This is a genomic window from Bifidobacterium boum (assembly GCF_000741535.1).
Classification (GTDB): domain Bacteria; phylum Actinomycetota; class Actinomycetes; order Actinomycetales; family Bifidobacteriaceae; genus Bifidobacterium; species Bifidobacterium boum.
Window position 1 is genome coordinate 1 of sequence record NZ_JGYQ01000006.1, and the last position, 57,671, is coordinate 57,671.

Consider the following 57,671-nt stretch of genomic DNA (forward strand, 5'->3'; position numbering starts at 1 on the left):
AAACACCCACACCACACCCAACAAACACAACCAACCCCAACAACAACGGCAAAGAACGCAACAATCGAATCTTGCGGTCCTATGATGGTTCCATCAAGCACCGCAAACGCGGAACCGCTACGACGCGGATGGAAAGGGGAACTAACATGACCCAATACCGTTTCTGGCATCACACTCCTCACGTAGGCGGCCAACCCCGCACTCTTCGCGACGCCATGTACGGTGAAGCCATCGGGGATGCGCTTGGCGTCCCCTACGAATTCAACGCCCGTGACACCTTCACTTGCACCGGTATGGCATGGAGGCCATCGAACGGACACAACGGTGCCGACGACGGAGTCGGAACCTGGCACCAGCCGGTGGGCACATGGAGCGACGACACCGGCATGGCTCTGGCGACATGCGATTCCCTACGCAAGCTCGGTCGAGTAGACACTGACGACATGCATCGCGCATTCATTCGCTGGCGAGACAGCATCGATTACAACGCGGACACGCGATTCGATATCGGCAGAACAACAGCGGAAGCACTGGAACAAGGGCAAGGACTCAGCGGCGAGCGCGACAATGGCAACGGCTCGCTCATGCGCATCATTCCCCTGGCATTCACGGACGCCAGCGATGATGAAATCCGCGCGGTCAGTGCGATTACCCATGCTCATCGGATGAGTTGCGAAGCGTGCGTCACATACGTGCGGTATGCACGGCTGTTGCGGGATGGGGCTTCGCCGCTTGAGGCGTTGCACGACGAGCGGATCGCACATGGTCTGAGAGGGGTCGCGTCAAGCACTACCGCGGGAATACCGGTTGATGATTTGACGATTATTCCCCAGTTGGATCGCATAGATGTGGCATCCAGCGGATTCGTTATCGACACCCTGGTCGCGGCAATCTGGTGTTTGACCGACACGACCGGATATTCGGATTGCGTACTCGAAGCGGTCAATCTGGGAGAAGACACCGACACTACTGCCGCGGTCGCAGGTGGCCTTGCCGGCATCGTCTACGGGATGGACGCGATACCAGACGAGTGGTTGCGCCTGCTGCGCGGCAAGGATGTAATCGACCGTTGCATCGATTTTCGAGAAAACGAATGAACGGTGCGGATCAGGTCGCCGCACCAGCTGCGAGATGTCCGGAATATCGCCGATATCCCGGACATCTCGCGTATCTCGAATACGCACTTCCTATCTTCGTTACATCTCTTCAAGTTGCCGCGAAGACAGGATGACCACATCCCGACGTTGCCTCGCGATGATTCGCCGATCTTCCAAGTATCGAAACTTACGCGACAGTGTTTCCGGTGTGGTGCCCAGAAATGATGCAAGTTCCTTCATCGTCATCGGTATCCGGACACGCTGCGAACCACCGGCGCTTTTCGACAGGTCCAGCAGATACGACGCGAGACGTTCCTCGACTCGTCCCATCGTGAGAAACTGCGTCTGCTCTTCCACCTTCGCCATTTTGCCGGCGATGGTGGAAAGCAGTCGGACACTCAGCTGCGGATGCGCGTCCAGCAGACGCATAAAATCCCGGCGCAGCAGGACACACACCATGGTATCGGTGAGCGCTTGCCCGTACAGGCTCTGATTGTTCGCACCGAACAGCTGGCTCTCACCTTCGTAGCCGCCTGGTTCAATCACTCTTAACAGTTGTTCACGACCATTGGAGGCGATCCGATAGACCTTCATACTGCCCCTGGCTACGATACTCAATTGCGGATCGGAATGCGGAGAGAACACGATATCGCCCTTATGAAAAGTGCGGAATCTGGTACTCCGTTGAATGTTCAACTGGTCTTCACCACTGAGGTCCTGAAACAGCGGGACCAGTTGCACACACAAGTCATGCGGCATGATATCGTCTCCTTCCGTCATCGTGTGGGGCACCATCACGCAATCGTCGTCGCGAATCGGCGGAGAAACCCCGACACCGGATCATTCTCGTGAGTCCGCTCGCTCAGGACCGATTACTGTACACGTCTTTCGTCCGTGGATTCGTACATGCGATGCGCTTCCTCGAGCATACGATACGTTGCCGCAAGCGTGGAGCAAGCATCATCTGGAATCGTGTAGCCATTGGTGAGACTCCTGATTCGTGCGAGCTCCTCGCCGATCTGGGGCTGCGCACCATCCGCCAACGCGACCCGGTCCCGAATGGTTTCGTAACGCTTGCGTATTTCGAACACTTCGGGATGATGCGTTCCATGTGCGCGCGTGATGGCGAGCGTACCCAAGTCAAGTTGCTCTGCATGATCTGTGAGATAGTCAGTGAATGCTGTCATGACTGTCCTTTCAAGTGGTTGAATTCATCAGTTCCGTGTGATTCATCCGATGACGATGATGTGCTTGCGTAGGGGCGCGGCAACATCGAGCACCATACGTTTGTCAGTTATCACCGTTGCACTGCGGTTCGAGTGGAAAGCACAGGGTATCCGATCTTTTCGATAGCGTTTGCAACGGTTTGCGCATCGGTGAGATCTTCGTCAAACCGGAACGTCACTTTGCTGTTCGCAAACGAGACGCGCACAGTATCCTGGTCAACTCCCGGCACATTGCGTGCGGCAGCTTCGATCTTGAGCATGCACGACGGGCAGGTGAGCGTATCCAGTTTCAGTGTTGCGGTGTTCATCTTGGTATCTCCTTTCATGCCGGTGGTGTTCACCGGCCGGTATCCCCGGCTGGCAGCCGGGACCATTGGCTATGCCACCACGGTATCGATAACGGACTGTGGCTGTCCTTGATAGGCATCAAGTTTTCTGATATTCCAGTGACGGGTTCCATGATTTCTGCCAGTCCGGTAACGCAGCAGTCGCATGCCGTTGAGAATGACCGCCAGTACACTCGCCTCGTGGACGAACATGCCCACGGCCATGGTGAGCCACGTGGTGAGCACCAGCCCGGACAGCAATAGCGCTACCGTACCCACTGCAATCGCAATGTTCTCGCGCATGTTGCGTACCGTATGCTTCGCCAGGCCGTACGCATGCGGCAGACGCGAGAAGTCGGAATCAGCGAGGACCACATCCGAGGTGTCAATAGCCACGTCGGCGCCATTTCCCATAGCGATGCCCACGTCCGCGAGCGCGAGAGACGGGCTGTCATTGATGCCGTCGCCGACAAACACCACACGGTGCCCATCGTCGCGCAAACCGGAAATGACCGCAGCCTTCTCATCGGGCAGCAAGCCACCGATTGCGCGGTCGAAACCGAGTTTCGCCGTCATGAGATCGACAGCACGTTGGTTGTCTCCTGAAAGCAACACGATGGTTTTCGCGCCGAGACGACGCAGCCGTGCGATGTCTTCCGCCACGCCTGGGCGCAGACGATCGCGGATCCCAAGCAGTAGACGGATACTGCCATCGACGGCCACAGCCACAAGCGAATCCCCCTGCATTTCAAGCTCACTGGCATCCTCACGCATACTGGAAGTGAGTGCTATGCCATCGGCTTCCAGAAAGCGCGGACTGCCGACGAGAATCCGATGATTGTCATGTACGGCGCTGATCCCGCCGCCTGTCACAACCGACACTTGGTCCACCTGCGGGACAGGAATATCGCCGAAATACCGCACGATGGCTTTGGCAAGCGGATGTTGAGACTGTGATTCAACCCCGACAAGGTACCGCACGACATCATCATGGGCTGGACCCGAACCAGCATCGGGAACGGAAGAATCGCGCACTGCCACGTCTTTCGTTTCCTCGAAACTGCCAATATGCGCTCCGCCAGCCCCATTTCCCGTATCGTTTGCGACTGGCGTACCGTCATCGTCGTAGCGTCTCACATCCGTCACCTGCGGCACGCCGACCGTAATCGTGCCGGTCTTGTCGAACACAAACGTGTCGGCGGAGCTCAACCGGTGCGTCACCTCGCTGCCTTTGATGAGCACGCCGTGGCGAGCACCGTTGCCGATACCCGCCATATTCGACACGGGTACGCCGATGACGAGCGCGCCGGGGCAGCCGAGCACGAGCATGGTGATCGCAAGGTCGACGCGGTGCGTTACCAGGCCAACAATAACGGCGATAATGAGCACCGCCGGCGTGTAATACGCAGCGAAGCGGTCGATAAAGCGTTCCTCCTTGGATTTGGAGTCCTGCGCGTTTTCGACGAGCTCGATGATCCTGCCGAACGTGGTATCCTCACCCACCATGTCGGCACGGATGGTCAGCATGCCATCATCGAGCAAGGTGCCGGCGGAGGCGCTCGACCCCGCGGCTTTGCCGACAGGGATAGGCTCGCCGGTAATAGCGGATTCGTTGACGAGCCCAGTGCCCGATATCACGGTTCCATCGACTGGGATGCGGTCACCGGTCGTGACCTTGACAATATCGCCGACACGCACATCATCGACGGGAACGGTTTCGAAAGTGCCATCGGCCCGTCGGACCGCTGCCGATTGCGGCGCCATATCGGTCAGAGCGTTGATTGCCGAGCGCGTCTGGTTCAACGTGTATCGCTCGATCTGCCCGCCGACGAGGAACAGGAATGTGACAATAGCTGATTCGTCCCAACTACCGATGAGGAATGCGCCGAACACGGCGATGCTCACGAGCACGTCAATGGACATGACCCGGACGCGCAGTGCCTGCACCGCCTGGACGAGAATGGGCAGCACGCCGATAATCGATGCGGCGATGAACGCCGCGGCATAGGCCGGCTGCGAGTGTAGGGCGAAGCGCGCGACCAGGCCGGCGGCGATAAGCGCGCCGCTGATGATGGTGAGCTGCGGCTTGTGACGCAGGATGAAGCTCTGCATGGGCGGGGACTCCTTTCGTGGTGTCTGTCGCGATGTCTGATGGTGCCCAAGATACGGGCGACGCGCCGGGAAAACATTGACCGCCGTCAAGTTCGGGGAATTCCTTCGGGATGTTTTTTGGAGGTGGCGGGGCGAGACGGGCGGGTGGAATGATGCGACGGCAGAAGACAGGCCATAGGAAGCGTTCGGGCGCCCTTTCGCGTCGGAAGTCTCTACCACCGCCTATGCAGACACCCGCGCGAGTCCGTTGACAAAAGAGCAAAACCGCATGATTCCGCGGTTTTCTGGCATCCGCCATGTGTTCGATACACGTGCGAAAACCTATCTGCCGATTTGTGGGCCCCGCGGCGCGAGACGCCGACGCAATTGCAACGCTTTTGGCCCGTATACTCGCCCCACCCCCGGAAAAGGACCCCACGAACCGCGAAATACACCCCAGGGGCCGTATCGAACACCCGGTGATGCGGCTATGCGCCCACGCCCCTTGCCTAGCGGGACCTATCATGTATGACAATGACTACGCACGGCACCCAATGAACGAAGGAACACCCATGAAGGCAGGAAACATCACCGGCTACTGGCCGCCCTGCGCTGACGAAACGGCACGCACGCACGGGTACCGCCCAGTCAGCGAATGCGATGCCGCCATCGCTGCGGGCGCCGCCGGCCCCTGTCACAGCGGCGAAAGCGGGCTTGTGGACTACGGAATCGTGGAGTGGGGCGACGACGACATCGTGTCGATTAACGGAAAGCGCACGCTGTCGGGGTATGTCTTCATGCTCGAGGACGCGATTTTCGGCTGCCCCAGGCTGCACCTGTGGAAAAGCGACGTGTCGGTGCAGCAGGGCGCGGATACGACAGTCGACGGCGTGTGGGGGTTGGAGATCGACCCCGAGAGGACAGAGATCATCCCCTATCGATCGATCAGCTCTATACGCGAGGATGTGCGCAGCCGCAACCTGATTCTCACCCTCGACGACGGTACCGAGCGCCCTTTCCCCGTGACACCGTTTCCCTTCCTCTCGGGCCGTGCCAAGCGCCGTCATCAGTGCGCGGAGGAACTCGCCAAGCTCATCAACCAGCACCGGTAACCGCCGATGACGGGCGCGTCGACCGCTGCCGGGGCACTCGACGCGCCCGTGCAGTGCAGATACGCCATTGGCTGTTTCCGGGTCTGCACGACACTCGCTTTACGGCGATTTTCCCTTCTCGCGTTCCCCAACGTAACATGCCCCGTGTCTGCTTTTTGGAAAAAGTGTTGTAATCGACACTTTTTTCCGGAAATAAATGTCGATGTTGACACTTTTTCGAGTTTCTACGAATTCCTCCACCGTGTTCCGCAACCAGCTGGTTGCACCATGTCTGCCGTACAAGACAGTCAACAAGATATAGGCGGCGCGATTGCGGCCGCAGGTGTGACGATATAATCGGGTGTCGCTGCGGTCGCCGAACAGGAAGGATGAACACCATGGGGTTGTGGAGCGTGATTCGGTCATTGCTCGGACTGGATACGCCGCCAGCACCCAGAGCGGGCATGCCGACACGCGCCACGGCAGCGGCTCTAACATCAACCGTCAAACCCGCGCGACGGCAACCTGCGGCATACGGAACGCGAGCGCATACAGCCCGCAATCATGCGGCACCAAGCAGAGCCGCAGCACCGTCCAAAGCATCCGCGCTTCGCAGCAAACCCACGCCCGCCCCGCTCCTGCCGCAGCATGACATCGATGCGGCACGCACCATCATCGGGCCCATCGAGAAGCACGATCTGAGCGATGAGCAAATCAGCGCCATTGCCGGAGCAGAGCACAACACGCTCGTCCTCGCGGGAGCCGGAACCGGTAAAACCACGGTCATCGCCGGCTATGTCGCTTGGCTGCTAGCTACCGGGAAAGCCCGGCCCGACGACATCCTCGTGCTCTCATTCACCCGCAAATCCGCGGACGACATGTCCGCACGCATCCGCCAAGCCACCGGCAGCACGGTACACGCCAGCACGTTCCACAGTCTCGGCCTCGAAATCTGCACAGCATCACGCCTCGGCAAACCCGTGGTATTGACCGACGCCGAAGCGGAACGCAACATCTTCCAACCCATTTTCGGTCGGATGCTACGCGAACCGGAACGCTACCCAGCACTCCTCGCACTGCTCCCCGACTACTTGCGCTCACGCATCCGTGAAGCCGCGCAACAATCCCGGCAGCAGGCTCAACAGGCCCGACACAGCCAGTACACTCGCGCCCAAGAGACCGCCGACACCAAACCGTTCATCGACAAGCTGTCCGCCACCGCGAAAACCGTTATCACGCATATGCGCGCGCAAAACCTTGATATTGAAGCGTTGCGCCGGCTCAACGAGCAACGCGGCGGCAAACATACCGGCCGTAATCGGATGCTCCTTGACCTGCTTGATCCTGTCTATCGCGCGTATATGAGCTACCTGCGCGATCACCGGTGTATCGACTTTGCCGGCATGATCACCGGTGCGACCGACGCCATCCGTTCGGGCGATTACCGGCATGGCTACAAGTATGTGCTGATTGACGAGTATCAGGATATGTCTTTGCCACGCTACCGGCTGGTTCGGGCGTTGCGCGAACAACGGGATTTTTCCCTGTTCTGTGTGGGCGATGATTGGCAGTCGATTTATCGTTTCGCCGGCAGTGACATCCGCCTGATTCTTGATTTTGCCAACGTTTGGGGTGATTGGGGTCCGACCACGTTGCGCGAGCTGACCGTCACCAGGCGTTTCGGTCCTAGCCTGATTGATGCGAGCGGCGAGTTCATCATGCGTGACACGAGTCTCTATCACAAGCAGTTGCGAAGTACAGCGACAGCCACCGACCACAGTCTCAAAGTGCTCGGCGGTCATGGAACGCAAGCGGTCTACGATGCGCTGGTCAAGCAATTGCGGGCGTTACGGGGGAAAGCCCCGAGCGTCCTGCTGTTGGGACGGTACAACAGCGATATCATGCCGATCAAACGGGCGGATAGCGCTCACGGATTGTTCCGGTTCAATGATGACGGCACGATCGTGTTCCGCGAAAAACCAGGGATGACGATTGAGTTCATGACCGTGCATAAGTCCAAGGGGTTGCAACGCGACTATGTTTTCCTGCTGTGCTGCACGGGAGGGATGAAAGGGTTCCCCAGTACGATTCCGCCCGAGCCGTTGATCGGCCTGCTGCTGCCGGAGGCTGAGCGGATGCCGGACGCTGAGGAGCGTCGCTTGTTCTATGTGGCGATGACCCGGTGCAGGAAAAAAGTGTTTTTCATGGTTGACACCGACCGGCCGTCACGCTTCATCTACGAACTGCACAAGTCACGGCCCAATATTTTCCGCGGAGTGCCTTTGCCGGAGCAATGCCCCGCTTGTGGGGAGGCGCTTGTCACGCGCATGGCGAACGGGGATCCGGATCGCACGTTCACGGCGTGCACCGGATATCCGCAGTGTCGGTTTACGCGTGACGGCGCCGGCAAACGCAGCCGTTGATAGCGCGGCCGTCTGTTAATGCTTGAACGCCGGCAGCGCGCTGACGGCGTTCAAGCGCGCAACAGGAAGAAATACACGACCGCAACAAGGAAGCCGCCGACTAGTCCACCCAGATGCGCCCACAAGTTCACTTCCTTATTGGACAGTCCCGGTGCGATGCACAAAGCCACGTTGAACAGAACCGCCTTAAAATCAAGCATCGAACTCAATCCGGGAACCAGCAGCATCGCCACATAGACGCCCAGCAAACCGCAAATCGCACCGGACGCGCCTGCGGACACCACGTAATACTGCCCACGGGACCGTTGCACGCGCCATGTCAGCAGATTGCCAGCCAGTCCGGAAACCAGGTACACCACCGCGGTGAATACTGAGCCGCTCATCAGGCTCGAACCCAAGTATCGTTCGATGACAACACCCAGATTCAGCAAGGAGAGCATGTTGCACCCCAAATGCACAATGCCGAAATGCACAAACATCGACGAGAACAGGCGCCACCATTGGCCGCGCTCAAGATCACCGACCGTCATGGCGCCGAAACGGCGGGCGACATCGATATTCATACTGCCGCCGGAAAAGGTTTCCACGATGAACACGATGACATTGATGGCGATCAGCGCGAATGTGACCGGCGCCCCAGACGCCGCAGACTGCACGATGGTATCCATGTCGGCCCTTCCTCCCGTATTGCATGCGACACCGCAATAATCCCGACTGTACCGTCGGGCAAGGTCAAGTCCGTGGACGCATGCACCACAGCAGGGTCCAGCCGATGATGCAAACCGCACAACACACGGTGAGCGCCCACGCCAACGCCCGGCGACTGGTTTCGTCGGTATCGGCGGCGCTCTCGTCAACCGTGCTCGTACCGGAGACACGCACGCCGGAGACCAGCAACCGGTGCGTGTTCACCCCGTAAGGCGTGCAGGTCATCAGGGTGACACGGTCTTCGTCGCCGGAAATCCGCAGGCCTGCCGTGTCTTCCGGTTTGATGACCTTCACCCGGTCAATCCGGTATGTCAACGATCGTCCCATCACCGCAAGGGTGAACTGGTCGCCGGCGTTCAGTTCGTCCAATCTGGTGAACATCGACGCTCTCATCAATCCACGATGGGCGGTGATCACCGCGTGGGTTTTCGCTCCGCCAACCGGCAGACTCGTACCGAACAAATGCCCGGCACCGGCGGACAGCACGTTGGACGAAGTACCGTGTCTGATAGGCAGCTGGACATTAATCTTGGGGATGCTGATCGTTCCCATCACTCCGCCGCCGACATCCAACAGCGATTCGTATTCGTCAGACATGGCGGCATTATCAGCCACGCCAAGCGTCGGCTGTCCGCCGATAGCGAGCCAGCGGTTGTACGCGTCCGCATTGGCGAGCGCCCGTTCACGGGTGCGTTTGGGCCAGGCATCGACCGTTCGCCGCGTGTCCTGTGACACTGACACGAAATACCCGGCAGACCAGTATTTCAGCAGGGTCGGGGATATGGCGATCGCGATGGCGGACGCGATAAGAATGCCTGCGACAGCGCGTAACACCGTGACGCGTCGGGATGCCGCACTACCGCAGTCACGCGCGTGGCATGCGCGTGGCCTGAGACGGGTGCGTTGCCGGAACAGCCACATCACCGGTATGCCCCGCACGTGCAGTTCGCCCGCAGACGTTCGAGCGTACGTTCAAGCTCCCTGATCCGTCTGATTTGTTGGGCGATAAGCAGATCGCGTAAATCTTCGCCCGGCTGGCTTAACCGCACGCGTTGCGCTTGCGGCCTGACCGTATGTCCTGCGGCACTGGACGCTGATTTGCTGACGGGCGACGATACCATCGGCGAGGATCGTGCGACTGCGGCACGGCTGCTTTCCGCCGCCGAAGCGGCTTGGGCGGTGCCCGTGGTCATGTCCGCTACGACGCTGTGCGCCAATTGTGTTACAAAGATTTGCCGCCACCGGGCGACGGCTTTCTTATACGCGTTGTCTTCCGCCTCATGCTCCGGTGTGGGGCGAATGTCCATGTTGCGCCACCGGGCGATGCACCGCTCGATGCGCTTATACCCGATCAATGCGGAATCCAGTCCTGCGGCGCGGAAAATCCTTGCGGGCGACTCCCCTGCACGGTATTTTCGCACGCACTCGCGTTTGAACGCTTCCACATATCGGATCCGTCCCGAACTCACTGCGGCGACCGCCGGCAGTGATCGCAAATACCGCAGTTCCTGTGCGGTGAATTTCCTGTCCGGAAGATCAAGCCGTTGGCGGGCATGGCTAAGCTGCCGTAAAACCAGTCGGCGATGTGGCGCTGTTCGCGTCATCGTCGTCTCCTTATTCCGGGGCTGTGATGCGCCAACCGCTGCGTTCGGCGAACGGTGACGCACACCAGCCCGCTACCCTTCACGTGCATGCGTTGGCATGGTTTCGGGGCAGCATACTATCGGATAATTCCTTGAAATGCGCTCTGGGCATACAATCGCACAACAGCTGCTGTTCGATTGCATGCCCAGCATCGCATATCCGCATCACCTGATTCAGGCGCGTCGTTCCATCCTGCGGACGATGGCGAGCACGATGCCGGCCAACGCCATCAGGCCAATCGCCGCACCGGCGATTGCGAAGCTTCCGGCGGCACCGGTCAATGGCAGTTCCGTCAAGGATTTCACGTTGCGCACGCGGATAGTCCCGTTGGCATCAGCGGTGACCAGATCATATGGGTCGAGGCCGGTGTCGCTGAACGTGACTTGGGTCTTGTTATGCTCCTTGTCGTAGGTGAGCGTCACGTTGAACGCGCCGGTCACCTGCGCCGCACCATCGGCGACGCGGGTCTCGCGCACGGTGTACGTGCCGTTTTCAAGACCGGCGAACGTGACCATGCCGTTCGTGTCGACACCGACGGTGTAATCCTTGTCGGCATACTGGATGGGCTGCTCGTTATTCGCATCGTACAGCGTGAACTGTGCTCCGGTCACCGTGGATTCGTCCGCGAAGTACTTATTGAATTCGAAGGTGTTGGTGTGCACGTCCACCGGAGTGGATTTGCCGGATGCCACGCCCCCGACGGTGACTTGCGCACAGTTGCTGGCAATCTGGCTGGCCGCAGCCTGCTCGTTCACCGTCGCCTTATAGACGACATTGAACGATGTGCCGGCATCGTCTTGCATGCTTGCCAGCACGTCACGGTTGATGGTGACGGTGAACGTGGCCGGCGAACCGTCTTCCACCCCCTGTCCGGTGACCGTGGTGTCAGCGGGGCTTACCGTGTAGCTGGCGGCCGGTAGGACTTTGCTGCCGCCATCACCGTAGGTCACGGTGATGTTGGTTTTCGCGGTGTTGATGCTCAAACCTGCGCTCGCGTAATCTTCGAACACGTAGGAGAAATCGGCGGGCTTGCCGGTGGTGGACGGGACCATGCCGGTGATGTGGTAGGTCAGTTCGTCGCCCACACGGACCGTGCCGTTTTGGTCGCCGGTCACGGTTTTGCCCGGTGGATCGTCATACGCGTCGTTTTTCACGATGACGCTGCCGTTCGTATGGAAGATGCTGTGTTCCGTACCGACCAGCATGGTCAGCGAGCGCACGGATTCGGGGATGGCATCGCCGGCGGTCACGTCGACGATTGCGTACAGGCCGCCTTGCAAGCCGGTGATGGTCAGCGGGTTCTGCGTGGCCGTATGCTGTATGCCGTGATCTTTGACGTATCCGGCGAGTGCGTCGGCGAACAGGCGTGAACTGGCGGTCGCCGACCATGGGAAGGCGGTGCTTTGATCGATGGGGTTGCCGCTGACGGCTTGCGCCCACATGAGCGGATCGGTGTTCGCCGGCGCTTCCTGGCCGAGTGCCTTCTTGATGGCTGTACGTACTTCAGTGTCGGCAGCTGGTACGGTGGTCAGTTCGGCGGAATCATCGCCGTTGAACATGGCGATGGGTGCGACGGCGAACGTATGCCCGATGATGTCGCCGCGATCACCGGCCTGGATGATAATGGATTTGCCGGTTTCCGCCGCAATGGCCGGGTTTGGTGCGAGGGCGGCGGCACCGAGGCCGATGATGCCAAGCAGTGCGGTACCGGCGGCGGCAAGGGAACGGACCGGCGAGGCCCCACCCTGTTGAGACGCCGGGTGTGATGTCCTTGATGCGGCCTTGCCCCAGGCTTGCCGGAGGATACTTGCCAACGATGTCATGATGAGCTCCTTACGAGTGATGCTTGTGGATGCGTGGGTTTGGACGGCGTGTATGGCGGTGCGACAAGGGCGTTGCGACGCTTGCCCTGTCGGCGTGATATGGCGGCGGGGAGCGGCATGGTTGACGCATATCGGTATCGGTGTTGCCCATCCGTATCACCTCCGGCCAGCCGAGCGCCTCGTCTTGCGGAGAATCCATATGCCTGCCCCGGCGACCGGCAATCCTGCGGCGAAAGCCAGCCACGGTGCGGCCGCTTGCGGTCCTGAAACACCGGTCAGCGGGATCTGGTCGGCAAGCGCCGGAGTTGCGGCATTGGTGATGGTGCAAGTGACTCGCGAGCCGGGTGCAACAGTCACATCCCCGTCCGCGGACACGTCGATTGCGGTACCGTCGGCGTCGGCGCATTGCCAGGTTCCGGCCTGATACCTGTCGTAATGGTGGTATGGTTCGCCGTCGAGACGGTAATCACCATTGCGTGTTTCACCCAGCCGGTACGTGCCCGGTTCAACAGCCGTGCTTGGCAGTGATGCCGTATCAGACTGGCCCGTGGATTCAGTTGGCGCCGACGGTTTGATGCCGGTTGCCGCGTCCGCCGATGAGCCGCCAGATTCCGGCGCCGAAGCGGAACGTTGGGTCGCCGACAGCATCCAAGCGGACGGTTCGGCTCCCACGTATGCGGTGGCATGCGTGTTATCCACGGTTTTCGCCAAGGTGAGCGTGGGAACGGCGACTTGCACGACCGGACGGGCGTACGCTGCGGTCAACTCGTCGGAAACGCTCTCCTCACTGTGGTCGCCACTGACCGTGACCGTGACGGTCCGATAGTGCAGCAACGCCGAGCCTTCCGCATTCGAGAAAAACCCCGGTTTACCGGAACTCGTGTCATTACCGGGAGCATCCGTATGATCATCACCGGTATCCGGATACCCGCCGGACGCGATATAACTGCGGTACGCGGCAGCAATCGGGGTGATATCAATGGACACCAAGTACGTGGTACCCGGGTCAAGGGTCTTGCCTTCCGGGAATCGCAGGCTCAAGGAGCCCGACGCGGAGTCAAAAGCTGCGGTAAGCCCATCCACTGATGCTTGGGAACCATCCGACCGGGTTGCCGTGACCACCGGCGTAACCACAGCATCGGCGCTTGTGGCCGGCGTACCGTCATCCGCGAGCGCCACCACCCATGACGACAAGGTATCGGTGATATGCACATCCCGATACCGGACGGTGGAAGTGATGATGATGGCGATATCGTCGAACGCGTCAGACAGACTGGCCGAATCCGTGCCGGAAAAGTGGACGCCGCCGACAGCAGTCGCAAATGCGGTCATTTTCGCCTCAGCGGCTTGACCGGCACTGACCGCGAACAGCTCCGTACCGTTCGGACGCCGGTTCGCCTCGTCGACAGCAGCGTTGAAGCACCGGTCATCCGGGTCGGTTGTGCCGTTACCATACGCCTGATATTGGTCAAGCCAATCCTCATCATGGCCCATCGATGATTGGCGGAATGTCGGCAAACCGTCCGACAGCATGACGATATACCGCCGTTCAGCCGAACTGCCGGCCAACAGCGTATTCGCCGCATATAAACCAGCCTCCCAGTTAGTGCCGCCGCCGGTCGATGTTGAAGCATCCAGTCCCTTCAACGCCGTGGACAATGCGGAAGCATCCGTCGTCCACTGGTTGCCGCCAATCGGGACAACGCTCGCAGCGGTATCGAAATCAACCAGCGCAAGCCGCACTGAAGTCGTCTGCCCCGACATTGATGACGATGATGCGAGCAGTGTCTGCGCCAAATCGCTCGCAGCCTGCGTCACCACCTGCCACCTGGTCAGGCACGTGTTCGGCCAGTGGCACGTCGGATCCTCGCGCTCGCTCATACTGCCGGAGGAATCCAACAGCAACACCACATCCGCGCTGGACTGTTCAACCGTGCCGCCGGACTGCTCGGCACCGGTCACGCTCAGCGTGAGACGATACCGCTCGTCATCGAGCCGTTCAACGGTTTTCGTATGCTCCGGTTCCGGCAGCTGTACCGGATCTCGGGCGGATTGTTGAACGGATATCGCCGTCGTTGTGGGAATATCAGGCGGCGATGCGCTCGGCTGCATATCCGCATGCGATGCCGTCACGCGTACCGACGCCGTGCCGACCATCGCGATAGCGATGGCGCATACCGTCACCACACGCATGATGATGCATCGATTCTTGCGACACCCACTATGGTGTCCACCGCTATACCGCCGTGACATCCCGGCCCCTCGCTTTCGTCAAGGCGGAGCTTGCGCGCAAGACCGCCCGTTGCAGTAGTCGATAGCGGCATCGTAAAATCAACCAGCCTGGGGGCGAAACCCCCATCATCACCCCGAAATGCTTGATATGACGCGACGTTCCCCCGTTATTCGCGTGCCATCATGAATCACGCACCATTGCGGCACTCCCCTACCACCCTTCCCGCACGCATATTATTCCCCGTCGCTCCCCCATACGCTGTCACTCCCCCATACGGCAGACGTGTTGATGCGTCACGGCAACGCATACGAATGCCGCGGCCCGGCGGCAAGGAGATTGGCGCTCAACCGTCGGCGTGAACTGAGAAACCGGATTCCCCCGCTGTTGGCGTCAATGAATCGATGGTGACATGCTCGACACGGCTCCAACGTGGGCCCGCTTCCACCGCACGTTCGAAGCGTTCCAGGTCAATCCCCTCACCTTGTGCCTCAAGCTCAACCGAACCGTCACGACGATTGCGCACCCAACCGGTCAGCCCATACCGGCGTGCCGCCATCACGGTGAAATAGCGGAATCCCACGCCCTGCACTATGCCGGTTACCAGCATGTGCACGCGTTGTGGCGATGATACGCCCGTCTGCGGTGTCATTTCGGCCGATCCCAGATCAGATGAATGCGCGCGGACCGAAAATCGCAGTCCCCACACGCACGATGGTCGAACCTTCGGCGATGGCAAGCGCCATATCGTGTGTCATGCCCATCGACAACTCATGGCAATGTGCGGTTCCCGGTTCACCGGACGCGAGAATCCGGTCCCGCGTTTCCCGCAAGTGGGTGAAGCCGCGACGGATGGTCGTCTCATCGTCGACATGCGCGCCAATAGTCATCAGGCCTTGCAAATCAAGACCTTCAATCGTACCGATCTGGCAGGCGAGCTCGACCGCCTGCGCCGGTTCGCACCCGGATTTTGATATTTCACCGGATTCGTTGACTTCCAGCAGCACGCCGGCGGTGATGCCGCGGGCGAGCGCACGACGGGCGATTTTCTGCGCGAGATCAAGGGAATCAACCGATTCGATGGTATCGACCACCGGCAGTACTTTGCTGATTTTATTGCTTTGCAACTGTCCGATGAGATGGAAGGGAATATGCTGCTCCGGGTCGCTTCCCTCACTGGCGGCCACCCCTAGCGAGAAGCCACGCCGGGCACACTGTCGTGCCAGTCCTTCGGCTTTGGCGATGACTTCCTGCGGGCGATTCTCTCCGATCATGTGCACACCGGCGTCGATGGCGGCCATGATTTCGCCGATATCACGCGTTTTGGTAGCGGCAAGCAGTCTAACCGATCCCGGTTCCCTGCCGGCCTCGGCTTCAGCTTGGGCGATACCGTCAAGCACACGATGCACCCCATCCGTGATCTGCTGGGCGCGATTCGCGTCAATCGTTTCATTCGCCAGATCCTTGTGATCCATATACGCTGTCATGCCATGCCTCACATCCGCTCTTGGGCGCCGCCGGCCCGCGGGTTGTCTTGTGTTCCCGTCTTCATCGTAGTAGGTCTCGTGTATCGCAACGATGGTCGTCCCGATGCTCGGCGACAGTGTTCCACGTGAAACCATCGAGCAGGTCGCACGGACGACACGGCGTGGGCTGCGCCTGCAATCCCAGCATCCATGCGCAATACCCGACAACACGTTCAGGGCCCACTCCCGCTTCGCGCAGCACCCCCAGGTCAAGGGCACGGTCACGTTTCGCCAAGCGCTTACCTGCCATATCGTCGACCAGCGGCAAATGCGCGAACTGCGGAACCATCATGGCGTGCGATTGGGATTGCGGAGACGACGCCGGCACTGTTTGCGTCAGCGCACGCCTGATCCATACCTGGATCGCTGTGGATCGCAGCAAATCACGTCCGCGAACAATCTGCGTCACACCCATATCCAGATCATCGATACTGACGGCAAGCTGATAGGCGAACAACCCATCGGAACGTCGTACGACGACATCGCCAAGTTGTCGTCCCAAATCAAAACACTGCGGACCGAAGACCATGTCATCGAAGCCGACCGCGCCCGCAGGGCTGCCGGACGGCGGAACGGCAATACGCCAGGAATGTCGGTCGCCACGAGAAAGACGGGCATGCCGCTCAGCGTCAGGCAATCGGCGACAGGTGCCCGGATACACGATGAACCCGTCGCCTTCGTTCGGCGCGGAGGCGGCACGAATATCGGCACGCGAGCAGAAACACGGGTAAAGCAGCGGCGTTTGCGTGCCTTGACAGTCCACGGCGGATTCAGACGCCGGGTTTGCGGCGTGTATGATATCGTTCAACGTCATGCCACGCAAGGCTTCAACAGCCTGCTCGTACCGGTGAAGCCGCGACGACTGGTAGACCGGTTCACCATCCCAATCCAACCCCAGCCAGCGCACATCATCCATAATCCACCGGTCGGCGTCCCGTACCACGCGCGGAGTGTCGATATCCTCAATCCGCAAAATCAGTTTTCCGCCGCGGGACCGCACGCCCAGCCAAGCGGCGAGCGCCGCATACGCATTGCCGATATGCATGCGTCCGGTCGGCGATGGCGCCAGACGCCCGATAACCGCTGAATGTTCCACGCTTGCAGTCTATCTGGCGGGCTAACCGCTGGATTGCCCCCGACAGGCCAACCACTGGTCGCTTTCTCTTCTCTAACAAGCCAACCGCTGATACAGCGCGGGGCGGGAAGCCGCATCCCCCCCCCCGATAGATTCATCGTCGATGTGCCCATCACTGCTGTCTCCACGCACATCCTGTCCGCTGTGCACCCAAGAGCCTGGCGATGTTCAGGACAATGCACCAAGCACCAGCCGCGAGATATCAGGCTTCCCTCTCAATAACTCACAACATCGAAGCAGCAACGAAAGATGTCAAGATTCCGACCTTAGGTATCCGCGCACCGGAATTGTGGAACAACGTGCCGGAAAACAAAAAACCGCAGCCATGGCTGCGGTTGAAAGTGCCCCCTCGGGGATTCGAACCCCGGACACGCTGATTAAGAGTCAGCTGCTCTAACCAACTGAGCTAAAGGGGCAAGTTGGTTAGTCGATTTCTCGAACCGAGTGATTACTATACTCGTCTCTGATTCGAACGCAACTTATCCCCCTTCTCGGCGTGTCGCATTCCCGGGAAGTGTGCCTGAGCCGCAACCGAGGCACAACCGACGCACAACCGAACCGCGACGAATCCGCGGTCGAACAACAGCCCGGCCGCCGGCGAATCTTGAAAATCGCGATGGATGCCACACAATCCGGCAACCGCCAACCTACCATCAGGCGACCAAGACTACGGTTTCCGCTACACTGACACTTGCGCCGACGTCCGGCGCATCCATCCACGAACCCTGCCGCGGGCTAATCATGTCCAAAGCCGGCAGGCGCCGACCCCCGCCTATCACGCTTGGGAGTCATGCGGCCGATGGAGGCACAGGCGCCCAGGCACGCGAATCCATTCGTTGCTTCGCGCAAGCGCGGGCAACACAAGAAAGACAAAAGACAAGAGAGAAGCAGAGCAGTGACTTACTCACTTTTCGTCAAACTAGCCGCCGAATTCGTCGGTACGGCCATCCTCATGGTGTTCGGCAACGGCTCCGTCGCCAATGTCGAACTCAAGAACACCAAAGGCCATCACGCCGGCTGGCTGAACATCGCCATGGGCTACGGCTTCGGCGTCATGTTCCCGGTACTGATGTTCGGCGCGGTCTCCGGCGCCCACATCAACCCGGCTATGACCATCGCCCAGGCGGTCAACGGCATGTTCCCATGGAACGAGGTGCTGCCGTACATCATCGCCCAGCTGCTTGGCGCAATCGTCGGCCAGCTGATCGTCTACGTCACCTACTACCCGCATTACCGTGACACCGAAGACGCCGAAGCAATCCTCGGTACCTTCTGCACCACTGATGCCGAAAACGACCGCGTGAACTACTTCCTCAACGAGTTCTTCGGCACCTTCATGCTCGTAATCGGCGCGCTGTGCTGCCTGTCCATGCCGTGGGGTCAGAAAGATCCGGCGGCCGCGTCCATCGTGGTCGGTTTCATCGTGTGGGGTCTGGTCACCTCAATGGGCGGCCCGACCGGTCCCGGCCTTAACCCCGCTCGCGATTTGATGCCGCGTCTGTTGCACCAGCTGCTGCCGATTCCGCACAAGGGCGGTTCCCGCTGGGGCGAAGCATGGATCCCTGTGGTCGCCCCGATCCTGGGCGCGATCCTCGGCGCATTCCTGTTCAAGGTGTTGTTCGCCTAATCGGCAATAAGACACGCAGCCCGGTGATGATGCAGCGGTTCATCCAGCATTATCACCGGGCTTTTGTATTGCGGCGCTGGACCCCGTTATGCCAGTTGCATCCGTGCGATTCCGGCAATAGGCGCACGATGGACTAGACTGGAATCCAATGGTTCCCGCATGGGGGACGGGGCGGACGATACAGCATCGCCCCAGCAGTAAGCGGTTTACAGCAGAAAGGTACGTATGGACGCGGATCTGGTAATCGTCGGCGCAGGCCTGTTCGGCCTGACCGTGGCGCAACAGGCGGTCGAAAAGCATGGCGCGAAGGTGGAAATCATCGACGTGCGCGATCATATCGGCGGCAACGCATACTCGTACATGGACAAAGAAACGGGCGCGGAAATCCACAAGTACGGCGCCCACCTGTTCCACACATCCAACCCGCGCGTCTGGGAATATGTTAACCGTTTCACCGAATTCACCGACTATGTCCACCGCGTCTACACCACGCACAACGGCGAAGTGTTCCCGCTGCCGATCAACCTGGGCACCATCAACCAGTTCTTCCACGCGCACTACACCCCGGCTGAAGCCAAGGCGCTTATCGCCGAACAGGCGGGCGAACTCGCCGGCACCGACCCGGCCAACCTCAACGACAAGGGCATTTCGCTCATCGGCCGTCCGCTGTATGAGGCGTTCATCAAGAACTACACGGCCAAGCAGTGGCAGACCGATCCGAGTGAACTGCCGGCAGGCATCATCAAGCGCCTGCCCGTGCGTTTCAACTATGACAACCGCTACTTCCGCGACACGTGGGAGGGTCTGCCCAAGGACGGCTACACCGCGTGGATGGAGCGCATGATCGACGACCCGCGTATCCACGTAACCCTGAACACCGATTTCTTCGACGAATCCCAGCCGCTGAACAAGAAGGCGCTTGTCGGCAAGGTGCCGGTCGTTTACACCGGTCCAGTCGACCGGTACTTCGATTACGAGCTCGGCGATCTCAAGTGGCGTACCGTCGATTTCAAGGAAGTCCGCTACGACGAGGGCGACCATTTCGGCTGCCCGGTCATGAACTTCGCGGATTCCGACGTGCCGTACACTCGCGCCATCGAATTCAAGAACTTCAACCCCGAGCGCAAGGACTCCCAGAACCCCGACAAGACGGTGGTCTGGGAGGAGTACAGCCGCTTCGCCACTCGCGAGGACGAGCCGTACTACCCGGTCAACACAGCGGAAGACAAGGCGCTGTACGAGCAGTACGCCGCGAAGGCCGCGCAGGAGCCGAAGGTCGTGTTCGGCGGACGCCTGGGCACGTACAAGTACTACGACATGCACAACGTGATCGACACCGCGCTCACCGCGTACGAGGAGCAAGTCGCCCCGCTGCTCGGATGAGACGGGACGGGTGGCTACTCTGAGAGCCGGCTGAAGACTGACTTTGGGCTGACCGAAGTCTGACCGAGTGCCTATTTGGGGCCGGCGGAGGACTGGCTGTTCCGAGCTGCTCGACTGCAACATCTGAACGCCGACATGGGATTGTTTGATTCCATGTCGGCGTTTGCGTATTGCGCCACGGTGGATACTGGGCATAGGACGTATCTCATCCCGGTGCGACTGGCCAGTCGCATCACTGGCAACTATGGCCCGCATGTGCCGGAACACCGCCCCAATCACGTCGCCGTGCAACACAGCAATCACGCCACAGACAGATACCGCCCCCCTGCCACACCACCACCGCAATGAAAAACCGTCTGCTGACGCCGAGAAATTTCTCAGCGTCAGCAGACGGTAATCAATAACGGGTAATCACGGTATCTGGCGGCCAACTCAACAATCATCTGTCGCCAGACACGCAACGCACCCAATCAGGCGTGCCACACGTCCTTGCCTGCGGCCTTCGCCGCCGCGACATCAGCATCAAGCTGCGCCTCATTGGCTTCAGACTCGCCGGTGATGAACTTCTCGACGAGCGCCTTCGCCTCGCTATCCTCATGCTGGACAGCCGGGGACTTCATGAAGTACGCGGAAGCGGACAGCACCGGGCCGGCCAGATGACGGTCGAGCGCGATCTTCGCGGCACGCAGCGCATCGATGACCACGCCAGCGGAGTTCGGGGAATCCCACACCTCGAGCTTGTACTCAAGATTCAGCGGAACATCGCCGAAGGTCGTGCCCTCAAGACGCACGAACGCGAACTTGCGGTCCTCAAGCCACGCGACATAATCGGACGGGCCGATATGCACGTTATGCGGATCCATCTCGTGAGGAACGATGGAAGTGACAGCGCGGGTCTTGGAAATCTTCTTGGATTCCAGACGCTTACGCTCAAGCATATTCATGAAGTCCATGTCGCCGCCGACGTTGAGCTGGTACGTACGGTCGAGACGCACGCCACGGTCCTCGAACAGGCGGGCGAGCACACGGTGCGTGATGGTCGCGCCGACCTGGCTCTTGATGTCGTCGCCGACAATCGGCAGACCCGCCTTGCGGAACTTGTCAGCCCACTCCGGATCAGAAGCAATGAACACCGGCAGGCAGTTCACGAACGCGCAGCCAGCATCGATGGCGGCCTGGGCATACGCCTTGTCAGCCTGCTCGGAACCGACCGGCAGGTAGCTGATAAGGATGTCGGCCTTGGTGTCGCGCAGCACCTGGGCGACATCCACCGGCTCGGCGTCGGATTCAGTGATGACCTGACGGTAGTACTCGCCAAGACCGTCACCGGTCGGGCCGCGCTGCACGGTGACACCGGAAACCGGCATATCCTTGCAGAACTGGTACGTGTTGTTCATGCTGGCGAAGATGGCTTCGTTCAGGTCCTTGCCGACCTTGGCGGCATCAACATCGAACGCCGCGACAAACTCAATGTCCTTGATCCGGTACCCGCCGAACACGTTGTGCATGATGCCGGGGATCTTCTCATCGTCCTTGGCATCCTTGTAATATTCGACGCCCTGAACGAGAGACGAGGCGCAGTTACCCACGCCAGCGATTGCCACGCGAATGCTCATTTGGACTCCTCTTAACTAAGCGTTGCGTTATTCCAAACTTCAAGCATACCGTTTCGTTTGGAGAAGCACAGTCGAAACCGGCAAGAAACATCACAAATCGACGGAACATGCAGCGACATATCATCATTGTTCAGACAGTTGAAGACCGATTGACCGGTTTATGGGATTCGTCGCCCATCGTCAATACTCACAATCCTGCCGACACCACATGAACCGACGCGCGGACAAGAACCACTACAGGCCACTACAGGATGCTTCGCCCTCCAACCGCCTCGATTTGTGTGGATTCCGATGAGAACAGCCGATTTTTCAGGTGCTCCGGCTACGGTGGCAAGCATGGCTTCACAGAAACGTAGTGCTTCATCACGCCCGCGCAGCGCACGCAGCGCATCATCCACGCGCGGCACGGGGGGCAACGCATACGATTCCCGCAGGTCTAACGAAACCTTCGGCACCGCGTCCCGCAACACCAGCGGCACGCGCGGATCACACCGCGCACACGGCTCACACAGCCGGCGCAACGCCGGCTCCACATCGCGCCGTGCCAGTGCCACACGACATAGCGGGCCGGGTACGCATCGCGCCGAAGGCCGTGGCCCCAAAACGCGAGTCAAAGGCCGTCATCGTATTCTCAAATGGTCGCTCGGCCTGATTCTCAGCTTCATCGCCATCGCCGCCGCAGGATTCGCCTACCTGTATGTCACCACGGAAATCCCGCAGCCGGAAAAAATCGCGATGGCCGCGAAAACCACCGTCTACTATGCCGACGGCACGACGCCAATCGGCAGCTACGCCGCACAAAACCGCGAAATCATCGATTGCTCAACCCTGCCGAAATATGTCGGCCAGTCCATCGTCGCCTCCGAAAACCGCACGTTCTACCAAGACAGAGGCATCGACCTACGCGGCATCGCCCGCGCTCTGGTCACCAACCTGCGTACCGGGTCAAGACAAGGCGGATCGACCATCACCCAACAGTATGCGGAACGGTATTATCTGGGTGAGACGACCACATACAAAGGCAAAATGCGCGAAGCGATCCTCGCCATCAAAATCGCGCAAACCCAGTCCAAAGACACCGTGCTATGCAACTATATGAACACGATTTACCTCGGACGAGGCGCGTACGGCATCCAAGCGGCCGCAAAAGCCTACTACAACAAAGACGCCAAAGATCTCACCGTTTCCGAAGCGGCGATGCTCGCCGGCATCATCCCCGCGCCAAGCACGTGGGATCCGGCAATCAGTCCCAAGCAGGCGACGTCACGATTCAACCGCGTCATCCGCATCATGAAAGAAGACGGTTACATCACCGCGGCGCAAGCGCAGGAGGCCGCCATGCCGCAAACCGTCGTCACCCAGACCACAGAAAACACCTATCAGGGATACAAAGGGTATCTGCTGACCATGGTCGAACAGGAGCTGGTCAATTCCAAGGCGTTCACCAAGGACGAGCTGGAAACCGGCGGATACAAGATTGTGACAACCTTCGACCAGAACACGCAGAATCAAATGCAATCCGTGGGCGACAACCGTGCGTCCGGTATGCCGGAAGGCATGCAGATCGGTGCATTGGCGGCGGATCCGCGAGACGGCAGCATCAAATCAATCTACGGCGGCAACGATTACTTGACCCACCAGCTCAACAACGCCACGCAGGCAACGTACGAGCCAGGATCGACCATGAAACCGTTCGCACTACTCGGTGCCGCACAGGCCGGCGTCAGCTTCAACACGATGTTTAACGGCAATTCACCGCAAACCTTCAAAGGCTTGGTCAGTTCGGTCGCCAATTCAGGCAACGTGAGTTACGGTTACGTAGACCTGTACAAAGCGACCGCCTACTCCGTCAACACCGCGTTCATGCGGCTCAACGAGAAGCTCACCCCGCAGAAAACCGCGGACATCGCGCATGCTGCAGGCATCACCAGCGATATCGACGGGACCTCGCCATACGATGTGCTTGGCATCAACTCGGTGACGGTCAAAGAACTCACCCAAGCGCACGCCACCATCGCCACCGGCGGGGTCAAACACACGCTGCACTGCGTATCCAAAGTACTCAGTTCTGACAGCAAAGAGCTGTATACCGCAAAAACCGGCGATGAGCGCGTGTTCGAAGAAAACGATTGTGCGCTGGTCATCAAAGCCATGGAAGGCACCGTGCAATACGGCACCGGCAAGGAAGCACGGTCAATCGGCCGGACCATCGCCGGCAAAACCGGCACCGCGAACGATGCGTACGCGGCATCCTTCGTCGGCTATACGCCGCAGCTGATCAACACGTGGGCCATGTGGTATCCGGATGCGAATGGCAATCCGCAGGAAATCGTCGATTTCAACGGGTACACCCACTCCGAATACCCGGTACACCTGTTCACCGAATTCATGAAGCAGGCGCTCAACGGAACCGAAAACATCTCGTTCCCGACAGCAACCGATGACGGCAAAGTCGGCGGACCGGACGGCACATGGGGCACAGGACGCGGCAGTAGTAGCGGCGCGAAGCGCTACTCAGGGTCCTCGTCGAGACCCAGCAGCCCATCCGCGACGGCAACAACCCCGGCAACCGGCACCGCACCTTCGACCGGAAACACGGATACGGGCAATACCGGCGCTGATACGTCCGGCGGCTCAGGCTCAGGTACCGGTGGAGCCGGCAGTAATGGCGGCAACGGTACAAGTACCGAGGGCAATGCCGGCGGCAACGGCACCACCACCGGCGGGACCAGTACCGGCAACACCACAGGCGGGACCGGCGGTCAATAATCCACTGACCCCAATCTGTGTCTGCCGACGCTCAGACCCCCGTGAGTGTCGACAGACGGTTGGATATGGTATGCCCGGAATCCCGGCATGCTGTCGGGGCGTCACTGCACGAATCGCCGTCAGTTCCCCTCAAGAACGACGTGGGCCCGGCCACCGTATTGCGACGGCGGCCGGGCCCACGTATTATACCCGTAGTCTAGGCGCTATTCAGCGTTCGGAACGGTTGATGGCGGAGATAATCGCCTTCAGCGAGCTCGTGATGATCGAGGAATCGATGCCGACACCCCAGATGATCTGGCTGTCACCCTCGTCGCCGATCTGGCATTCCACGTAGGAGGCGGCCATGGCGTCCGTGCTCGCGGTCATCGTATGCTCGACATAATCCATGACGGACACGTTGATGCCAAGGCTGCTCACCGCGTTGATGAACGCGGCAATCGGACCGTTGCCCATGCCGGACAGCTCGCGGATATGATCATCACCACTGTCGGCAAGGTCAGCGCCGCGGTCGAGCATCTTCACCTTGATTACGGTGTCAGAACCATCCTCACCGGAGGAGACAGAGACATTGAGCAGCTTGAGACGGCCCCACTGCTTCAGGGTCTCATCGCCATGGTCGCCGACAATCGCGCCTGCGGCGGTCGCACCGGAATCCTCGACCGGCAGGTACTCGTCCTTGAACAGGCGCCAAATGTCCTCATCCTTGACTTCGCGCTTGGTTTCGTCCGCGTAGGCCTGCACGACTTTCTCAAACTCGATCTGCAGACGCTTCGGCAGGTCAAGATTGTGATTGGTCTTGAGCAGGTAGGCCATGCCGCCCTTGCCAGACTGGGAGTTGACGCGAATTATCGCCTCATAGCTGCGGCCGATATCCTTCGGATCGATCGGCAAATACGGCACCAGCCAGACGAACTTGTCAAGGTCGGCACCGGCACGTTCGGCCGCCACCTGACGGGCTTCCAGGCCCTTCTTGATGGCATCCTGATGGGATCCGGAGAATGCGGTGAACACGAAGTTACCGGCGTACGGGTGACGCTCGGAAATCTTCAGCTGATTGCAGTACTCGACGGTCTTGCGGATTTCCGGCACGTTAGAGTAGTCAATCTGCGGGTCGATACCCTGGGTGAGCATGTTGAGCCCGAGCGTGACCAAATCCACATTGCCGGTACGCTCACCGTTGCCCAGCAGGCAGCCTTCCACACGGTCGGCGCCGGCCAGCACAGCCAGTTCGGTGGCCGCCACGCCCATACCTTCATCGTTGTGTGGATGCAAGGACAGGACGATGGAATCACGATCCTTGAGGTTGTTCGAAACGTACTCGACCTCGTCCGCGAACACGTTCGGCGTGGTCATTTCGACCGTCGCCGGCAGGTTGATGATCATGCGATGATCCGGCGTCGGCTTAATCACGTCAATCACCGCGTTGCACACCTCAACCGCGTACTCCGGTTCGGTGCCGGTGAAGGATTCCGGCGAATACTCGTAGTACAGATCCGTGCCCTTGGCTTCGCCCTCAAGCTGCTTGCACAGCGCGGCGGCATCCGTGGCGAGCTTCTTGATGCCCTCCTTGTCTTTGCGGAAGACGACCTCACGCTGCAGCACGGAGACGGAATTGTAGAAGTGCACGACCGCACGCTTGGCGCCGCGCAGGCACTCGTAGGTCTTGCGGATCAGATGCTCGCGCGCCTGGGTGAGCACGATGATGGTCACGTCGTCAGGAATGAGCTCACGCTCGATCAGCATGCGGATGAAATCGTAATCAGTTTCCGAAGCGCTCGGGAAACCGACCTCAATCTCCTTGAAGCCCATGGACACCAGCAGGTTCCAGAAGCGCAGCTTGCGTTCGGAATCCATCGGGTTGACCAGCGCCTGATTGCCGTCGCGCAGATCGACGGAGCACCAGCGCGGGGCGCGACGCAGCTTCTTGTTCGGCCACGTACGCTCAGGGAATTCGAACGGTACCTGCTTGTCGTAAGCGACATACTTGTTGTACGGCATGCTGCTCGGCTTCTGCGGGCCGCCGATGAATCGTGCCGGAGGCAGCAGCGGGTCGTTGTTCCCTCCGTTGGACGCTGCGGCGACTGCCGCGAGATCAAATACCGATGATTGATCCTGACCCATCACTCCTCCTTATCTTGGTTGTGCCGCGAAGACCACGGCAACGTTTCCGGCGCGGTCTGGCTCCGCACCAATGGGTGCCGTTTCACGCGTTTACCTGCGCGTAACACGGATGGTTCCATCCTACCGGCAGGCATTCATATTCCGTCTCGGGGTTTCGGGATATGACCACAGGACCGGCACAACGGCAACGCTTTGGCAGCGGGTTAATGACAAGCGTCCATCCGCGCCGCGTCGAATCGGCCAGGCCGTGAGGTACCTCGGCGTTATGCAATCCGACAGTTGCATCGCGGCGAGATATCAGGATTTTCAGCCGCCATATCACCCAACCCGGCCGTGGTGCGACTGATTCGTCACACCGTGGGCAGATACCCGCCGACACCGGCACGCCGACCGGCTTGCGGACGCCGGGTACGCTGGCGCCGCTGCCATTCCGCATTCGCTTGCAGCCGGCGCTCCCAAATCCGGCGCTCCCATGTCACCGGCGTTTCCGTTTCTTCGCCACTTACCTGATATTCCATACTCGTCACCTCCTGTGGGTATACGCGTCAGTCGTCCTCTTACTTCACGCGAATCCGGACACATCGAATGTTGCGTCCATCGCAACACCGGAGAGTCAACAACGACCCGACCGGTATCATTGCGCGATTCCGCTCACCGCGATTCTTACCGGGTGGCTTGCCCCTCGACCATCGCGACAATCCGGAAGCCCGTCATATGACGCATATGGCAGATTCCTTCGATGGAACGCATCATCATACGAGACATGTCAAGGCTCCTTTCCTGATCGCCGGTTTGTTGGCCGGCTTCAAACGCCCGCCAAACCACGCATCGCCGCGGCTACACCATCGTAGCCATCCGCCAGCGGCAAATGCAAGACCCCCGATACAACAACGGCTGATATCCGGTGATAACCAGCCGGTCACACGTGGCCGGACAGAGAAGAAAACCGTTCTCCCCCAAACGCAATGATGGGGGCGGAGGCTTTCACCTCCGTCCCCATCATCAGGTCTTGGCTATGTGTCGCCGCCCGCCTATCAGTCAGCGTAGGCAACGTAGCAGCGGGCGACGCGAACACTCGCCATCGCGCGACATCATCATTGATTCACACGACCGGCAAGGATGTCAGGCACATAGCGTCAACCGGCGCGCACTTGCCGTCAGCCCTCAATCGCGATGCGATGAGCCTGCTCGACCTGAGCCTTGGCCTCCTGCTTCGGCATCTGCAGATGCAGCGTGCCGTCCTTGTACGAGGCGTGGATATCGGACTCCTTCATGTCGTCGCCGACGTAGAAGGTGCGGCTGCACGTACCGGCGTAGCGCTCGCGACGCAGCCACTTGCCTTCCTTGTCCTTGTCTTCCTTGGAATCATTGCGATGCGCGGAGACGGTCAGATACCCGTCCTTGAGCTCGACGTTGATGTCGTCCTTGTTGAAGCCCGGCATATCCATCGCGACCTCATAACCGTGATCGGTCTCGCGCACATCCGTGTTCATCAGGCTGCCCGACTGAGCGGCGGCAAGCTGACGGCCTTCGTCAGCCGCGTCACGCCAACCCGCGAAGAACGGGTCGTCGAACAGATCAGAGAACATGGTGTCATTCATCAAAGCCGGAAACATAGCCATAATCGGTACTCCTTCACGTTTGGAGCCAACGCGGCTTGGCAGCCGGCCGCGTCGGCACCCAGATGCCGCCGGCCGGTTTCGTAGACCCGCGTCCGGAACCCTCCCGGGCTCCTGACCTTGACCTTTCACTTCACCCAACTTCCCGCGGCTTGGTTCATTCCGGGTTTTCACCGTGGGAAAAACATGCGGGGGCCGGAGGATTCGGAGGCTTGATATGACGCCACCTTCAGCTGGTTGCGGGAGATTGCGCTCAATCCACCCGAAGCACGATAAACGCCCGGGAGGTTAATCCGCTGATTGCGATTTCGGGATAATCTCCCAACGACATCGTTGATACGGCGCAGCCCATGAAATCAACCCGATGGGAGTTTACCGGCGAAACCGCAACAACGCGATAAACTCCCACGCGACACCGGGATTGTTGTCAATCACGGCCGCCGAGGACATAAACTCCCACACGGCTCAGTCCACCCAGTCCTCGACCTTCGCAGCCTTGACCGGATCATACGTGTCCGGTTCCACGACAATATCCAGCGTGTAATACGGAATGGCTGCACGCAGCTGCTCCTCGAGCCGGTTGATCGCGGCGGCGTCATCCAGCTCCGTCTCGTTGCGGAACTGCACTTTAAGCAGCACAAGAATACGCTTTTCGGACAAATGCATGGCGGCAGGATCTGCGAGCACCCGTTCAACATCAGGATTATCCGCCAACACCTGCGTGATCACACGATACGTGTGGTCGCTCGCGCCCTCACCGATCAGCAGCGACGCAACCTGCGCGCCCAACAGCAACGCGCCCACAATCAACAGGACGCCAATGCTCGTGCCGCCGATGGCATCCCAGATCTCGTCGCCGGTAAGAATCGCGAGCAGCGAGCCGAGAAACGCGAAGGCAAGACCCACCACGGCAAGCGTGTCCTCGGCAAGTACGACCGCCAAATCACTGGACTTGGTACCTTTCCAGAACTTGATGAGGCTGAACGGACCCGGATCATGCGTCTCCTCGAAGCGTTCCTTCGCCTCCTTGATACCGTTGTGCAGGCTCCACGCCTCAATCGCCGCGCAAATCACAGTCACGACCAGCACGATGGCCATACTGTGCGTATCCACGGCATGCGCTTGCGGCCCGCCGGATACGACTTCGCGGATTTTCGCGATGGATTCGCTCGCCGAATACACGCCGCCGATGGCGAACAGGGAGACCGCCACAATGAAGGAGGCGAGATACCGCGCCCGGGACCAGCCCAGCGGATGCTTGCGGCTCGGCGGCCGATGCGACAGCTTGTTGCCGATAATCAGCGTGAGTTCGTTGCCGGAATCGGCGAGACTGTGCACGCTTTCAGACAGCATCGAGGCTGAATGCGTGATCATGAACACCACGAATTTCACGACCGCAACCATCACATTCGCCAGCAGCGCGGCGATGACGGCGATGCCGATGTTCGCATTGTGTTTTTCGGTGCCGTCCGGGGCGAGATCATGGTTCATGGCGGCGTTGCCGTTGGACTGCGGCCGGTTGCGTGGCACGTCGTGCGCAATGTCTGCGGCAGGTGTCCGTTGCCCGTCATGTTGACGCTCTTGTGTGGTCATCATCGTCCTCCTTGTCCGGCATCACGCCAGTCCGATGCCGGATCCTTGTTCCAGCATAGCCCGCAGACACTAGCGGCACCCAAGGTCTTCATGCATGTCCGATAAGATGGTGTTTGGTATGCCGCCCGCGACATTCCGAGCAACATACCGGCAGTGACGGTGCGATCAGCAGAGGAGGCGGTCTCGTGAGCGACGTGAGGGCGCAACTTGAACAGCTGCGGCCGGTCTACGAAACAGGCGTGCTCCGGCTCCTGTTGCGCAATCATGCGATGGCGTATGTCGCACTGCTGCGCACCTGTTTCAAACCGTTGACCGCCGAACTGCCCAAAGAAACCCTCGAAGCGCGGCTTGCCGGCGCGATCGAGGAGCTTTCCCGCAGCGGCGACTGGCAGCTCAAGGATGACGAAACCGCGCAGGACAGCGCCCATCAGACGCTTGTTGAACTCACCCGTGAAGGCGAAGGTGATTACGCGTGGCTCGCGAATTCGTTCGACCCGGCCTCACACCACTATCTGTACCGGCTGACCGCCCGCGCCCATCGCGCAATCGATGCGCTGTCCCAGCTTGAGGACACCACACGCGCCTTGTCCGGCGCCCAGGCGAATTCCATCATCATGGAGGTCGAGAACGCCCGCAAACGTCTGACGGTTGATCCCAGCGAGCGCATCAGCCTGCTCGAAGCGGAAATCCGTGAGCGTGAGCAGGAGATTGACAAGCTTCGCGGCGGCGAGGCGGTGGAGTCGTTAACCGACCAGGATGTCGAGGATATCATCGCTGTTGTGCACAACACCTTGCGTGGCGTACCGGTTGATTTGCATGAGCTTGCGCTTGAGGAGCGCGACAACGGCGACGTGCTGCGCCGACGGATGCAAGAGCATTCGATGAGCGTGGATGAGATTCTCACCGCGTATCATGAGCGCTACCGTCGCTCAATGCGCGAATCGGATAGTGGGCGTCGTTTTGAGGACGCATTCCAAGTGATTGTCACCGATGAGGGTCGTCGGCAGATTGATGACGCAATGCAGGATATCGCGCGAAGCCCGTATTTGCGCGGCGGGTCGAATCTGCTGCTCAATCAGGTGCGAGCGGAACTGAAGCGTATTTACGAGGGTATCGAGGATGTCCGCCATCAGATTCGCGTGTCCGATGAGGCGGTGAGCCGTCTGGTCCGGCAGCGTAGCGACACGCGGTATCGTACGGCTTTGGACACGTTTAACCGCTTGTTTGCCGCAATCAGCCGCGATATCAAGGATGGTGAGACGTCCCCGAGCCCGTATTCGCTTGACGTGAATGCGGCCACGCTGTCCCCGTTGCCGACGCGTCCGGCCCGTCCGATGGTGTTTACGGCACCGCCAAGTCTGGACAGCCTGTCACCGGAAAACGATGATGCCACCAAGTTCGCCGAGACGGATTTGCGGACGATGGTTGAAGCGGGTGGCCCACGATTGCGCCATATGCTGTCACTGATTGTGCGCGACCCGATTATGCGCGACGGGCGTGTGGATGTTGCGGCGAGTTTCAACCAGCTGGATGCTTCGGAGCGACGGGAAAGTGAACTCATCGGCTTTCTGGGTGCGTTGCGTGTGGATGATGCCGGACAGTTCGCGCGGTGGCGTTGCGTTTCGGCGAACGGCACGACACGCGTGTGGCGAACCCGTCCGGTTCTTGCCGACACCGATACGCTGCGCGGGATTATCGAGGAGGACGCATGACGTTGGAACAATCAAGGAAAGAGCGGGCATATGGCCGATGATATTGCCGATATGATGGCTGATTTGGGTGCATCGAACATGTCTGGCGCGGTTACGGAAGATATGCCCGCGCCCTCGGCGGATGCGACCGCCGACCCTGCGGATAATCCGCATGCGCTGTTTCCCGGGGATACGAGCACGATGGATATCGACGCGCGTACGGTTGCCATCAAGCTCAAACGCAATCGGTTCATCACTGGTGACACTTACGAGATGGCGCTCGACCATGTGGACGAGATACGGCAGTCATTGAACAATGATCTGCTGGAACTGGTGGATATTCCGCGATATCGGGTGATGTATGCCCGTCCGGTGTTGGCGGAAGACCTGGGGGCGCGCGCTTTGAAAACCCGCGCATCGTTGACGCGCGAGGAAGCGGCGATGCTGGCGCTGCTGCGCATCCGTGTGCTCGGGTATGAGAGCGCACGCGAACCGTCTGAAAACTGGATTATCAGCATTGATGAAATCCGTGCCGCCCTGACCACGGGCGCCGGGTGGCTTGCCGCACGCAACGATGAGGAAGGCGTGATGAAACGTATCAACAGTGCGATTACGCGGTGCACCAGCAACGGGTATCTTGCCGCTGTCGAAGGCACTGACGACATGTACCGTATTACGCCGCTGGTGCCGGCCGTGCTCACCACCGAACTCGCCGGACAGTGGCTGGATGATACGCGAAGCGGGAACGATCAGCATCAATCGGATGATACCGTACGCGACGATGAGGAAACGAGGCTCTCATGACCGACGACGCACTCATGGCTGACCATTGGATGCTTGCCAGCCGCCAGCTGATCAACTGGGGGTCGTACGAGGGCTACCACGTGTTCCGCCCCTCCATGGATCCGGGCATGCCGATCACGCTCCTTGCCGGGGCGAGCGAGTCCGGCAAATCCACGCTGGTGGACGCCCAGAACTCCCTGCTCTACCCTGCCGGCACGGCATTCAACAAGGCTTCGAATTCCGGGCGTTCCGAACGCAGCGATTACACGTATCTGCGTGGTATGACCGCTGTGGCCGACGACACGGACGGCGGGACAGCCGTATATTTGCGCGGTTCGGCTCAGGACGGATCGCCGACCGCGGTGTGGGGCGCCATCGTGGACACGTACGTGAATCGTATGGGTGGAGAGACGTTGTCCTGCGCGAAATTCCTGTACCTGTCCCCCGGCGACGAGCGCGGTAATGTGCGCCGTCAATACGTGTCATGGAACCATGAGATCGACCCGCGTAAGATGGACGGCTACCGCTCTTCGCCGTTCACCGCCGACCAGTTGCGCACCGTCTATCCCGGTTGCGCGGTGTATTCGAACGCCGAGAATTTCCACGAATCCGTGTGGACGCGTATGGGGTTGACGGCCGCCGCCTGCCGGCTGCTGTACAAAATCCAGTCGGCGGACGCCCCCTCGCGGCTTGACGACATTTTCAAACAGGGTGTGCTTGACGTTCCTCACGCGTTGACCAAAGCACGCGAAGCGGTGGAGGATTACGACCGGTACGACGAGAACTTCCGCAGCATGGAAGAAAACGCCCGCCAAATGGACGCTTTGCGTGAAATCCGTGACGAATACGCCGAATACCACGCCATGCAAGAGCAGGCGAGAGACCTCAGCGTCGCCGATCCGCAGGATGACGCCGGGCGGAACACGCTCAACACGTGGGTACTGTCTAAACTGGCCGTCAGCGTGCGTGAACAGTTGCCGCAGGACCGCACCACGCTCGAGCACCAGCAAGAGCAGTATCGCAAAGCCGAAACGACAGTCGACGCGTTGCAGCGTGAGCTCGACCACATCAAGGATGCGATGCACGACAAGGGCGGTGACACGCTCGCCCGCATGGAAAACGACTATGCGCAAGCGCAGAAGGAACTCGATCAGGTACGCCATACGGCAATCCGTCTTCGTCAAGCCTTCAGCAAGGTGGACGAGCCCATGCCCCAGTCCGAAACGTCATGGGAGCAACGCCAGCAGGAAGCGCAGGATTTCATCGACAACGCCGACCGGCAACGCGATGACCTGTGGCGACAGCGGGAAGCGTACGTAACCCGCCGCAACACCATCACCAGTCAGCTTGACCCCATCAAGCAGGATTTCGAACGGCAGAGCCGCAAACGCACCCGTATCACGCAAGATATGGAAGACGATCGCGCCGCCATCGCACAAGCGACCGGGCTGACCGAACGCGATCTGCCATACGTCGCCGAACTCATGGACGTGCGCAAAAACGACGAACAGTGGCGTACCGCCATGAATGTGGCATACGCGCCCATCGCGCAAACCATTCTGGTCGACTGCCGGCACGAACAGGGGTTCGCACACAAAGTCAGCACCATCGACCCGTCAACCATGTCCCGGCGCACATGGCAGTTCATCGATATCGACACCACCCGCGACAACGACCAGACCGCCACAACCGACGAAAGCAGATTGTCCGGGAAACTGCGGTTCCGCGAGGATTCCCCGTCCCTCGGGTGGTTGCGCGAGCAAACCACGTCACGCCGGCTTGACGCACTCTGCGTCCAAACCATCGATGACGGGAACACCGCACGGCAAATCCAACCGGACGGACAGATCAAAGCCGGCCAACGCGGCTCATACGGCAACAAGAACATCCGCAATATCATCGGTTTCGCCGATGAAACGTATCTGCAAGGGCTCAAACGCCAGATCGACCGCCTGACCGAACAGCTCAGGCAATGCGAACTGGATGGTCAGGACATCAAACGGCAGCAAGACCATATGGACGAGCTGCGGGCACTATCCACCCAAATCGTCGACCTGCCGTGGGCGCAAATCGACGAAGCCGGCGTCACCGCGAAAGTAGAGCGTCTTGAGCGCGATATCGACGCGATGCGCAACAACCCGGAACTCGCCAAACTCGTCGAACGGCGCGAACAGACACAGCATGCGCTCGACAATGCGATGACATCCCAAGTGAACGCCAAATTCGAGGCGGATCGCACGCAGCAGATCATCGACGCCACCAAAACGTGGCTGCGCGAGCACGCCGAGCATATCGTCGAACCCGCCGCCTTGCCGCCACTGCCCGACACCGTCACTGACACACTCAATTCAACCTACGATGCGGCAACCGGCACGGCAGGAGACAATCTCGCCCATATCACCGTCATGCCATCCCGGTCGGGCACTCGGCGGTTTGATGAACGCGTGCTGGGAGCCGTCAGCAGCGCTCTGGCCAAACGCATCGGCGAGACATCCGCACAAGCCGCCAAAACGCGTACCGCAGTAGAACGGCGGATGGCCGACTACCTGTCCCGCTGGGACGCCGACGACACGACCGTCACCCCCACCGTGGACGACTACCGGTATTACGAAGACGAGTTGGCCGACCTCTCACAGATTGTGGCGCACGCGGCCACGCCGGAGGAAATCGCCAACAGCGTGCGCAAAATCGCGCTTGACTTCGACGAACTGAGCATGAATCTCGACGATGACCAGCGCGAAGTACGCAACCAGCTTGACCGCATCAACGAGATGTTGCGCGGCCAACAGTTCGGTCCCCGTCATGGCAGCCTCACACTTGACGTCACCATCAAGCCGCAAAGCACGACATTCAGCGGTACGCTGCGCCGCATCATCGAGCAGCTCAACGCATGGCAGGCGGAGCAGCCCACCGCAGGCAGCGCGAACGGCAGCGAAGCACGGCGCGCATTCAACAGTTGCAAACCGATGATCGACCTGCTGCGCAGCGAACTGAGTAAAGTCCGCGACACCGCGGGAATCCGCCAGTATGGCGCCCGGGATCTCGATTCCCGTGCCCGTAGTTCCTTCTACGCGGTCGTCCACCATGATGACGGTCCGGATGAACGCATCTCCTCGACCGGCGGCAAATCCGGCGGTGCGTTGCAGGAGCTCACGTCGTTCGTGTACGGCGCCGCACTCATCTATCTGCTCGGCGGCGATATCAGCGGCCACCCCACCTACACCACGCTGTTCCTTGACGAAGCGTTGATCAAGGCGGATGGCCGGTATACGCAACGCGCACTCAACGTGCTGCCCCAGCTGGGATTCCAGGTCATCGTGTCCGCCCCGGAAAGCAAAACCGGTGAAATCCTCGAGATGGCGACACGCGGCTACGTGGTGATGAAAGACGAGACCCAGCATTCGCATTTGCAAGAGCTTGACTTGGTCGGTGCACATGCGGATGGCGGAGCGTTCGACGGACCTTCGGCAGGCTCTGCCCGGCCTGTGGGGCTGCCGGCCGAGGCACACTGATGGCAGGCTCACGCGCACGCGGTGTGGATGCGGCGAAGGCGCCTGAGGCGATCCGCAGCATCGTCACGACATATCTGGCGCGACACCGGTACGATGCCGTGCCGTCGTGGCCATTGATGTTCGCCGTACGATGGCCGGATCAGCGCACGCTGACCACTCAAGCGCCCGACTGGCATCGGGCCAATAACGCGTTGCGTGAGTGGGCACGACGATGTGGGTGCGCGACCACGGAAAAGAACCGGCTTATGGTCACGCCTGTGGCGTTGATTGACACGGTCGGCGTAACCGATGAGGCTACAGCACTGCGCGTGGTCGGCGAGCAAGCGGCACGACGGTATCGCAAGGCGCGTGAGCGCATCGACCGGCTGGTCGGCGAACTCGATGTTTCACGTGAAACGGCATCGGTTGTAGCGAATATGCTGGACCGTGAATCCGATACGGATTTCACCTTGGCCATCCAAGCCGCACGGTTTTTCGCCACACATGACGTCTCAGGCATGACCCCGCGGCAGGTTCCACTCGCCGGATTCAGCGCCAAATGGCTCGATCAGACGCACGCCAAGCGGCGTGGCGCAATATGCACGTTATGCGGCAAAGATTCACTGGGACTATCCGAACGATCGGTGGAATTACGCATGCGGTGGCTCGACCCGGCGGACGCGGACAAGCCGGAGATGATAGTCACCACGCCGTGGCAGCCGGGCGGCGAGCGTGATATCTGCTACGTCATCATCGTGGAAAATAAGGATACATATCTGGGTATGCCGGCCATCAGAGACGGACTGTGCGTGTGGGGCGCCGGCAGGGCGATCGAAGCATCGATATCACTGCTGCCATGGCTGGGCACGTCCGGCGAACGCGGCCGCGAAACGCACGTCGTGTATTGGGGCGACATGGATGCCGACGGCCTGGAAATCCTCGATGCCGTGCGACAAGCCGGGGTACGCTGCCGGTCGCTGTTCATGGATGCGGAAGCTTACCGGCGCTACTCGTGGTTCGGGACGAATCTCAAGCCAGAAGGCACTCCTATCGCTACGCGCGAACCCAAAGCGACACCCATGCTCGACCCCAGTGAACGCGAACTGTACCAGATGGTCTGCGGCGCCGACCCTTCCAGCCGCCCCGACCATCTTCGTGTCGAACAGGAGCGCATCCCGCTTGCCGATGCCGTCAACGCGCTACACTCATTAGGCTGGCCGATTATCAACCATCAACACCAGGAGACACGATGACAGACAACGCGCACCAGGAGTCCATACGGCTTGAGGCCGGGCAGACTGCCCCGGATTTCACACTTCCCAGCGACACGGGCGATACCGTCACCTTGTCCGCACTGCGGGGCAAGAACATCGTCCTATATTTCTATCCGGCGGCGATGACACCCGGATGTACGACGGAAGCCTGCGATTTTCGTGACAATCTTGCACGTTTGTCAGCTCGAGGATTCACCGTGCTCGGTGTGTCGAAGGATCCGCTCGACAAGCTTGCGCGATTCCGCGAACGCGACCATCTGACGTTCCCGCTGCTGTCGGATCCCGATCTGGCAGTGCATCGCCTATACGGCGCGTACGGCGAGAAGAATCTGTATGGCAAAGTGCGTTTGGGAGTGATTCGTTCGACGTTCGTGATTGACGGCGACGGCATCATCCGTGTCGCAAAATACAATGTGCGGGCGAAAGGGCATGTCGATTCCCTGCTGCGGGCGCTCGACAAGCTTGATGATCAGGAGTGGATGCAGCGGTAACGCGTGGTGGGGGCGCCAGAACGCCTTGGACGTCGGAATCAGGGTGCTGGGTATCACGCCCAGTGGAAAAGCGAAACCCCGCAGCGTGAACGGCAGTAGGCGTTCCCCAGCCATGTGTGCCGCGAGTTCGGCCACACCGCTCCCAGTCTCGGGGCATTCTGGCTCATCCAGATGCTGGGGGCGCGGCCGTCGGCGCTGCGAGAGCCGAGCAGGTTAAAGCCGTTCTTCTCCACCAGCCAATCGGGATGCTGGGTGGCGATGGCGAGCCCCTCTTCAAGCGTGAGCGGCAGACGCTCGTCGGAGTCGATGAGTTTGCGCGCGACATCCGGCTCACGATTGATGTATGCGGTGCCCGTATGCGGGTCGATGACCAGGTAGAACGGGCCTTCCGGCGGCTCGAAACCGTCTTGCGGCAGGAAACTGGCGATATCTCGCGGCGGCATGGTCGTGAAACCGGCCATGCGGTTGATACTGGTTCGCGCGATCAGGGATTCCGGGGAAACCAATTCACGCGTAGGTACGAGCAGAATATTCGAGCCGAGATCACTGTCTTCGAGCGCGCTGATGAGCGGACGTGCGAGGGCGCGGAATGCCTCGGCGCTCATATCAGCCACATCAGGGTAGCCAAGCGCGACAATGCGGTCGAGCTGCTTCAATGCTTCCTGCGATGCGATGGACATACCTCCCAGTGTAGGACATTCGTATGAAGGGCGACGAATCGTATGCCGGCGGCGGGCCAACGACCATCGTCGCCGCCGGGAATCAGCCGATACCCCCCGCAACCCACGATTCCTGCCCAGCGATCCACAGATACCCCGGCATCCGCCACAACCCGATGCAACAGGCACTGCATCCGGCACTCCCCGCACACCCCAACCCCCGGCAACCCACAGATACCCACCCAATTCCCTCTCCCCGCACGACAGCACCGTCAACCCCCACCAACCGGCGCCGCAACCCGCACAACCTGACACAACAGGCACTGCATCTGACGATTCCTATGGCCCCGACCCACGGCAACCCACAGATACACCCGTAACCCGCGATTCCCGCCAACCGGCACACCAGCGACCCGCAAATACCCCGGCATCCTCCACAACCCGGCACAACCGGCACGATATCTGACACCCCTGCAACCATCCCCGTACAGGAACACGGAACTCGTGCGATATCTCTAGCCGCCTTCCGATGCGACACACCCATATCAATTTGCATGTCTCATGGTTCGTGATATCCTATTCGAGTTGCCCGGTTACGCACACAAATGCGTTTCCACAAGCAATGGAGGATTCGCCTAGTGGTCTATGGCGCACGCTTGGAAAGCGTGTTGGTGTAACAGCCTCACGAGTTCGAATCTCGTATCCTCCGCCAGACACCCCGGATGCCAAGCATTGCAAGGCATCCGGGGTTTTCCATAAAATGCGAAATGGGCACTGGATATGGTCCTGCCCCGCCGGCAGACCGCTGGCTCCCGGGATTCCGGGTCTCAGTGCGGATTATGCTCTTGCAGTAAGGACCTTTCCGCCATCATGCGTCATGACACATGATGGCGGAAATCGACACCCAACTGCCTTACCCGGCATCAACCGCGCCCGGCAGCGCATCCGAAACGATACAGCGCCCAACCGTTCCCATACCGGCTCAAATCCCGCACTTTGACGAGCGTACCGCGCTTCTCGTAGTGCGCGATCAGTCCTTCATCGTGGAACGGGTCGAACTGCTGGCGGAATGTGAACATCTGTAGGCTCGGCGCTTGAGGGCCCATCGTCAGGAAATACGTGGGCGTGCCGTTGCCACCCAACGGGCACACGGTGTCCAACAATCGACGGTCATCCCCCGAAGCGAATGACAACTCGGTCTGCTCGAATTTCGCACCATGCTTCTCTTTCATCGGATTGTAAATCGGGTACAGCATGTTGGCTCCGTACAGGCTCACCGCGTACATCGAGCCGTTCAACGGGTCGGAAACAATGACCGCGCGCGTACCGGTCACCTTCACTACTTCAGCGAGCGCTTGGTATTTGCTGGATGTCAGCTGCTCGTCCGGCTGTTCATCGGTCAACTGCACGTTGTGGTAGACCGATTGCGCCAGCGCAGCCCGTTCCGTATTCCCGAACTGGCATGCGACGACAAGCGCAGCCAACACAATCACTACGATGCTTTGCCGTGCCACGCGCGTCAGACGCGGCATCAGCCCGTCATCGCCCGCGACCGCGCATGCGGCGAACACGAGCAGCGGAATCACGCCGAACGGGATCATGCTCAACGGTCGGGTTTCAGCGCGATACCAAACCGCGGCGACGATATTGGGGAACCAGCCGGTCAGTGAGGTCGAGCACACGAATAGCAGCATGAGCAACAGCCATGCGGCAATCAGCGCAATCGCATCCCGGCGGGCGTTGCGGTATGCTGCGGGCGGGCGAACGATGACACACACCACGATTATCAGCGCAAGCACGGTTACGCCCACCATCAGCCATCCTGCCGGCCCGGAGATGTTGTCCGTCATGAAGATACGGAGCGCTTCCGGCACGCTGCGTGACGGGACGAACGTGTGGAACCATGATGCCGGATTGCCGTACCGCTTGGACTGGTAGGAGCCGCGCATGTACGCGAACAAGGCCACCGCCCCGCACACGACCACGCCGGCGAGCGCCGCGATGACTTTCCACGGCATGCGCAGCACGATGAACGGCACCATGAGCAGCAGCCAGGAGAACACGATGCGCGGGTGGGCGAATACACACAGCCCTCCTACGGCGATGAAACCGAGGATCCACGGCCATACACGCGCCTGTGGCGCTGCAGGCCGTATCGTCTTGTCATCCTCGTCATCTGTCGTATCCCCTGACTTGCGCCGCTGCCAGCTGCCGGTCAAGGCGTCGCACAACCGCAACGTGACGTACAGCCAGTACGGGAGCAGCGTGGTCGCCAGTCCGTAGGCGTATAGCGGTCCACGGGCGAGCATCAGGAACGGGTGGCTTGCGGACGATACGGACAGCACCGGCACGATAATCGCCATCGAGCACGAGAACGGCCGCCAATCGGACTTGTCCACCAATCGCGTCCAATATGTGGACAGCATGAGGACGCCGGCCGGCCATACGATACCCGAAGTCGCCAGCCACACGATGTTCACCGCCGTGAACACGGACATCTGCGCCCCGAATACCGACGCCACCTGCACCAATCCGGCCGCAAGCATATGGAACAGCGGTGGGTAATACGCGTCATTCGGCCACAAGTGCGTCGTCGCGCCAAGTCCCTCCCCCAAAATCCGGCGGACGAAATAGTAATGCGCTGGGGCGTCAATCTGCTGCAACGGATAATGCCAGATCATCGACGTGTGCGGGAACCACCCCATCACTACGCCGAACGCAATACCCACCCCGATTATCGAGCACAACGGCAACATCCACCGAGCATATTTCACTCGCCCATCTTATCCTGACGCGTGGTATGGATCCGTCGCACGGAGACGAAATAGGCCGCGAAATCAAGCACCATCCGCCACGCGCAACTGAAACACCAACGAAGTTCCCAGCATTTAGTCAGCACCATGAACGTAGACTGACCATATATGTACGCGTCGGCGGCGATGCCGCCAGAGACTGGAGAAGCAATGTTCGTTCTCAAGAACGCATGGGCAGCTCTCAAACGCCACAAGTGGCGCTCCCTGCTCACCATCATCATCGCCTTGCTCGTCACTTTCGGCACGATGTTTTCCACCGCGGTCATCCACGCAAGCGATACCGCGTACGGTTCCGGTTATGACGCCCAGCAACCGACGCTCGACCTCAAGCTCAAGCAATCCGTGCAATCCACATACGATGGCGCCGATTCCAGCTGGAGCAAGCATTATCTGACGTGGACGAAGTACTCCACGTACGCGAGCGCCGCGCAGAGCGCAAACCTCACCTTCACCTACACCTTCACGGAGGCCGTGCCGGTCCGGCAGACCGCCAAATTCAAGGCCGTAGCCGGCACCGCCGACCAGGATGCCGGCAAAACCGGCGGCGAGTTCACGCTGCGCACCTTCTACAGCAAGGAAGCGGCTGCCGCCAACGCTCAAGGCGCGTTCACCATCGTCAAGGGCAAGAACATCTCGTATTCCACGTCCAGCACGGATTCGACTTCGGCGCTGATCTCCGAAACCGTTGCCAAGAAGAACAATCTCAAGGTCGGCGACACGTTCACCATCGCCAATCCGACCGATGCGAAAACCACCGTCAAACTCAAAGTCGCCGGCATCTACCGGTATAAGGACGGCAAGGCGGCCGCATCCACGAAACTCGCGAAAGACAATCGTGACAACGCGATTTTCGTCGGCTACTACGCGTTCGCCATCAACGGGTTCGACAGCACCACCGGCAAAGGCTGGGCCATCCCCGATCTTCAAGTCACGTTCACCATGGACAGTATGAGCGCCTATAAGAAGTTCGTGAAGCTCATCAACAAGGCGAAGCTGCCGTCCGGCTATGAGATCGTTTCGACTTCGCTTGACGCTTACGCCGCACGCATCAAGCCTTTGGGCAGGCTGGCGGAACGCTTGCGCGTCGTACGGATCGTACTGCTGGCGGTCGGCGGCCTGCTGCTCATCGTGCTGGTGGCGCTAAGTTTGGTCGGCCGCCGCGGCGAAATCGCCACAGCCATGCTGGTCGGCGTGTCCAAGACACGTATCGCTTGGCAGTTCATGCTCGAAGTGCTGATACCCACGGTCTGCGGTTTCGCGATCGGCGCGTTGGCCGGCGGGTTCGGCACCAAGCCGCTCGCGCATTGGGCGGCCGGCGGCTATGACGTCGCAATGTCCGCCAGCCTGGTGTGGCAGACCATCGGCTACGGCCTGCTCGCCTGCCTGGTGTTGGCGTTCATTGCCATGTTCCGTGTCGTCGCCGTACGCAAAATCTCGGTGTTTGAGCCGCGAGCCACCACTGAAGCCAAGGAGGAATCCAAGTGAGCGAAAAGAACGAGACCACTCAAGCCGACGAATCCGTGGACAGCGTGGAGTTCAGTGTCGTCATTGATGACATTGACGCTGACACCGCCGCCGCAAAGGCCGACGATACTGCGGCCACGCCCGCAGATACACCCGACCACGAGGTCGCCCACGCCGATGCCGCAACCAGCACGTCGTCACGTATCGACCGGGAGTTGCGCGGCCGCCGTCATGTCGCCCTGAAAGCATATCCTGCGTTCGCGTTCAACAACATCATCCTGAAAAACCGCAAAACCGGACGCAACGTGCTCGACAACATCAGTTTCGACTGCTATAACGGCCGCACGGTCGCGATCATGGTCGACCCGGAGGACCCTGAACAGCGGGTCGGTTTCATGGCCGTCGCGTCAGGCATGCTGTACCCCACCAGCGGCAGGGTCATGCTGAAAAGCAATGATCTGGCGTCCTTCGACCCGTCTGAGGCGCGCGCCCACCGGCTCGGCGTCGTACCGCAACAGTATGCGATCCGCGACGATTTAGACGCTATCGGCAATCTCGTGTACACGATGGACGCCTCCGGACGCAACTTCCTGCGCTCCAAAGTCGATATCGCCCGCGATCTGCTTGACCAGACCGGGTTCGGCGACGGTAGCGAGCAGGCTGTGGAAAACTATGAGGCGCTCGTGCACACGCCCGCCGGCAAGCTGCGGGAAATTGACCGGAGACGATTGGCGATTGCACGGGCGATCTGCTGCGAAGCACAAATCCTGCTGCTTGACGAGCCGACCGGAGGGCTTGAAGCGGGTGATGCTTCATCTATCCTCACGCTGCTGACCCAGCTCGCCCGGCCGAACCGCAAGACCGCAGATACCGGGCGTTGCGTAATCATCGTCACTGACAGCGAGGATGTCGCCGACAGGTGCGATGACGTGTTCGCCTTGTATGACTAATCGGTTTCCCGCCGATAGCGAGTGGAGGCCTGCACCCCGGTAATTCGAGGGCGCAGGCCTCCACTCGTATTTCGCGCCGGTTTGCGATCGCTCACACCACACGCTGATGGAACCGTTCGGCAAGCGCCGGAATGTCAGGCTCGCCGTATTTGCCGACCAGGTCAAGCCAGGCACGGCGGTTCTCCTCGCCGAAGCGGGCCGCCTTGTTCGCATACGATTGTGCGGTGAGGAACTTCGGGGGCACGGACTTGCTGTTGTACTTGTCAGCTACCATAACCACCTCCTGTTCGAGGTTGACCGGCACGTAATCCGCCGGCGGCAAGGGCAGCCCCTGACGGATCACCTCGTCCTTCGTCAATCCCACACCGGTATGGTTGCGCGCGAACTGGGCGATGGACTCGTCCACACCCTCATCCAGCAGATACCGATAGCCGAGCAGACCGTGCTCGATGTAGCGCGGTCCGTCGAATTTCAAGGGTTCACCATCGGATCCGTCGTGCTTAAGCACACGGTACGTGCCGATGTCGTGCAGCAATCCGCCAATCACTACCAGATTCTCGTCCAGGAGCCTCGGCGGGATTTCGCCGCCGGTGATGCCGTCAGAGGGGGCGGCCTGCGACGGGTCGGGGCGACCGGACGCGTCCGTCGGTAGCGTGCAGCGCCGCACGAACAGCGCGTTCTGGTGCCTCACGATTTCGCGAGCGATAGTCGCCACGATGACGCAATGCGTGTGAATCAGATCGTATGCGGCCTGCGACGGCGCGATGTTCCTGTGCAGCTCATCGACTTGGGCCAGTGTCGGAATATATCCACTCATACCGTCCATTGTAGGGAGCTGTCACCCATAACCAGTCGCGAGGAAACTGCCCGCATGATCCCCGCATAAGAAGCGAATCAGATGGATTCGATACGGAACTCGCCGGTACGATTCGAAGCGACGACCATCTGGTCGTTGCCCAGCTCCGTCCAACCATCAGACTCGTCCTGCGGGAATCCGGAACTGGCGACGACCACACCCTCCGCCGTGCCATCGGCGCCCAGAATCCGCCGATACCTGATCACACGATAGTCGATGGCATGCTGCTGCCAGCCATACCCCGCGTACACTTCCATGATGCGCGGCGGGACTTCGGTACGCCCCGACGCCCGCAATACGACCAGTTGGTCATCGCTCTGGATCATGCAGTTGTAGCTAGACTTCGGATAGCTTTGCCGCAGCTCGCGCACCGCCTGGGCAACCGCCTCATCCAGCGGGAAGCCGAAACCGATGTATTCCAAAATCACAGCGAAAAACACCGCGGAATCGCTGCGCCCGCCCGTGGACAGGAACACGCTGCGATCGACGGGGAAATCATGATTCTCGATGATATTGCGGCCATAATCATCGGAAATATCGCCATTGTGAGCGAAACTCAACCCGTTCGCGAAGAATGGCTGTTGGTTCTCCAAAATCAGCGGCAAATGCGAGCTGGCGAGACGGAAATGCCATAACGCACCACGGGCCGGCTGCACGGCAAGCTCGTCAAACACCGGGTCATGCAACGCCGGCGTAGTGGACTTGTACAGGCGCGTGCCGGTTTCCGGCGACGGCGCACCGCCATCGCGACGGTACGGAGGCTCCTGGGGGGTGCACAGCGAAGCGGTGCCCCAACCGTCATTGTGGACCATGCTCATCGCACGAAAATCCTTGACAGTCTGCTCGCCACCCAGCACATCTTGTAAGCTGCGGTTGATTCCCGCAGTCGCATAACCCAGTAACCTGCACATAATCATCCACTCTAGCGGGCGGTGGGACACCGTTGATGCGTGTGGCTATAGAGGCTGGTTATATCAAGGCCGCCCGCTCCTGCAGGAGGAACGGGCGGCCTTGGGCGTACGGCATCAGCGGCTACTGGTTCTTACGCTGATTGGCCTGTCGCTGTTGCGAGCCGGACGCGGCCGACTTCTGATTACGAGCCGGCTTGGTCTCCGACGCTTGCGCCGCGGACTGTTTCGTGGCCTTAGCGGATTTTGCCGAGGATTTCGTCAAAGCGAGCACATCCTCATTCGACTCGACCTGCCGCAGATTATTCGCTTCACGCTTAAGCCTCGGCGGTCGACGAGTCGACAGGAACAGCGGTTGCACCTCAATCAGCGGATTGTACGGCGCCAGACCGAACCATTTGACTGGAGACCCCGCCGCATGGCGGATCGCATACTTCATCTGCAGGGATAGCGCACCACGCTCAGAAATCGTGGATTCCGGCATCAACGCCTTATGGATCAGCACATACTTGATGGTGCCCACCCCTGGATCGGCGTCGAGCTTCGGATACTGCGACTTCTGCTGCGGCAGCTCGCCCGTATGCTCCAAATCGTGCATGATCTGGTGGATGTATGCAGGAATCGACTGGGACACCTTGAATCCAAGCTTGATCTTCACACGGAACAGGTAATCCGTACCGAAATTCTCAACCGAATACTCGCGCGTGCACGGCTCGTCGGTCGTCTGCACCGAAACCGCCCACCAGGCGCGTGCACGCTTGGGATGGTCCGCGAAAATCGAGAAGAAGATATCAGTGTCAAGACGCTTCATTTCACTATCAGACGTCAGATACACGATATTGTCCGCGAAATACGGGATACGGAAGTCACCGTGCAGCTTCTCGAGCGCAGGCAGGAAATCCTTGCGCTTCATATGGCGGCGCTGTGATCGCTCGATCTTCGTACCGTCATTCCACGTGACCATGATTGTCAGGATCATCAGCGTGAGCAGCATCGTGAACCAACCACCATGCAGGAACTTCGCCATCGAGGCGATGAAGAACATGAACTGGATGGACAGGAACACGATCGAGAACACGATGGCCCCGACCTTGTGCCGGTTGTACCACATGTACACCGCGAGCAGCACGGTTGTCGTGATCATGGTGATAGTCAATGCGAGACCGTATGCGGCGGAAATATGTTCCGAATCGCGGAACAGGAACAGCACGGCGAGCGTGGAGACACACAGCACGCCATTGACCACCGGAATGTACAGCTGGCCGCGCGTGCGAGCCGGGTAGCGCACTTGCAGATGCGGCATCCAGTTGAGGCCGGTCGCTTCGGCGACCATCGTGAACGCACCAGTGATCAGCGCCTGCGAAGCGATGATGCCTGCGGTGACCGACAACGCGACCGCAAGATAGCGCACGCCAGGGCTCATCATCTGGAAGAACGGGTTCAAGCTCTCCACGTCCTCAAGCGCCGAATTGTGCTGGTTGCGCAGCATCCACGCGCCCTGCCCGAAATAGTTGAACACGAGCGCGATCTTGATGAACGGCCAGGTGAAGTAGATATTGCCTCGGCCCACGTGGCCCATATCCGAATACAGCGCCTCGGCGCCCGTGGTCGACAGGAAGACCGTGCCCATGAGGGCGATGCCGGCCGCGTTATGCGGGCTGAACAGGAAGCGGATGCCGTACACCGGGTTGAGGGCGGCGAACACACTCCAATCGTTGCTCAGGTTGAACACGCCGACGACGGCGAGGAAGCCAAACCACACCATCACGATACTGCCGAACACGCGGCCTATGCTTTCCGTGCCGCGAGACTGGACTGAGAACAGCAGCAGGATGATGATCGCGGTGATGATCATCGTCAGATTCGCGTTTTCCCGGAACATGGGTTCAAACACGGGAATGGTTTTCAAACCTTCGACTGCCGAGGAAATCGACACGGCCGGGGTGAGTACCGAATCCGCGAGGAATGCGGCACCGCCAAGCATCGCGGGGATGGCCAGCCAGCCGCCATACTTGCGAATCAGCGAGTACAGGGCGAAGATGCCGCCCTCGCCTTTGTTATCGATGCGCATGGCGATCAGCACGTATTTCACGGTGGTGATTAGCGTGATCGACCAGAATACGAGGGACAGCACGCCGAGGATCGCTTCCCTATCGGCGTTCTGGATGCCGCCTTGCCCGTTGAGGAAGGTTTGCATCGTGTACAACGGCGACGTACCGATATCGCCGTAGACCACGCCCAAGGCGACAACCGCCATGGTGAATGTGACTTTGTTCGGACCGGATTGCACGCGTGTCCACCAGCGGCCGATAGCCCCCTTGGTCGCGGTTTTCGCGAGTTTTTCCGCTTCTTTATGTTCTTCTTCTTGCTGCTTGGCGATTACCTCGCGCTCTTCTTTGGTCGACGTCTTGCGAGAGACCTTGGGCGCGTTGGTGAAGGTATCGGCCTTCAGCAACGTCTCGCGCATACGTTCGTCAGCCTGCTGCTCTTGCGATTGCTTCGACTGATTGGCGGTATGCGAAGATTCACGCTGCCGTGATTCCGCCATAACATATCCTCCATCGGCGGGGACCATCCCCGCTCGTGAACTCTCATGTCCGGCAAACGAACCGCGATGCCATCACGATTCCTTTACAGACAGCCGCAAGTTTATACGACGGACGCGAGATATTGCAAAAATCCGGGCGCAATATGGGGGACATACGGAGGTTCTGCCTAATTTTTTACGGCCGCGCAACCGCCCGACGCCGACGACACCGGCATCCCGCAACCACCGATTTCTCCCAGAGTCAGAAACCCGAAGATACGCCGCCATCCATGACACCCCGAACAACATCCCGCGCAGGAACCCCGAGGCACCAACGTAACCATCACAACCTGCCGGAGATACCAGCACAACCAACCACCCCCGGATCACCCACGACACAGGAACCTCGAGATGCGCCATCATCTCCAACCACCCGACACACGACCAATGCAGGAACGCGCAGGCATCAGCGTAACCGGCGCTACCTGCCAGAGATACCGGCACAAATCGCCATCCCCGGACAACTCGCCACGCAGCAACCCAAAGATGCACCGCCATCCGCGACTTGCCGCGCACCCGCTCAAACGCCATACACCTCGCGCGTGGTACGTCGGGTGGCGCGCGCGACCTCGGCGATCGGCAGATCAAAGACATCGGCGAGCGCGGCGAGCGTATACGGGATCATGTACGGCGCGTTGGTGCGGCCTCGGTAGGGCATCGGAGTCAAATACGGCGCATCCGTCTCCACCATGATGTGGTCGAGACCCACCAGCCGAGCCGACTCACGGATCCCGTCATTACCCTTATAGCTGACCGTTCCCGAAAAGCTCAGATACCAGCCGTGTTCCGCGGCGACGCGTCCCATGTCGGCGTCACCGGAATAGCTGTGGAACACCGTGCGTTCGGGACTGCCGTCCGCGAGTAGTGTATCGATGACTTCCCTATGCGAGTCGCGGTCGTGGATCTGCATGGGCAGACCCAGCTCCTTGGCGAGCGCGATATGGTCGCGGAAGGCTTGCCGTTGCAGTTCTTTGGCGCCCTCACCCGTGCGGAACAGGTCCATGCCGGTTTCGCCGATGGCCACCACTTCATGCGGATGGTCGAGCGCCAGTCGGTGTACGCGTGCGAGCGCGTCTTCGAAACTGACGTCGTGGTACGGCTTGTAGCTCAATGGCAGGCCATCCGGTCCGGGAACACCGCGATGCCCGTGCAGCACGGCCTCATTGGGATGAATGGCGAGCGCCGCGTGCACGGTACCCGGATGGTCGAGAGCCATCTGCACAGCGGTATTAAGGTTCGGATATTCGCATCCGACATCAATGACGCCTTCAACACCGACGGCTTGCGCTTGGGCGAGCAGTTCTTCGACCGAGTACACGGGTACCGGCGGCTGATCGCGTTCGATGGCCTGCCGGTTCATTTCGCGGGCGAAGGGGACGACGCTGGCCACATGCGTGTGATTGTCGATGACTTGCGCGTCGGCGGGGAGCGGTTCGGGGGCGGGCGCCCAACTGCGGTCGCGATGATGATGCTTGGACATGGCTTCCAGTCTAATCGGGGGCGGTCGCGTGATGGTTCTGCCCCGTGGCTGCCCGGAACCGGCGCGGAGTACGATGTTGGTTCTGACAAAGGCACATGCACACACATGCGTACACATGCGTACACGAGCAAGGAGCATTATGGCGAATGACGACACCACCAATCCGACCGATCAGAAAGCGCTGCGCCCTGGGCAGCTGCGCGAGTTTTCCCGCCGGTTCAACGCCGACCGGGCGAACGCGGTTGCGGCGAACGCTGCCACAAGTGCGGGCGTGTTGAAGGCAGCCACCGATTATCATGGCGTGCGCGCGTTGCCGCGTAATTTCTCGATCGAACTCAAGCAAGGGTCGATTACGAATCAGGAGCGTTCCGGCCGCTGCTGGATGTTCGCCTCGCTCAACACCCTGCGTTACGAGCTGATGCATCGTTGGAAGCTTGAGGATTTCGAGTTTTCTGAGTCCTACTTGTTCTTCTGGGATGCGGTCGAAAAATCGAATACGTATCTGGAGAACGTGCTCACGACATTGGACGAGCCGACCGACAGCCGCGTGTTCGAAATCATCAATGACACGGTGGCCGATGACGGCGGCTGGTGGCAGATGTTCGTCGCCTTGGTCAACAAATATGGTCTGGTCCCGAAATCAGCGTATCCGGAATCCGCGAATTCCCGCAATTCCGACGCGTTCAAGCAGTATCTGAACACCAAGCTGCGCGAATTCGCCGCCGACTTGCGTGACCGTCACGCGGCGGGCGACAGCGTAGATGCGTTGCGTGAGAGAAAAACCGAGGATATGGCGACGGTGTACCGCATCTGCTGCATCGCGCTCGGCGAACCGCCGGAACGCTTTGATTTCCTGGCCCGCGCCAAGGACGATGATGATGCCGACGGCAAGAAGGGCGCCGACAAGACAACGGACGCCAAGGATACCAAGGATACCGGTGAGGACGGCCGCGACGACCGTCCTCAGATCCGCGAATACGGCATCACGCCGCTCGAATTCATGCACAAATACGTGCCGGTGGATGTGAACGACTCGGTCACCCTGTGCAACGCGCCGATGGCCCGCACCCCGTTCGGCAAGCGGTACCGGATCAAGTGGACGGCGAATGTGGCGGAAGCCGGGGATATGGAGTTCGTCAACGTGCCGCTTGACGTGTTCCGCAAGGCGGCGGTCGACCAGCTCAGCGCCGGCCACCCGATCTGGTTCGCGTGTGATTGCATGCAGTTCTCGCTGCGTGACGCCGGGATTTTCGACCGCGGCACCGTGCGCGTGGACCAATTGTTCGGCACCGAGTTCACCTTTGATAAGGGTCAGGGCTTGGAATACTGGGATTGTGCGAGCAATCACGCGATGACGCTGACCGGCGTGAACCTGGATGCCGACGGCAGGCCGAATCGTTGGAAGGTTGAGAACAGCTGGGGCAAGGATGCCGGCGAGGACGGCTATTATGTCGCGTCCGCGGATTGGTTCGACCGTTTTGTCACCGAGCTGATCATCCGCAAAGAATATCTGGACGAGGCAACGAAGGCGATCCTCGAAACCGAGCCGGTGGATATCGAGCCGTGGCAGCCGCTGACCCGCCGCTGCGACTGAGACCCTCACCACCACCCGCTTCTGCCGACGCTGAGAGTCCTGTCAGTGTCGGTAGAAGCTACATCTCCACCGTCTACCGACGCTCAGGGGCACGTCAGCGTCGGCAGAGGGTGGAGAAAAGAAGAAACCCGGCGGTTGGAGCCACCGGGCGAGAGAGAAGAGAGAAGAAGGGGTTCAATTATGGGGTCCTCGCGGGCCTCGCCATCGGTCGAACCGTTGACATGATTTATATAACCGCCTGATTCTTAGAGTAACAATGCGCGTTTCTGAGAATAGTCTGGCAATTCTGTAACGAAATTGTGCCGAAAGGTGTCTCACGTCATGCCGCGCACAGTTACCGTACGGTTGCGGCGACTTTCTTCTTGTACGCCGTCCCCCACTGTTCCAGCGAGTCAAGCACCGGCTTCAGGCTTCGGCCGAGCGGGGTCAGCGAGTATTCCACTCGTGGCGGAACCTCCGCATACACATGACGTTCGACCAGCCCGGACGCCTCCATTTCACGCAGCTTGGCGGTCAATACTTTCTGCGAGACGCCGCCGATGGACTGCTTGAGCTCCCCGAAACGCTTGGTGCCGGGCATCAGATCGCGCAACACAAGCACTTCCCACTTGTTGCCAATCAGCTTGAGCGTGGTTTCGACCGGGCAGGCCGGCAAATCCTGGGACGACACGCCGAGAGCCGTCTTTTCGGTCATGATTTTTGCTCCTCGTTTTCCTTGAAACTATCAAATTGTTACCGATTAGTACCCAAGGCACTTTCCCTTGCTTGGTTTCTTTTTGTAACTATACGCGCTATAGTCAATAGTGTCAAAAAGAAACGGAGGTTCAAAAAGATACTGATATGCTTCGCAGCGCGGTCATCCGACCGGCAGCGCGCCACGGATCGAACTTGAACCAACAAACAGAGAGGAACACCAATGACCCCCATCGCAGTTGTTGCAGCAAACGGCAAGGCCGGCAAGCTCATCGTCAAGGAAGCCGTCGATCGCGGCTTCGACGTCACCGCCGTCGTGCGCGGCGAGAACAAGACCAACGCCCAGCACGCCATCATCAAGGACCTGTTCGACCTGACCGCCGACGACCTCAAGGGCTTCGACGCGGTCGTGGACGCCTTCGGCGCCTGGACCCCCGACACCCTGTCACAACACTCCACCTCGCTCAAGCACCTGGCGGACATTCTCTCGGGCACCGACACGCGTCTCATCGTGGTCGGCGGCGCAGGCTCGCTGTACGTGGACCCCGAGCACAAGACACAGCTCGTTGACACCCCGGACTTCCCGGACGCGTTCAAGCCGCTCGCCAAGGCACAGGGCAAGGCCCTCGCCGAGCTGCGCGAGCGCAAGGACGTGCGCTGGACCTTCGTTTCCCCGGCTGCCGATTTCCAGGCTGACGGCGAGCGCACCGGCAAGTATATTCTCGCCGGCGAAGAGCTGAAGCTCAACGATCGCGGCGAATCCATCATCAGCTATGCCGATTATGCCATCGCCATCGTTGATGAGATCGCCGAGGGCAACCATATCGGCCAGCGCATCTCCGTGATGCGCGCCTGAGCCCGAGCCGCGCCCTTGCCGCTCTTCGCGATAATCGACGTCAAGCCAATGCCCACCTCCCACAACCGGTACGATACCGTCATGAGAGGTGGGCTTGTCTGTCACGCGATGTTACGAGCGCGCCCCGGGGCACGAGACAAACCCAAAACGGCCCCCCACCCCCAGAAAGGCATGACATGAACCAGCTTGCGCAACGCTTGACACCGCTGGTGAGCTACCTTGCCGACGAACGCGCCCACACCGGCGGCTGGACGCCGGGTATCCGCACCGATGAAGCGGCCCTGTCCGCCATGACCGCGCAGGACCTGTGGGCGCTGTTCCGTGCATTCGTGAACACGCGCGAACCGATCGAGCCGGACAAGGGGTGGCTCAAGGACCAGGACGCCCTGTTGCACGATATCATCGCAGACCGGGGTATCACCGCCATCGACGACGCCTGCGTCATCCCTTCCGCGACCGACCCGCGGCTGCGGTTGTGGCGCGGCGATATCACCGCGATTCGGGCGGATGCCATCGTCAACGCGGCCAACAGCGAGATGCTGGGGTGCTGGGCGCCGGGGCATCTGTGCATAGACAACGCCATTCACACCTTCGCAGGCGTCGAACTGCGCCTGGAATGCGCGCGGATTATGCGCGAACAAGGCACGCCCGAGGCGACCGGACGCGCGAAAATCACACCGGGGTACAATCTGCCGGCTACGCATGTCATCCATACCGTCGGCCCAATCGCCGCCGGACACCCCAGCGACCGCGACCGCGAACTGCTCGCCTCAAGCTATCGCAGCTGCCTCGATCTCGCCGTCGCACACGGCCTGCACAGCATCGTGTTCTGCTGCATCAGCACTGGGGTCTTCGGCTTCCCACAGCAGGAGGCAGCTGAAATCGCCGTGCGCACTGTGCGTGCGTGGCTTGACCGGCATGCGGACACAAGCGCCAGGGCCGACCGATCAGGCGAACCGGCCGATTCAGACCACGACAGCACTCCGACAACGCCGACCGTCATCTTCGACGTCTTCGGCGAGGCGGACGAGCATATCTACCGCCAGCTGCTCGGCATTCCCGGGAACCAGGCGGCATAGGCGGCAAGCACACCGCCGACCCACACCGCCGGACCCACAGCGCCGACCCCACAGCGCGCCAGCATCCATCACAACCCCGCGGAACCCGCAGAAAGAAGCCACCATGCCGTTCACGTCACTGTTCACGCCATCGGCCATCAATCCACCGGCGACGGATGATCGCGACACATCCGAGGACGCCATCACCCGTCTCACGAACACTATCCACGATGCGGACACCATGGTGGTCGGCGCAGGTTCGGGTATGTCCACATCCGCCGGATACACGTATTCGGGCGAACGCTTTGAACGGTATTTCAGCGATTTCGCACGCGCATACGGCATCGGCGACATGTATTCCGGCGGGTTCGCCGAATACCCGGACCTCAACACCTACTGGGCGTGGTGGAGCCGTCACATCTACATCAACCGCTATATGGCCCCGCCCAAGAATACGTACGGGCTGTTGCGCAGTCTGCTCGACGGCCATGATTACACGGTCATCACCACGAATGTTGACCACTGCTTCCAGCGGGCCGGCTTCCCCGACGACCGCCTGTTCTGTACGCAGGGCGATTACGGGCTGTTCCAAAGCTCACGCACCGGCACCTCCCGCACCTACGGTAACGAGCGGGATATCAAGCGCATGCTACTCGCGCAAGGCTTCACCTTCGCGCACATGACCGCCGACACCGCCGACGACTGGGGTGAGCTGATTGCGCCAGACGAGGCCGGCGGATGGACCGGCATCGGCATGACAATTCCGGACGGCCTCATCCCGTATTGCCCGGAAGATGGCTCCCCCATGGCGCCGAACCTGCGCTGCGATGACACCTTCGCTGAGGACGAGACATGGCATGAGTGCGCGGAACGATACCAGACTTTCCTCGACACCCGCCGGGCATGCGAGGCTGACGGCAGTCGGACGCTGTTCCTTGACTTGGGCAGCGGCGGGAACACGCCGATCATCTTCAAATTCCCGTTCATGCAGTGGACTTCGGTCAACCGCAATGCAATCTACACGAGCATCAATCTCGGCGAGGCGGTCACCGCACCGCAGATCGCCGATCGGTCCATCCTCATCGACGCCGACATCGACGCCACGCTGCGCGATATCGCTTCGAGAGGGTAAGGTAAACCGATTCGCAGAGCGACAGGCAGAGCACCACAATAGAAACAACCAGGCGGCGGGCCCACCCCACAGGGCAGATCCCGCCGCCTGGCATATTCGTTTGATTCGCGTGATTCACGCAATCCGCGATTGTTCAGCCGGCGATTATTCAGCCGTCTTGGCCGGCTTGTCAGCGGTCTCTTCCTCAGCCAGCTGCGCCTTGGCCTTGGCCAGACGCTCAGCTTCCGCGGCCTTGCGCTGCGCGAGCTGATCTTCGAAGCGATCCAGCTCCTCCTGCACGGCTTCCTGCGGAATCTTCGCGAAAATCGGCTTCGGCTTGGCGACCGGAGCGCCGGTGTCGATGGTTTCGCTCTTCCACGGGTGCACGTTCACACCGAGCTTGTAGTCGCCGGTGATCACCGGATAGTGGAAGTCTGGATTGTCCAGATCCGTGACTTCCTCGATATGCGGCAGCGGCGAGAACGTACCCGTGCCGCCGAGCGCCTCCCACACCTTTTGCGCGGAATGCGGCAGGAACGGGGCCAGCAGATGGTTCGCATCCGCCACGGCTTGCGCGGCCACATGCAGCACGGTGGCGAGATGCTTCTCGTCATCCTTGATCTTCCACGGTTCGGTGGCGGAGATGTACTTGTTGATATCGCCGACCACGCGCATCGCTTCATTCAACGCGTTCTTCTGATGGTGACGTTCGATCAGACCGCCGACCACATCGAAGGCTGCAGCGGTCTCTTCGAGCAACGCGCGGTCTTCGGATGTCATGGAATCCTCATCAAGTTCAGGAATGGCACCGAAATTCTTGTAGATGAGGTTGGCGACACGGTTGACCAGGTTGCCCCAGCTGGAGGCGAGCTCCTCATTGTTGTGCCGCACGAATTCCGCCCACGTGAAATCGGAGTCCGATGTTTCCGGGCCGGCCACGGAAATGTAGTAGCGCACAGCGTCCACCGGGTAGCGCGCAAGGATGTCCTTCACGTAGATCACGATGCCGCGCGAGGAGCTGAACTTCTTGCCTTCCATGGTCATGAACTCGCTGGCCACCACCTGCTCCGGCAGGTTGAGCGGACCGAGCTTGCCGGTCTCACCGCCCTTGGATCCGGCGCCGTTGTAGGCGATCATTTCGGACGGCCAGATCTGGGAGTGGAAGGTGATGTTGTCCTTGCCCATGAAGTAGTAGCCCGGCGTCTGAGGGTCGTTCCACCAGGCGCGCCACGCTTCGGGATCGCCCTTGCGGCGGGCCCATTCGATGGACGCCGACAAGTAGCCGATCACCGCGTCGAACCACACGTACAGCTTCTTGTTCGGGTTGTCAATCCACCCCTTGACCGGCACGGGAATACCCCAGTCAATATCACGGGTGATAGCGCGGGGCTTGACTTCCTTGAACAGGCCGAGCGAGAAGTTGATGACGTTCGTGCGCCACCCTTCACGCGTCTTGAGCCAGGCGAGATTCGCTTCGGCAAGCGCCGGCAAATCGAGGAAGAAATGCTCGGTTTCCTCGAAGCGCGGGGTTTCGCCGTTGATTTTGGAGACCGGGTTGATCAGCTCGTCCGGGTCGAGTTCATTGCCGCAGTTGTCGCACTGATCGCCACGCGCGCCGTCGGCGCCGCAAATCGGACACGTGCCTTCAATATAGCGATCCGGCAGGGTGCGCCCACTGGACGGGGAGATGGCGACTTTCTGCGTGCCCTTGTAGATGTACCCGTTCTTCAGGCACTGTTTGAACAGCTCCTGCACGACATGCTCATGATTCGTCGTGGTGGTGCGGGTGAACAGGTCGTAGCTCAAACCGAGATCGCACAGATCCTTGGCGATCACGCGGTTGTAGCGGTTCGCAAGCTCCTGCGCGCTGACCCCTTCTTTATCAGCCTCGACGAGGATAGGCGTGCCGTGCTCGTCGGTTCCGGACACCATCAGCACATCATTGCCCTTCATGCGCTGATAACGCGCGTACACGTCCGAAGGGACGCCGAAGCCGGCGACATGCCCGATATGGCGCGGACCGTTCGCATACGGCCACGCAACATTGACCAAAATATGACTCATACGCCCGATTATCAGGCTCAGCGCGGACAGCAGAACCTCGAGAGTGCACCGATTATCCACTTATCCACAGAACAGATTCATCGACTTGCCGAGTCCGAAGACGCCCCATACCGTGATGATATGACTACAACGCATCCGCACAGCGCACCACCGGGACATTCGCGCCACCATCGGCCCGGCGACCACGACCACAACCACAACCATCACGCAGCGCCCCGCCCGCAAGCCCGCCTGCAATCACGCACAATATCCTGCGTCGAAACGGGTTCAAGACAGCCTCGACGACGAAGCACCACACCCATCGTATTCATGCACTACCTGCCAGGGCCGCTCAGCCTCACGAACATGTCCAACTCAGGCGTGCTGCACGCATTCGACGCGACCAGCGCCTACCTCGGGAAACCCGCGGACACCGTACACGGGCGGGGCGTCATCTGCCGCCAGTCATCACCCGCCAAGGTCATCGCCTGTGCCTCACTGGCCGCATGGGTGTGGGTCGGCGGCGAATTCCCCTCCACCATCGACGTGGTATCCGACGCACATTTCCGCTCACCCATATTCGGCCGCAGAGTCAGACCGTTCAGCCGCAAAATCGACAGGCGGTATATCACCACCGTCGGCGGCATGCCAGTGACCACACCGATACGCACCGCCTGCGATATTGTTCTCATCCAAGCCGACACCCGCAAAAGCACCGACCACGCCACCGCCCAGCGGACCATACGGCTGCTGATGGACCAGTACGGCTTCGGTATGAGCGAATGTCTCGACATGCTGAACGCCGACAGCAAACATTGTCC

Annotated in this window: 43 protein-coding genes and 2 tRNA genes (1 of these 45 running past the window's edge); 19 read left to right on the forward strand and 26 right to left on the reverse strand. The window is 60.1% G+C overall.

The genetic code is table 11. The features are described 5' to 3' along the window. Positions 1-146: 146 nt before the first annotated feature. Positions 147-1,097: an ADP-ribosylglycohydrolase family protein gene (locus BBOU_RS01010; RefSeq protein ID WP_051616868.1), complete on the forward strand. Its 951-nt coding sequence runs from the start codon at positions 147-149 to the stop codon at positions 1,095-1,097. 99 nt (positions 1,098-1,196) lie between these two features. Here BBOU_RS01010 and BBOU_RS01015 read toward each other — a convergent pair whose 3' ends face one another. The 4 genes from BBOU_RS01015 to BBOU_RS01030 all read right to left on the reverse strand — a co-directional run bounded on the left by BBOU_RS01015 (position 1,197) and on the right by BBOU_RS01030 (position 4,761). Continuing rightward, positions 1,197-1,856, reverse strand: a complete 660-nt coding sequence (locus tag BBOU_RS01015) for a Crp/Fnr family transcriptional regulator (RefSeq protein WP_026503362.1) — start codon at positions 1,854-1,856, stop codon at positions 1,197-1,199. Positions 1,857-1,969: 113 nt separating this feature from the next. Beyond that, positions 1,970-2,284, reverse strand: coding sequence for a hypothetical protein (locus BBOU_RS01020; RefSeq protein WP_026503361.1), 315 nt, complete (start codon positions 2,282-2,284; stop codon positions 1,970-1,972). Between the two features lie 110 nt (positions 2,285-2,394). After that, complete coding sequence (locus BBOU_RS01025; protein WP_026503360.1) at positions 2,395-2,631, reverse strand: heavy-metal-associated domain-containing protein; 237 nt, start codon at positions 2,629-2,631, stop codon at positions 2,395-2,397. A gap of 69 nt (positions 2,632-2,700) precedes the next feature. Beyond that, positions 2,701-4,761 (reverse strand): heavy metal translocating P-type ATPase, encoded by a 2,061-nt coding sequence (locus tag BBOU_RS01030; protein WP_026503359.1) that lies wholly within the window; start codon positions 4,759-4,761, stop codon positions 2,701-2,703. Between the two features lie 551 nt (positions 4,762-5,312). On the opposite strand from BBOU_RS01030, the gene BBOU_RS01035 reads away from it, so the two are divergent. Then, positions 5,313-5,852, forward strand: a complete 540-nt coding sequence (locus BBOU_RS01035; RefSeq protein ID WP_026503358.1) for a hypothetical protein — start codon at positions 5,313-5,315, stop codon at positions 5,850-5,852. A gap of 377 nt (positions 5,853-6,229) precedes the next feature. Beyond that, positions 6,230-8,254 (forward strand): UvrD-helicase domain-containing protein, encoded by a 2,025-nt coding sequence (locus BBOU_RS01040; protein WP_081815557.1) that lies wholly within the window; start codon positions 6,230-6,232, stop codon positions 8,252-8,254. Positions 8,255-8,304: 50 nt separating this feature from the next. Here BBOU_RS01040 and BBOU_RS01045 read toward each other — a convergent pair whose 3' ends face one another. The 9 genes from BBOU_RS01045 to BBOU_RS01105 form a co-directional block, all read right to left on the reverse strand. After that, positions 8,305-8,922 (reverse strand): rhomboid family intramembrane serine protease, encoded by a 618-nt coding sequence (locus tag BBOU_RS01045; protein ID WP_026503357.1) that lies wholly within the window; start codon positions 8,920-8,922, stop codon positions 8,305-8,307. Between the two features lie 64 nt (positions 8,923-8,986). Next, positions 8,987-9,883, reverse strand: coding sequence for a class C sortase (locus BBOU_RS01050; protein WP_081815556.1), 897 nt, complete (start codon positions 9,881-9,883; stop codon positions 8,987-8,989). Beyond that, the gene (locus BBOU_RS01055; RefSeq protein ID WP_026503356.1) at positions 9,883-10,566 is read right to left on the reverse strand and encodes a hypothetical protein; all 684 of its coding nucleotides are present in this window, start codon (positions 10,564-10,566) and stop codon (positions 9,883-9,885) included. Before BBOU_RS01055 ends, BBOU_RS01050 begins: the two co-directional genes overlap by 1 nt. A 213-nt stretch (positions 10,567-10,779) precedes the next feature. Then, the gene (locus BBOU_RS08750) at positions 10,780-12,429 is read right to left on the reverse strand and encodes an isopeptide-forming domain-containing fimbrial protein (protein ID WP_026503355.1); all 1,650 of its coding nucleotides are present in this window, start codon (positions 12,427-12,429) and stop codon (positions 10,780-10,782) included. A 156-nt stretch (positions 12,430-12,585) separates the two neighbouring features. Next, positions 12,586-14,616: a DUF7604 domain-containing protein gene (locus tag BBOU_RS08755; RefSeq protein ID WP_162176995.1), complete on the reverse strand. Its 2,031-nt coding sequence runs from the start codon at positions 14,614-14,616 to the stop codon at positions 12,586-12,588. Positions 14,617-15,005: 389 nt separating this feature from the next. After that, positions 15,006-15,311 (reverse strand): acylphosphatase, encoded by a 306-nt coding sequence (locus tag BBOU_RS01090; protein WP_026503352.1) that lies wholly within the window; start codon positions 15,309-15,311, stop codon positions 15,006-15,008. Positions 15,312-15,327: 16 nt separating this feature from the next. After that, on the reverse strand, positions 15,328-16,146 hold the full coding sequence (locus BBOU_RS01095; protein WP_026503351.1) for a YggS family pyridoxal phosphate-dependent enzyme: 819 nt from the start codon (positions 16,144-16,146) through the stop codon (positions 15,328-15,330). A 61-nt stretch (positions 16,147-16,207) separates the two neighbouring features. Further along, positions 16,208-17,281 carry a glutamyl-Q tRNA(Asp) synthetase gene (locus BBOU_RS01100; protein WP_026503350.1) on the reverse strand — a complete coding sequence of 358 codons (1,074 nt, stop codon included), beginning with the start codon at positions 17,279-17,281 and terminating at the stop codon, positions 16,208-16,210. A 381-nt stretch (positions 17,282-17,662) separates the two neighbouring features. Further along, positions 17,663-17,736 (reverse strand) — tRNA-Lys (locus tag BBOU_RS01105). A gap of 479 nt (positions 17,737-18,215) precedes the next feature. Here BBOU_RS01105 and BBOU_RS01110 point away from each other — a divergent pair. Together BBOU_RS01110 and glf are read left to right on the forward strand one after the other, a co-directional pair. Further along, positions 18,216-18,947: an MIP/aquaporin family protein gene (locus tag BBOU_RS01110; RefSeq protein WP_026503349.1), complete on the forward strand. Its 732-nt coding sequence runs from the start codon at positions 18,216-18,218 to the stop codon at positions 18,945-18,947. A gap of 225 nt (positions 18,948-19,172) precedes the next feature. Continuing rightward, a complete protein-coding gene (glf, locus tag BBOU_RS01115; protein WP_026503348.1) occupies positions 19,173-20,330 on the forward strand; it encodes a UDP-galactopyranose mutase in 1,158 nt (385 codons plus the stop codon). Positions 20,331-20,800: 470 nt separating this feature from the next. Here the strand turns inward: glf and BBOU_RS01120 are convergent, their stop codons facing one another. After that, positions 20,801-21,946 (reverse strand): inositol-3-phosphate synthase, encoded by a 1,146-nt coding sequence (locus BBOU_RS01120; protein WP_026503347.1) that lies wholly within the window; start codon positions 21,944-21,946, stop codon positions 20,801-20,803. Positions 21,947-22,282: 336 nt separating this feature from the next. Between BBOU_RS01120 and BBOU_RS01125 the strand changes: the two genes are divergently transcribed. Further along, the gene (locus tag BBOU_RS01125) at positions 22,283-24,715 is read left to right on the forward strand and encodes a transglycosylase domain-containing protein (RefSeq protein ID WP_033490565.1); all 2,433 of its coding nucleotides are present in this window, start codon (positions 22,283-22,285) and stop codon (positions 24,713-24,715) included. 207 nt (positions 24,716-24,922) lie between these two features. Here BBOU_RS01125 and leuA read toward each other — a convergent pair whose 3' ends face one another. The 4 genes from leuA to BBOU_RS01140 form a co-directional block, all read right to left on the reverse strand. After that, a complete protein-coding gene (gene leuA / locus BBOU_RS01130) occupies positions 24,923-26,836 on the reverse strand; it encodes a 2-isopropylmalate synthase (protein ID WP_026503346.1) in 1,914 nt (637 codons plus the stop codon). 350 nt (positions 26,837-27,186) lie between these two features. Beyond that, positions 27,187-27,354 carry a hypothetical protein gene (locus tag BBOU_RS09160; protein WP_155809251.1) on the reverse strand — a complete coding sequence of 56 codons (168 nt, stop codon included), beginning with the start codon at positions 27,352-27,354 and terminating at the stop codon, positions 27,187-27,189. A gap of 639 nt (positions 27,355-27,993) precedes the next feature. Continuing rightward, positions 27,994-28,458, reverse strand: a complete 465-nt coding sequence (locus BBOU_RS01135) for an Hsp20/alpha crystallin family protein (protein ID WP_015451157.1) — start codon at positions 28,456-28,458, stop codon at positions 27,994-27,996. Between the two features lie 462 nt (positions 28,459-28,920). Further along, the gene (locus BBOU_RS01140; protein WP_051616866.1) at positions 28,921-30,051 is read right to left on the reverse strand and encodes a cation diffusion facilitator family transporter; all 1,131 of its coding nucleotides are present in this window, start codon (positions 30,049-30,051) and stop codon (positions 28,921-28,923) included. Positions 30,052-30,233: 182 nt separating this feature from the next. Here BBOU_RS01140 and BBOU_RS01145 point away from each other — a divergent pair, with 182 nt between their 5' ends. The 5 genes from BBOU_RS01145 to bcp are packed head-to-tail and all read left to right on the forward strand — an operon-like array spanning position 30,234 to position 37,778. Next, positions 30,234-31,760 carry a DUF3375 family protein gene (locus BBOU_RS01145; protein ID WP_026503344.1) on the forward strand — a complete coding sequence of 509 codons (1,527 nt, stop codon included), beginning with the start codon at positions 30,234-30,236 and terminating at the stop codon, positions 31,758-31,760. A gap of 30 nt (positions 31,761-31,790) precedes the next feature. Continuing rightward, on the forward strand, positions 31,791-32,543 hold the full coding sequence (locus BBOU_RS01150) for a DUF4194 domain-containing protein (RefSeq protein ID WP_081815554.1): 753 nt from the start codon (positions 31,791-31,793) through the stop codon (positions 32,541-32,543). Beyond that, positions 32,540-36,034, forward strand: a complete 3,495-nt coding sequence (locus BBOU_RS01155) for an ATP-binding protein (RefSeq protein ID WP_051616865.1) — start codon at positions 32,540-32,542, stop codon at positions 36,032-36,034. The genes BBOU_RS01150 and BBOU_RS01155 overlap by 4 nt, the downstream gene beginning before the upstream one ends. Further along, positions 36,034-37,266, forward strand: a complete 1,233-nt coding sequence (locus BBOU_RS01160) for a DUF3322 and DUF2220 domain-containing protein (RefSeq protein WP_051616864.1) — start codon at positions 36,034-36,036, stop codon at positions 37,264-37,266. Before BBOU_RS01155 ends, BBOU_RS01160 begins: the two co-directional genes overlap by 1 nt. Next, the gene (gene bcp, locus BBOU_RS01165; protein WP_026503341.1) at positions 37,263-37,778 is read left to right on the forward strand and encodes a thioredoxin-dependent thiol peroxidase; all 516 of its coding nucleotides are present in this window, start codon (positions 37,263-37,265) and stop codon (positions 37,776-37,778) included. The genes BBOU_RS01160 and bcp overlap by 4 nt, the downstream gene beginning before the upstream one ends. 53 nt (positions 37,779-37,831) lie before the next feature. Here bcp and BBOU_RS01170 read toward each other — a convergent pair whose 3' ends face one another. Continuing rightward, the gene (locus BBOU_RS01170) at positions 37,832-38,458 is read right to left on the reverse strand and encodes a DUF5701 family protein (RefSeq protein ID WP_026503340.1); all 627 of its coding nucleotides are present in this window, start codon (positions 38,456-38,458) and stop codon (positions 37,832-37,834) included. A 603-nt stretch (positions 38,459-39,061) separates the two neighbouring features. On the opposite strand from BBOU_RS01170, the gene BBOU_RS01175 reads away from it, so the two are divergent. Continuing rightward, positions 39,062-39,149, forward strand: a tRNA-Ser gene (locus tag BBOU_RS01175). Positions 39,150-39,360: 211 nt separating this feature from the next. Here the strand turns inward: BBOU_RS01175 and BBOU_RS01180 are convergent. Further along, the gene (locus tag BBOU_RS01180) at positions 39,361-41,193 is read right to left on the reverse strand and encodes a DUF6541 family protein (RefSeq protein WP_238551930.1); all 1,833 of its coding nucleotides are present in this window, start codon (positions 41,191-41,193) and stop codon (positions 39,361-39,363) included. Between the two features lie 207 nt (positions 41,194-41,400). Here BBOU_RS01180 and BBOU_RS01185 point away from each other — a divergent pair, with 207 nt between their 5' ends. Together BBOU_RS01185 and BBOU_RS01190 are read left to right on the forward strand one after the other, a co-directional pair. Further along, positions 41,401-42,735 (forward strand): ABC transporter permease, encoded by a 1,335-nt coding sequence (locus BBOU_RS01185; protein WP_033490567.1) that lies wholly within the window; start codon positions 41,401-41,403, stop codon positions 42,733-42,735. After that, positions 42,732-43,664, forward strand: coding sequence for an ATP-binding cassette domain-containing protein (locus BBOU_RS01190; protein WP_051616863.1), 933 nt, complete (start codon positions 42,732-42,734; stop codon positions 43,662-43,664). Before BBOU_RS01185 ends, BBOU_RS01190 begins: the two co-directional genes overlap by 4 nt. Before the next feature lie 91 nt (positions 43,665-43,755). Here the strand turns inward: BBOU_RS01190 and BBOU_RS01195 are convergent, their stop codons facing one another. The 4 genes from BBOU_RS01195 to BBOU_RS01210 all read right to left on the reverse strand — a co-directional run bounded on the left by BBOU_RS01195 (position 43,756) and on the right by BBOU_RS01210 (position 49,495). Beyond that, on the reverse strand, positions 43,756-44,481 hold the full coding sequence (locus BBOU_RS01195) for an HD domain-containing protein (protein ID WP_026503339.1): 726 nt from the start codon (positions 44,479-44,481) through the stop codon (positions 43,756-43,758). A 77-nt stretch (positions 44,482-44,558) separates the two neighbouring features. After that, positions 44,559-45,431 carry a class II glutamine amidotransferase gene (locus tag BBOU_RS01200; protein ID WP_026503338.1) on the reverse strand — a complete coding sequence of 291 codons (873 nt, stop codon included), beginning with the start codon at positions 45,429-45,431 and terminating at the stop codon, positions 44,559-44,561. 121 nt (positions 45,432-45,552) lie between these two features. Further along, positions 45,553-47,895 carry a KUP/HAK/KT family potassium transporter gene (locus BBOU_RS01205; RefSeq protein ID WP_438823426.1) on the reverse strand — a complete coding sequence of 781 codons (2,343 nt, stop codon included), beginning with the start codon at positions 47,893-47,895 and terminating at the stop codon, positions 45,553-45,555. Positions 47,896-48,535: 640 nt separating this feature from the next. After that, entirely contained in the window at positions 48,536-49,495 is a 960-nt protein-coding gene (locus tag BBOU_RS01210) for a TatD family hydrolase (RefSeq protein WP_026503336.1), read from the reverse strand. A 139-nt stretch (positions 49,496-49,634) separates the two neighbouring features. Here BBOU_RS01210 and BBOU_RS01215 point away from each other — a divergent pair, with 139 nt between their 5' ends. Next, positions 49,635-51,089, forward strand: a complete 1,455-nt coding sequence (locus tag BBOU_RS01215; protein ID WP_051616862.1) for a C1 family peptidase — start codon at positions 49,635-49,637, stop codon at positions 51,087-51,089. A gap of 334 nt (positions 51,090-51,423) precedes the next feature. Here the strand turns inward: BBOU_RS01215 and BBOU_RS01220 are convergent, their stop codons facing one another. Further along, on the reverse strand, positions 51,424-51,783 hold the full coding sequence (locus tag BBOU_RS01220; protein ID WP_026503334.1) for a winged helix-turn-helix transcriptional regulator: 360 nt from the start codon (positions 51,781-51,783) through the stop codon (positions 51,424-51,426). A gap of 222 nt (positions 51,784-52,005) precedes the next feature. On the opposite strand from BBOU_RS01220, the gene BBOU_RS01225 reads away from it, so the two are divergent. From BBOU_RS01225 to BBOU_RS01235, 3 genes are all read left to right on the forward strand, one after another. Next, on the forward strand, positions 52,006-52,638 hold the full coding sequence (locus BBOU_RS01225) for an NAD(P)-dependent oxidoreductase (RefSeq protein ID WP_026503333.1): 633 nt from the start codon (positions 52,006-52,008) through the stop codon (positions 52,636-52,638). Between the two features lie 176 nt (positions 52,639-52,814). Beyond that, positions 52,815-53,717, forward strand: a complete 903-nt coding sequence (locus BBOU_RS01230) for a protein-ADP-ribose hydrolase (RefSeq protein ID WP_026503332.1) — start codon at positions 52,815-52,817, stop codon at positions 53,715-53,717. Between the two features lie 103 nt (positions 53,718-53,820). Next, positions 53,821-54,828, forward strand: coding sequence for an SIR2 family NAD-dependent protein deacylase (locus BBOU_RS01235; protein WP_081815552.1), 1,008 nt, complete (start codon positions 53,821-53,823; stop codon positions 54,826-54,828). A gap of 144 nt (positions 54,829-54,972) precedes the next feature. Here the strand turns inward: BBOU_RS01235 and metG are convergent, their stop codons facing one another. Next, positions 54,973-56,871 carry a methionine--tRNA ligase gene (gene metG, locus BBOU_RS01240; protein WP_026503330.1) on the reverse strand — a complete coding sequence of 633 codons (1,899 nt, stop codon included), beginning with the start codon at positions 56,869-56,871 and terminating at the stop codon, positions 54,973-54,975. A 345-nt stretch (positions 56,872-57,216) separates the two neighbouring features. Here metG and BBOU_RS01245 point away from each other — a divergent pair, with 345 nt between their 5' ends. Further along, positions 57,217-57,671, forward strand: partial view of a hypothetical protein gene (locus BBOU_RS01245; RefSeq protein ID WP_152595651.1) — the 5' portion only. Its footprint extends 82 nt past the window's final position; only the first 455 of its 537 coding nucleotides appear in the window; it begins with the start codon at positions 57,217-57,219; its stop codon lies off the right edge, out of view.

What these genes read in the sequence shown, in the direction of transcription:
- BBOU_RS01205 (WP_438823426.1), bottom strand. Translation starts at nt 47,895, where the DNA reads ATGCGCGAGACGTTGCTGAAGGCCGATACCTTCACCAACGCGCCCAAG.
- BBOU_RS01010 (WP_051616868.1), top strand. Translation starts at nt 147, where the DNA reads ATGACCCAATACCGTTTCTGGCATCACACTCCTCACGTAGGCGGCCAA.
- BBOU_RS01195 (WP_026503339.1), bottom strand. Translation starts at nt 44,481, where the DNA reads ATGAGTGGATATATTCCGACACTGGCCCAAGTCGATGAGCTGCACAGG.
- BBOU_RS01140 (WP_051616866.1), bottom strand. Translation starts at nt 30,051, where the DNA reads ATGATGACCACACAAGAGCGTCAACATGACGGGCAACGGACACCTGCC.
- BBOU_RS01050 (WP_081815556.1), bottom strand. Translation starts at nt 9,883, where the DNA reads ATGTGGCTGTTCCGGCAACGCACCCGTCTCAGGCCACGCGCATGCCAC.
- BBOU_RS01045 (WP_026503357.1), bottom strand. Translation starts at nt 8,922, where the DNA reads ATGGATACCATCGTGCAGTCTGCGGCGTCTGGGGCGCCGGTCACATTC.
- BBOU_RS01225 (WP_026503333.1), top strand. Translation starts at nt 52,006, where the DNA reads ATGACCCCCATCGCAGTTGTTGCAGCAAACGGCAAGGCCGGCAAGCTC.
- BBOU_RS01120 (WP_026503347.1), bottom strand. Translation starts at nt 21,946, where the DNA reads ATGAGCATTCGCGTGGCAATCGCTGGCGTGGGTAACTGCGCCTCGTCT.
- bcp (WP_026503341.1), top strand. Translation starts at nt 37,263, where the DNA reads ATGACAGACAACGCGCACCAGGAGTCCATACGGCTTGAGGCCGGGCAG.
- BBOU_RS01220 (WP_026503334.1), bottom strand. Translation starts at nt 51,783, where the DNA reads ATGACCGAAAAGACGGCTCTCGGCGTGTCGTCCCAGGATTTGCCGGCC.
- BBOU_RS01135 (WP_015451157.1), bottom strand. Translation starts at nt 28,458, where the DNA reads ATGGCTATGTTTCCGGCTTTGATGAATGACACCATGTTCTCTGATCTG.
- BBOU_RS01170 (WP_026503340.1), bottom strand. Translation starts at nt 38,458, where the DNA reads ATGTCCATCGCATCGCAGGAAGCATTGAAGCAGCTCGACCGCATTGTC.
- BBOU_RS01150 (WP_081815554.1), top strand. Translation starts at nt 31,791, where the DNA reads ATGGCCGATGATATTGCCGATATGATGGCTGATTTGGGTGCATCGAAC.
- BBOU_RS01185 (WP_033490567.1), top strand. Translation starts at nt 41,401, where the DNA reads ATGTTCGTTCTCAAGAACGCATGGGCAGCTCTCAAACGCCACAAGTGG.
- BBOU_RS08750 (WP_026503355.1), bottom strand. Translation starts at nt 12,429, where the DNA reads ATGACATCGTTGGCAAGTATCCTCCGGCAAGCCTGGGGCAAGGCCGCA.
- BBOU_RS01235 (WP_081815552.1), top strand. Translation starts at nt 53,821, where the DNA reads ATGCCGTTCACGTCACTGTTCACGCCATCGGCCATCAATCCACCGGCG.
- BBOU_RS01230 (WP_026503332.1), top strand. Translation starts at nt 52,815, where the DNA reads ATGAACCAGCTTGCGCAACGCTTGACACCGCTGGTGAGCTACCTTGCC.
- BBOU_RS01015 (WP_026503362.1), bottom strand. Translation starts at nt 1,856, where the DNA reads ATGCCGCATGACTTGTGTGTGCAACTGGTCCCGCTGTTTCAGGACCTC.
- BBOU_RS01040 (WP_081815557.1), top strand. Translation starts at nt 6,230, where the DNA reads ATGGGGTTGTGGAGCGTGATTCGGTCATTGCTCGGACTGGATACGCCG.
- BBOU_RS01030 (WP_026503359.1), bottom strand. Translation starts at nt 4,761, where the DNA reads ATGCAGAGCTTCATCCTGCGTCACAAGCCGCAGCTCACCATCATCAGC.
- BBOU_RS01020 (WP_026503361.1), bottom strand. Translation starts at nt 2,284, where the DNA reads ATGACAGCATTCACTGACTATCTCACAGATCATGCAGAGCAACTTGAC.
- BBOU_RS01055 (WP_026503356.1), bottom strand. Translation starts at nt 10,566, where the DNA reads ATGACGCGAACAGCGCCACATCGCCGACTGGTTTTACGGCAGCTTAGC.
- leuA (WP_026503346.1), bottom strand. Translation starts at nt 26,836, where the DNA reads ATGGGTCAGGATCAATCATCGGTATTTGATCTCGCGGCAGTCGCCGCA.
- BBOU_RS01125 (WP_033490565.1), top strand. Translation starts at nt 22,283, where the DNA reads ATGGCTTCACAGAAACGTAGTGCTTCATCACGCCCGCGCAGCGCACGC.
- metG (WP_026503330.1), bottom strand. Translation starts at nt 56,871, where the DNA reads ATGAGTCATATTTTGGTCAATGTTGCGTGGCCGTATGCGAACGGTCCG.
- BBOU_RS09160 (WP_155809251.1), bottom strand. Translation starts at nt 27,354, where the DNA reads ATGGAATATCAGGTAAGTGGCGAAGAAACGGAAACGCCGGTGACATGG.
- BBOU_RS01200 (WP_026503338.1), bottom strand. Translation starts at nt 45,431, where the DNA reads ATGTGCAGGTTACTGGGTTATGCGACTGCGGGAATCAACCGCAGCTTA.
- BBOU_RS01215 (WP_051616862.1), top strand. Translation starts at nt 49,635, where the DNA reads ATGGCGAATGACGACACCACCAATCCGACCGATCAGAAAGCGCTGCGC.
- BBOU_RS01180 (WP_238551930.1), bottom strand. Translation starts at nt 41,193, where the DNA reads ATGTTGCCGTTGTGCTCGATAATCGGGGTGGGTATTGCGTTCGGCGTA.
- BBOU_RS01160 (WP_051616864.1), top strand. Translation starts at nt 36,034, where the DNA reads ATGGCAGGCTCACGCGCACGCGGTGTGGATGCGGCGAAGGCGCCTGAG.
- BBOU_RS01155 (WP_051616865.1), top strand. Translation starts at nt 32,540, where the DNA reads ATGACCGACGACGCACTCATGGCTGACCATTGGATGCTTGCCAGCCGC.
- glf (WP_026503348.1), top strand. Translation starts at nt 19,173, where the DNA reads ATGGACGCGGATCTGGTAATCGTCGGCGCAGGCCTGTTCGGCCTGACC.
- BBOU_RS01095 (WP_026503351.1), bottom strand. Translation starts at nt 16,146, where the DNA reads ATGACAGCGTATATGGATCACAAGGATCTGGCGAATGAAACGATTGAC.
- BBOU_RS01035 (WP_026503358.1), top strand. Translation starts at nt 5,313, where the DNA reads ATGAAGGCAGGAAACATCACCGGCTACTGGCCGCCCTGCGCTGACGAA.
- BBOU_RS01210 (WP_026503336.1), bottom strand. Translation starts at nt 49,495, where the DNA reads ATGTCCAAGCATCATCATCGCGACCGCAGTTGGGCGCCCGCCCCCGAA.
- BBOU_RS01025 (WP_026503360.1), bottom strand. Translation starts at nt 2,631, where the DNA reads ATGAACACCGCAACACTGAAACTGGATACGCTCACCTGCCCGTCGTGC.
- BBOU_RS01090 (WP_026503352.1), bottom strand. Translation starts at nt 15,311, where the DNA reads ATGACACCGCAGACGGGCGTATCATCGCCACAACGCGTGCACATGCTG.